Origin of the sequence: Haloarcula hispanica ATCC 33960 (genome assembly GCF_000223905.1) — an archaeon.
Lineage (GTDB): Archaea > Halobacteriota > Halobacteria > Halobacteriales > Haloarculaceae > Haloarcula > Haloarcula hispanica.
In genome coordinates this window covers 439,305-495,999 of sequence record NC_015948.1, presented here as the reverse complement: position 1 = coordinate 495,999, position 56,695 = coordinate 439,305, and the positions used below count along the sequence as shown (strand labels likewise).

Genomic DNA, 56,695 nt, shown 5'->3' with positions numbered 1-56,695 from the left:
ACGACGAACCGTATCACGTCGCTCGTCCGGAAAGCCGCGCTCGGGCGGCTAACACTTCCCTGTGAGATTGAAGGTGCAGAGCGTGCCTTGCTTGTGATGGCAGGGCCGCCAGAGCACCTGAATCGAAAGGGAATAGAGCGCGGCCGGAAGTGGCTCGAGGAGCAGACCGGTTCGATGGAGGTCCGCGGTGGCGACTATCCGACCAACGCCCCGAAAGTGGCCGCGTCCATCCTGCTGGCCGGCGTCCACAACGTTCCCCGCATCAAGGAACTCCAGCAGGTCGCCATCGAGGCCCAAGACAATATCGACGATATCCGTAACCAAAGCGAAGATAACTTAGAGGACTTAGTCGAAGACGACGAAGATGAACTTGATCCGCTGTTCTAACAAGACCGCCGCACTCCTCTGTGTTGTCGCGCTGCTCGCGACCGCCGGCACAGCGAGTGCGTTCTCTGTCTCTGCCGAGGGAGTCCCGAGCGAGACAGCCGTCGAGGAAGAGGTGTCGGTGATGTACACGATTGACGACCCGTTCACCGACGCACCGAACGAGTGGACGCTCGCCGGCTCGACCGAACTCCAGGACGTTAGCTGGACGGTCACTGTGTTGCGTGCGGGTAGCCAGGTGAGCCAGGAAACCTACGGCGACCAGTCCTTCGAGCAGGACCTGGAGATCGACAATAACGGGGACCAGGTTCGCGTCGAGCTCGTCGGCACGACGCCGGCCATCTCGAACTACACGTACGACCCGGCACAGAACTATCAGGTCGCCTCTCTCAGTCGTATCAGCGGGAGCAACGAGGACGAGTTCCGCAACGACACCGCCCGTCACTACACTGAAGAGAGCCAGTCAGCGAGACAGGCAATCGACGACGCGCAGGCCGCAATCGACGAAGCCGGTGGGAACGAAGACGCCGAGGACCTAGTCAGTAGCGCTATCTCCTCCTACGAGAACGGGAACTTCCAGAACGCCCAGGACCTCGCCGAGGAGGCCGAAAGTCAGGCACAGCAGGCCCAGCAGAGCGCTCAGACCCAGCGAACGCTCCTGCTGGTCGGCGGCGGACTCATCGTCCTCCTGTTGCTGGTCGGTGGCGGCTACTACGCGTACACCCAGATGAGTGAGGACGAGTACTCCAAGCTGTAATGCGTCTCGTCGTCCCCGTCTCGGGGTCTGACCCCAAAACGCGACTTGCGTCCGTTCTTTCTCCCGACGAGCGCCGTGATTTTACCGAAGCGATGCTTGCAGATGTCGTCGACGCAGTGACAGCGGCGGGCCACGAACCCGACGTTATCTCGACGGCACCGCTCGACTGTGCCGCACCGCTCACTGTCGACGACCGCGGGCTCGACCCGCTCGTCAACGACCTGCTCGCGTCGATAGTGACTGACGGCGATGGCGCACTTGCCGTCGTGATGGCGGATTTGCCGCTCGTAACGCCGAAAAGTATCGAGCGACTGCTCGCCCCCGACGCCGACGTCGTGCTGGCCCCGGGTCTGGGCGGCGGGACGAACGCCTTCGTCTGTCGCCACCCCGAGTTCAGGGTCGACTACCACGGCGCGTCGATACGTGACCACCGGCAGATTGCCCGGGACGTGGGAGCCAGCGTTACCGAAGTTGACTCTCGGCGGCTCGCGACCGACATCGACGAACCGGGCGACCTCGCTGAAGTGCTGCTACACAGCGACGGCGCGGCCGCGGACTGGCTCATTGACGCCGGTTTCAGTCTGTCGCTCACAGACGGCCGTGTCACCGTGAGCCGCGAGTGAAGGTTTTTGTTCGTGGGGTGCACACCCCGGGACGTGATACCCGGCACGGACGCGCACGATATCGACATCGAGATCCCGGACGCCGACATCGAGCGACTGCTGTCGGTGATGCCCGGGGACGTCGAGGCCGCGTCGGCGCTGTCCTACTGCCGGAACGTGTTCCTGCCGCTGACGACCGCCTGCCGATACACCTGCACCTACTGCACGTACTACGACCCGCCGGGGCAGGCGGAGCTGATGGACCGCGAGGAGATCCGCGAGACCTGTCGCCGCGGGGCCGACGCCGGCTGTACCGAGGCCCTGTTCACCTTCGGCGACGACCCGGACGACCGCTACACCGCCGTCCACGACCAGCTCGCCGAGTGGGGCCACGACTCCATCCACGAGTACCTCCGGGAGGCCTGCGAAATCGCCCTGGAAGAGGGGTTGCTCCCGCACGCGAATCCGGGCGACCAGACGCGCGAACAGATGGCCCACGTCGCCGACCTGAACGCCTCGATGGGCGTCATGCTGGAGACGACCACTGAGGTGCAGGCTCACGGCGGTCCGCGGGCGAAAAACCCCGGCCAGCGGCTGAACACCCTCCGCGTGGCCGGCGAACTCGGTGTGCCGTTCACGACGGGCATCCTCGTCGGCATCGGCGAGGACTGGCACCACCGCGCCGAGAGCCTGCTCGCCATCCGTGAACTGCACGAGCGCTACGACCACATCCAGGAGGTCATCGTCCAGCCCGTCGTCGAGAACGAGCGCTGGCAGGGCGGCTCTCCCGACCTGGCGACGATGCGCCGGGTAACGGCGATGGCTCGCGCAGCGCTTCCCGAGGAGGTGTCGGTACAGGTTCCGCCGAACCTCGCGCCCGCCCGGGACCTGACCGACTGCGGTATCGACGACCTGGGCGGCGTCTCCCCAGTGACTGTGGACCACATCAACCCCGAGTACGAGTGGCCCGCGCTGCAGGAACTGACGGCCGTCGCCGACGCCGCCGAGGTGCCCCTGACAGAGCGGCTGCCCGTCTACGACCGGTTCGTCGATGACGGCTGGCTCTCGGAGCCCATCGAGGCGGCTATCGAGGCTGAGGACGACGACGGCGAACGGTTCCGGTCGATACTGGACCGCGGCGTGAATCCGGCGAGCGTGTGATCCCGCCCACTGGCCTCTGCGCATGAACAGCCGTCACGGTCAGAACGGATCCTGGACACTACTCACCTAGTCGACTAGGCCGTAGCTACACATGTACTGGCACACCAATACATATCATGCCTGGACGTGCCTCTGACAGCAGTGCCAGGCAGAATACTCTACCACGTCGACCACGGCCAGTGCCCAGCCGTGGTCCACTACTTCAGTCGAGCAACGGCGTTCCGTCAGCCTGTGGCCCGAGTTGCGGGCCGAGCACGTCGGCGTCGGGGTCGATGACGCGGCGCTGTTCGTAGTCCGTCGACCGCTCGACCGGTGTCCGGCCGATGGCGGTGATCATGTCGGCGTACTCCTGGAACGACCGGAACTCGCCGTAGTCGCCGCCGGCGCGCTTGGTGATCTCCTCGGAGAGGATGGTTCCCATGAAATCGTCCGCGCCGCAGGTGAGCATCTTCAGCCCTTGTGTGTCGCCGTATTTGACCCACGAGGACTGGATGTGGTCGACGTTGTCGAGGAAGAGCCGTGAGACGGCGATCAGCAGTTCGTCCTCGTCGATGGACGCGCCGCCGTCGACCATCCCGCGCTCGTACAGCGGCGTCTCCTCGTGGACAAAGGACAGCGGGACGAACTCCGTGATCGCGCCGGTCCGGTCCTGTAGGTCGCGGATGCGCTGCAGGTGCAGCGCGCGGTGGCGCTCGTTCTCGACGTGGCCGTACATCATCGTCGAGGTCATGTCGAGGCCGACCGACGCGGCCGCCTCCATCGCTTCGAGCCACTCGTCGGTCCCGATCTTGCCCGGACAGATGACGTCCCGGACCTCGTCAACGAGAATCTCGGCGGCGGTACCGGGCACGCTGTCGAGGCCAGCGTCTTGGAGGCGACCGTACACCTCCTCGTAGGACCAGTCGGTGCCGCGGCGGGCGTGATAGGCTTCCTCCGGCGTCATCGAGTGGAGGTGGACGTCGCCGACGTTCATCGCCCGAATCTGTTCACAGTAGGTGGCCGGGTCTTTCTCGTACTCGTCGGGCGATCGGTAGTTCAGGTCGCCGCGGTCGCTCGTCTCCAGTATCTCCCGGTGCTCGTCGTCCAGCGCGAGCGCGGGATGGAGCCCCGATACCGAACAGACCTCGTAGATGCCGCGGTCGAGGGCGTCCCGTACGATTTCGCGGGATTCACTCGGCGTCTTCGTGAAGCCGCCGTGGTCCTCCTGGTAGTCGCTGCGGAACTGCTCGGAGCGGTCCTTGAAGTTACAGAACAGACAGCCGGTGTTACAGGCCGTCGTGACGTTGTTGTTGAGGTTCGCGACGAAGGTGACCTCGTCGCCGACGACCTCCGCCCGGCGTCGGTCAGCCGCTTCGAGTACCTGCTCTTTCCGGTAGTGGTCGATGCCGTCCCGGTCGGTGCCCGTCGTGAGGAGTTCGACTGCGTCGTCGACTGTCAGTCGCGTCCCGTTTCTCGCCTTGGCGAGCGCGTTCTCGAACGACTGGGCAGTCGTCGGACGGTGCTCGAACTCGACGGAGCCGTCCGGCGTACCGACGGTCTCTGGGACGTCCGGCATTGCTGGACAGGAGGGAAAGAACGGTCAAAAACGTATGGGTACGCACATGGTCCACAAGGTCGACAGGTCCCCGTGTTTCGGGACGTAAGCGGCTGCAGTTCCGGGAGCGATAGGTCAGGTCGGTAATACGCCGTCGACCCAGCCCGCGGTCTCGACGACGATCCAGGCGACGAAGGCCGCGTAGGCAACGAGTAGCGCATACGATTCGGGTTCGCTCAACACGAGGTCGGTCCGGAGGGCGGTGAACAGGAGAATCGTCGCCCCGGTCAGGACACCGAACATCGGCACGGCCATCGCGAAGTCGACGGTCCACGCGCCGGCGATGAAGACGCCGAGCGGGATGGCGACGAGCAGGTCGAACGTGTTCGAGCCGAGGACGTTCGCGAGCGACGTGACCCCGCGGTCGTCGCGGGCCGCCCTGACGCTGACGAGCGTGTCGGGGAGACTCGTCGCCGCCGCCAGAATCGTCACGCCGAGCAGAAACTCCTGCACGCCGGCGGCCCGGCCGATGACTTTGACGGAGTGGACCAAGCTCTCCACCGCCACGAGAATGACCGCGAGGCCGAGCAAGAGAAAGAGCCACTGCCGCCCGACAGAGATACCGGCGGTCCAGTCTTCCCCCGGGTCGTGGTCGGCCGTGTCCTGGTACTGGATGAAGACGTACAGTCCGTAGAGCGCGAGCGGAATCGCCGCCAGCGGCCGCGTGATGACGCCCGTGAGCGTCGCCTCGCCGGGATAGTAGATGACCGCGAGCGCCATCGTGATGAGCAGGACTGAGACGGCGAGCATGTAGAACTGCGCCTCCTTGTAGACGAGCGTCCGACTCGATTCGAGTTCGTCGTCCGTGGCGATGCCCGCGACTGCGGGGATGATGAGAATATTGAAAATCGCCGAGCCGACGATTGCGCCCACACCGAGAGACATCGACCCGTCCAGCGCCGAGAGCACGACCGCCGCGACCTCCGGGAAGCTCGATCCGACGGCGACGATGATTGCGCCCTGAACGACTTCCGGGAGGCCGTAGTACGTCGCGAGCCGTTCGCTCGCGGATTCGAGCCAGTCGCTCCCTTTCCAGATCGCTGCCGTCGCGGCGACGATGATCGCAGCCTCGACCAACAGACTGGTAGCCATCAGGAGGTCAGTCGACAGCCCGACGGAAAACGTTGCCTTCCGAGCGCGAGTGATACTGTCTGTGACGAATTTCGCCACCGCGAACATCTCACAATAGTTACAGCCGACAGTATGAGAAACGTCTTTGTCCCCGGCCCGAAAGGCGGGCACAATGACGAGCGTCAAGGAATTCCGCGTGGACGAACCGGCGACGGCCGAAGACCTCGGCCGCGGCGCGTTCGTGTTCACGGACGACTACTCCGTGTTCGACTGGGGCAAGATGCCGGACCGGATCCCCGACAAGGGCGCGTCGCTGTGTACGATGGGCGCGTACAACTTCCAACTGCTGGAGGAGAACCACGTCCCGACACACTACGAGGGCGTCAGGCTCCCCGACAGCGACGAGGTGCTGGACCTCGGCGAGGCGCTGTCGGCCGACGCCGCCCCCGAGGAGATGGTCATCGAACTCACGCAGGTCCCGGACCTCCCCTTCGAGGACGGGCGCTACGACTACGACGCATACCACGGGGCTGCCGACGAGAACTACCTCATTCCCCTGGAGATCGTCTTCCGGAACCGCGTCGGCGTCGGGTCGTCGCTACGGTCCCGGACCGAGCCCGCCGACCACGGGCTCGACTACGACACCTGGCCCGAAGAGGTCGTCGACCTCGACGAGCCCATCGTGGAGTTCTCGACGAAATACGAAGAGCAGGACCGGTATCTCGACCGGGAGGCAGCCGACCGGATCGCCGGCACGGCCAGCATCGACCGCCTCGAAGAACTGGCTCGGGCGGTCAACCACATCGTCACCCAGCAGGCCGCCGAGGCCGATCTGGTCCACGAGGACGGGAAAATCGAGTGCCTGTACTACGACGGGGAGATACGCGTGGCCGACGTGGTCGGCACGTTCGACGAGAACCGCTTCTCCTACGGGGGCCAGCAGGTCTCGAAGGAGGTCATCCGACAGTACCACAAGCGCACCCAGCCCGAGTGGGTCGAAGCCGTGAGCGAGGCCAAAGAGCAGGCCGACGCGGAGAGCGTCGCCGACTGGAAATCGCTCTGTGCGGAGTCGCCAGAACCGCTCGATGAGGACGTAATCCAGGTCGCTCGCGACCTCTACTGTGCCGGCACGAACGCCTACATTGGTGGCGACGTGTTCGACGCGCCGTCGCTCGACGAAGCCGTTAGCGCCGCTGGCGAACTCTAAGCTGTTTGAAAGTACAGCGCGTTTTCAGTCGTCAGCCTCGATCTCACCGTCGTCCTCGGCGACGAACTCGCCGAGGCCGTCGATGGGACGGTCGGGGTTCAGCTGGTCGAGTTTCTCCGGTGCGCCGAGTTGGGCCGAGGTCTCCTCGGGGTCCCGAAGCTTCGTCCGGCCACGGTGGACGTTCACCTCGTCGTTGAGGTGGAGTTTGATGGCCTCGATGAGCGCTTCGGCTTCCAGCGGCTGGCCGATCTGCTGGAGTTCCTCTTCGGTGGCGTCGTCGGGGACGTTGAACGCGCGCTGGGTGATGATCGGCCCTTGGTCCAGGTCCGTCGTCACGTAATGGGCGGTGACGCCGGCGATGCGGACGCCCTCCTCGATGGCCTGCATGTACGCCGACGCGCCGGGGAAGGCGGGCAGCAGGCTCGGGTGGACGTTGATGATGCGGCTCTCGTAGCGGAAGACGACGTCCGGCGAGAGGATGCGCATATACCGGGCCAGCGCGATGAGGTCGGCGTCGTACTGCGCGAGCAGGTCGAGCAGTTGGTCCTCGTCCGGCGTCCCCTTCTCGTCGCCGATGTCGTGGAACGGGACGTCGTACTTGGCCGCCAGCGGTTCGAGGTCGTCGTGGTTCCCGATGACCACCTCGATGTCGGCCCCGAGGTCGCCGTTGGCCCAGGCCTCGAATAGCGCCTCTAGACAGTGGGACTCCTTCGTCACGAGGACGGCGATGGTCTGGGTCTCGCGGTCGGACGGGAACCGGACCTGCACGTCGACGCCGAGTTCGTCGCCGAGTTCGGTGAGGTCCTCGCGGAGCTTCTCCTCCGTCGTCACCATCTCGGACGTGTCGACGCGCATGGTCATCCGGAAGACGCCCTCCCGAACGGCCTGGTCGAGGTCCTCGATGTTGATGCTGCGCTCGAACAGGAGCGAGGTCACTTCGGCGATGAGGCCCGTATCGTCCTCGCCGACGACCGTAATCTCGGTCAGACCGCGCGTCACGATTCCCACCTCCGGACAGCGTCGTGATTCATTTGACCCAGAGTCGGCAGTCCCTCGGCAAAAGCCTTCGTTTTCCACCTAGCGTGGACACCAACGCTTTGTGTGTCGCTCCGTGTATATATGGCCGTGATGAGTGATTCGCCGACCGTACTCTGTGCCCAGCCGGATTCCGACGAGCGTGTGGAGACGGTCGACGCGCTCCCGCGAGGACTCCATCTGCACCCACACGATTCTCTCGGGCGAGGCGATGGTCGCCGAGGCCACCCACGAGGACCCTCGCTTCGCCGAAGTTGACGCACTGAAACGGCTCGACAGCAGGTCTTACGCCGGCGTGCGAATCACGGACAAGGAGGGGCGGGCTATCGGCGCAGTGTACTGTACCGACGGCGAGCCGCGGCGCTACACTCGGACCGATCTCGACGTACGCCAGCGGCTACACGCGAGTCCCCACCGGTATCTGCACGCTGACGCGGGCGACCTCGACATCCGGGTCAAAGGGCTGACCGACCAGCCGTCCGACTGGACGCCGGTCAGCGCCGGGACGTGACCTGCCGGGAGAACACAAGCGTTTTCTCCGCTGCCCGCTCGCTTGCCAGTAATGACTGCCTTTACCGCGACCGTCACCGTCCGGCTCAAGCGGGGCGTCCTCGACCCCGAAGCCGAGACGACACAGCGCTCCCTAGAACGCCTTGGTTTCGACCTGAACGACCTCCGCTCGGCGGACGTGTTCGAGCTGGACCTCGACGCCGACAGCGCCGAGGACGCGGCCGAGCGCGCCGAGGAGATGGCCGAGCGGCTCCTGGCGAACCCCACCATCCACGACTACGACATCGAGGTGGCACAGGCAGAATGACCATCGCCTCGAAACTGACGGCAATGGTCAGTGCTGTCTCACGGAGGGGGCCCGCGTGACCATCGCCGTCATCCAGTTTGGCGGCTCGAACTGCGACCGCGACTCCGTCCAGGCTCTGGAGTCGCTCGGCTTCGACGCTGAACTCGTCTGGCACGAGGACGGCCTCCCCGAGGATGTCGACGGCGTCGTCCTCCCCGGCGGTTTTTCCTACGGCGATTACCTCCGTGCCGGTGCGATGGCCGCCCGCTCGCCCATCATGGCCGAAGTTCGTGAGGCAGCGAGCGAAGGCACGCCAGTGCTTGGCATCTGTAACGGCGCACAGATCGGCTGTGAGTCGTCGCTGACCCCCGGCGCGTTCACGACCAACGAGAGCGCCCGGTTCCAGTGTGAACACGTCCACCTGCGCGTCGAGAACGCCGACACGCCCTGGACCAGCCAGTACGAGGACGGCGAGGTCGTCGAACTCCCCATCGCCCACGGCGAGGGTCGCTATGAAATCTCCGACGACCGCTTGGACGAACTCGAAGCCGAAGACCGTATCCTGTTCAAGTACTGCGACGAGGACGGCAATGTGTCCCCCGAGGCGAACCCGAACGGCTCGAAACACAGTGTGGCCGGCGTCACCGGTGAGGACGACCACGTCGCCGTCATGATGCCCCATCCCGAGCGGGCGACGCTTTCGGACTTGGGCCGGACCGACGGCCAGGGCGTGCTCGAGGGCTTCGCCGAGTAACACCGGCAGCTTCGGCTTTCATTGCGGTGGTTTCACAGAAGATCTGAACCGGACGCGTAGTCGCACCGCTACGGAGTTCGTTTCAAAGGGGAAGGGACCAGCGGAGCGTGTGACATAGTCCGGCGGTCCCTAGTCCAGCTTTGTGGGTCAAGCCGTATAAGCGCACGCTTACCGGAGTGTAAGTGAAATCTCCAGTTATGGGTCCGCTGTCGGCGGCTGCGGTACACGCGACCCTTCCCGGTCACCGACGAGCAGTTCGCCGTCGAGGAACCGTGCCGTCCGGGCGTCGGTGGGGTCCTCGAACAACTGCTCGGGCGGGCCGGTCTCGACCAGTTCGCCGTCGTGAAGGAAGGCCATGTGGTCCGAGATGCGTTTCGCCTGGTGCATGTCGTGGGTGGCGACGACGACGCCGACGCCGCGGTCCCGCGCCCGCTCGATGGCGTTTTCCAGCAGCGCCGTGTTGTACGGGTCAAGGTTCGATGTGGGTTCGTCCAGCAGCATGACCGCCGGGTCAACGGCGAGTGCCCGCGCGAACGCGACACGCTGGGCCTCACCGCCGGACAGCGAGAGCGCGTTCTGGTCGACCGATTCCGCAAGTCCGACCGTTTCGAGCGCGGCCATAACGGTATCGGCGGGCCGTGACGAGCCGACGAGTTCGCCGAGACTCCGGCGAACTCGGGCTCGCCAGGGTTCTCTGACGCGCAGGCCGTAGGAGACGTTCCGATGGACGGGCGCGTTGAAGAGGCTCGGCTCCTGAAACACCATACTCACCTGCCGGCGGATACTCAATCGTTCGTCGTCGGCCATCGCCCAGATATCGTCGCCGTCCCATGCGACCGTTCCATCGTCGGGTCGGCGAAAGGTCGCAAGCAGGCGCAGCAGCGTCGTCTTGCCGGTGCCGGAGGGACCGACGACGGTGACGACTTCCCCCGGTTCGACCGCCAGCGAGACGTTCTGGAAGACGGTCGAGCCGCCGAACCCAGCATTTACCTCGGTCACGGAGAGCGTCATACCGAGCGCTCACCCCGGCCCTGATTCCTGAGCCACGATCCCAGTCCGTTGACGGCCAGCACGAGCGCGAGGAGTATTACGCCGAGAACCAGACCGACCTCGTAGCGCCCCTGCCGTGCCTCGACTGTTATCGCCGTCGTCAGTGTCCGAGTGTAGGACTGTCCGTCGCTGTAGACGATGTTGCCGCCGACGATGAGTATCGATCCGACCTCGCTGATGGCCCGGCCGAACCCGGCAAGAATGGCGGTAACGATGCCGAAACGGGCCTCCTTGATGACCGCCAGCCCAACGTCGACTCTGGTTCCGCCCATCGCGTAGGCCGCGTCGCGGACCGACTGGTCGACGCCCTCGACCGCCGAGAGGCTGACGCTCAGCAGGACCGGCGTCGCGAGGATGAACTGGGAGAGTATCATCGCCCGCGGGGTGAACGCGAGGTCGAGGCTCCCCAGCGGGCCGCTGTTTGACAGAAGAATGAGGACGACTAGCCCGACGACGACGCTCGGGAACCCCATGCCGGTGTTGACGACGGCTGTGACCAACCGCTTCCCGCGGAAATCGGTGAAGCCGATACCCAGCGCGACGGGCAGGCTGAACAGCGTACTAAGACCGACGGCGGTGAGGCTGACGTACAGCGAGACGGTGACGATGCTCACGACGTACGTCCAGCCGCCGTCCGGGAGCTGTGCTTGCAGTGGAATCATCGGGGTCAGTAGTCCGCCGGCACCTGCTCGTCGACCCAGTAGAGATACTCCTTGTCGCGCGGTGAGAGGCTGCTGGCCTGCTGTGCCGTGTACCCCTGCGGGACGTACTGGCCGAAGTTCGGCTCCTCGGCGATGGCGTTGGGGAAGAACAACTGCGAGCCGTTGGCGGTGTAGTCGGCGATCATCGACTGGCCGGTCGGGCTCGTCAGGAAGCCGATGTAGGCCATCGCCGCCTCGTAGTTCACGTCGTCGTATTTCGCGGGATTGACCGCCATCACGCCGTAGGGGTTCTTGAGGATGACCGGGCCGTCCTTCAATGGTCCCTGAACGTGAATCACGAGGTCGATTTCTGTTTGCATCGAGAGGTAGGTCCCGCGGTCGGCGAGCGTGTACGCACCGGTCTGGCTCGCCTGCACAAGTGTATCGCCCATCCCCTTGCCGACAGCGCGATACCACTCGCCGCTTGGGTCCGTGCCGGCCTCATCCCAGATGATGAGTTCCTTCTTGTTCGTCCCGGAATCGTCGCCCCGCGAGACGAACGTCGACTCGCTCTCGGCGATGGTGGTGAACGCCTCGGTGGCGCTACCCATCCCGTTGATGCCCGCCGGATCGTCCTCCGGGCCGACGATGACGAAGTCGTTGAACATCACGTCCCGGCGGTTGACGCCGAAGCCGTCCTGCATGAACTTGTCCTCGGCGTTGCGGGCGTGGACGAGGATCACGTCGGCGTCGCCATCCCGCGCTGTCCGGAGACTCGCGCCGGTCCCCTTCGGGATGGTCTTCATCGTCACGCCGTAGTTCTCCTCAAACACGGGATGGAGTGCGTCGAGAAGCCCCGTGTCGTAGGTACTCGTCGTTGTGGCAAGGACCAGTTCGCCGTCACCGATCTGGCCCGAGCCAGTCTGCGACCCACCGGACTGTCCGTTCCCTCCACCGTCTGTCTGTGCCGCCGTTGATTCGCTGGTGTTGCTCTCGCCGGCGCAACCAGCGAGTCCGACGACGGAGGCGGCACCAAGTGATGCGAGGAAGCGTCGGCGTTGCATCGACATGGACACAACGACGGCGGCAGGGTTCTTAATTGTTGATGGTGATGTCTGTCACACTGGCCTCAGCGGGCTCATAGGTTCCGCGCGGCAACGCCTTTGTGACGGCACGGTCATGTGGCGGTATGGACGCGACCGCGGACGTCGAAGTGCAACTGGGGCAGGGCGACGTGGCGCTGACTGCCCGCGACCGGACGCTCTTGCAGGCGGTCGCCGCCCACGGGTCGCTGAACAGCGCCGCCGACGCGCTCGGCCGGTCCTACGCCCACGCCCAGCGCCGAATCGTCGAACTGGAGGACGCCTTCGGCCCGCTAGTCGACCGCAGTCGCGGCGGCAGCGGTGGCGGCGGCAGCGAACTCACGGACACCGCCGAGCAACTGCTGGCCCGCTTTCAGCGCCTGCAAGCCGAGTTCGACGGCGTGGCGACGACAGCGGAGACGGTCCTCCGAGGGACCGTCGTGGACCGCGACGGCGAACTGGCGACCGTCGAGACGCCGCCGGGAACGGTCCGGGCCATCGTCGACACCGACGCCGAAGCCGGCGACACCGTAGAAGTCGGCATCCGCGCCGACACGGTGACGCTGAACGCACCGCCCGCTGCGCCCGAACCGGCGGGAACGAGCGCGCGGAACCAGTTTGCGGGCACCGTCGAGCGTATCGACGAAGGTGCCTCTATCGCGCTGATCGCATTGGCAGTCGACCCGGACACGACGCTGTCGGCGGTGGTGACCGATACGAGCCTCGACAAACTCGACATCACCACGGGCGCGGAACTCGTCGCCTCGTTCAAGGCAACCGCGACCGTCGGCGTCATTCCCGCTATCGAACAGTCGGGGCCGGATGAGTCGTCGTAAGCGAGTGAAACACGGTGACTTCGAAGGGACGCCTCAGAGACCCCAGTTAGACGGCAGCAGCTCGGACTGGCAGGCACTACAGGCAACCATCCCATCGTCGTCGATACACTGTCGCCGTTCGCCACACAGGTCACATTCCGCGACCGTCCCGCGTGTATTGAAACTGCGCCTGTCCTGGTCACCGTTCGGGGTCATATCGAACAGTCTTAGGCGCGAAAGACGGATAAACGTTGGTCGGCAGGCCGTCACACGGGTTCTCCGGGTCGAAGGGCCTATCGAGCGAGCGGAAGCGAGTAACTCTTCTCACGTTCGATGACGGCGTCCCACGTCGCCTCGCACTCGCAACTCACCTGCTCGAACACCGACGGGTCCTGCCGGAGGTCGAAGTCTTTGATAGCGCGCTGGACCTTGTCGTCACACTCGCCGCAGTTGTGCGGGCCACGGTCACTGCCGTGGCCGACGGGGTCTGAGACGACGATGACATCCTCGTCAGCGGTCGCCTCCAGCACGTCGGCGACCGACCAGAGCCACGGCGGTCGGTAGCCGCCGTCGTGGTACAGTTCCTCGACCATCGTGTAGCGCTGGACGTTACAGGGGTTCATCGACACAGTGTGACAGCCCTCGACGGCCGCACAGCGCCGTACGGACCGCTTCATGTCCTCGACGGCCTCGGCTTCCGAGAGGAAAGGCGGTTTCATCAGCAGATACGCCTTGACGCCAGCGCCGGCCGCCTGCGCCGCCTCGGAGGCTTCCTCGAAGTCGGCGAAGTCGAAGTACTTGTTGACGCAGTCGTGGCGCACGCGGTCGGTTGCGGTCTCGAGGCCGACGGCTACGTCCGTCTCCAGGCCCACATCGACGAAGTCGCCGACTGTCTCCTCGTCGACGAAGTCCGGCAGCGACTCGACGACGATACGCTCGCGGTCCGCGAAGGTTTCGGCGATGGCCCGGCGCGTCTCCGCCGGCACCTCGCGCTCGTCGAGGAAGCTCCCGGAGGTGTAGATCTTGATGAGGCCGCTTTTGTCGTCGCTGTTCTCGCTCTCGTGGTCCAGACAGTGCTGGATCTGGGCCATGAGGTCCTCGTGGGCGACGCTGCCGCCCTCGACGCTTTCGGCGACGTAGCCACACATCGTACAGCCGCCGGCACGCGCCCACCGGCAGCCGCCGGTGTTCAGGATGATGGTCAGGCTCTGGTAGACGCCGTCCGGCGTGTTGTCCTCGTCGAGCCACACGCGGGTCGGCTCACGAGGGTCGTAGGTCGAGTCGTTGCGCGACCTGATGTCACGCATCACGGAGTTGTGGGCGTCCATGCCCTTGCCCTCCTCGTAGACTTCGGGACTGGGCTTGCTCATTGCGGCGAGGTAGCCGATGAGCGCGTAAAGCCGCTTCGTTACTGCCGGGATCGTGGGTCGGTTCGGTCCGAAAGTGCGCCGGAGCGGTGGGCCACGAGCCACGCCAGTCCGGCCAAAACGGCCCCGACAGCGTTGGCCACGAAGTCAGTACCGCTCACACCGCGTGACGGGACGAGCCCCTGTAGCAGTTCGACTCCCGCCCCGTAGCAGACGGAGACGGTCACGAGTGCCACAACTGTGGTCACATCGCGGGCCTGTCGACCCCACGCGAGCAGTGCCGCCAGTAGCCCGTAACTCGCCGCGTGAACCCACTTGTCCAGCCTAAAACCGAGGAGTGCTGGGACCTGCTCGCCCGCCCCTTCAGGAACCGGGAGAAGCGAGGTGACGAGTAATAACAGCGAAAACCCGACAGCGGGCAGGTAGCGGCGGGATCCCGACCAGTCCATACTGGCGGTTCTCCCGTTCGGCAGATAAGTCGGACGGTCAGATGCAGCGTCGGTCAGTGGTGCTACTGCTCTTCGGTATGGCGCATCTGGACGGCGATGCCCCGCGTCGAGGACTGCATTTCCGGGCCGCTCATCTGGGCGCGGCCAACACCGAAGGCCGCGTCGCCCTGAATCACCACGTCGTCACCGACGCGGATATCGTCGCTTGCGTCCGTGATTCCCGGTGCAAGCACCGAACCGTGGGGGACGAACGGCTCGATTTCGACCGTTTTGGTGTGAACGTCACTCTCGACCCAGCGGCGCGCCCCGGCGGTGGTCAGCGAGAGGACCCCGTACTGCTGGGCCAGCGCCGCCAGCTGTTCGCCGTCGGCGTCGTCGGCGCGCAGTTGCGGATACCGGCCCTGCGTCGACAGATCGTCGAACAGTTCGTCGCCCGCGCCCTCGCCGAACTGGTAGTCCGCGACGGCGCGGATGGTGTTGTGTTCGCGCTCCCGCTTCGGATAGCGGTCCCAGCCTTCCAGTTCGGCAGCGAGGTTCCCCAGCGAATCCGCCGTGGTCGGGTGGTCGGTGACTGTGTAGGTGAACTCCCGGCCCAGCGAGTCGGCCACGCGCTCGCAGATGTCGCGGTAGCCTTCGCCGGGTACGTGGGCAATAATTTTCGGGTAGTCGGTGCCTTCTAAATACCGTTCAAGCACGCGGCTGACGAACTCGATTTCGGTGGCGGTCCAGTTGCCCGTCACCACGGAGTCGTAGTGCTGGGCGGGGTAGGTGAGTTCGAGTTCCTGGGGCACGACGCCGATGGGCGAGGTCATCGAGACGACGTGGGCGCGCCACTTGATCGCGTCGTGGTACTGCTTGTGGCTCTGGGAGTCGCTGTAGGGTTTGCGCGCGGAGCAGGGGACCAGCACAAGCGGGCGGTCGTCGAAGCGCGGCACGTAGCGGTCGGTGACGCGCTCGGCGAAGCGCTGGATTTCGACGCGGCGCAGCGAGTCGTCACTGGCTGCCGAGAGGTCGGCCCGCCGGATGAGCGGCGTGCGCTCCTCCAGGTAGCTGTACCGCTGGTCCAGTTGCCGGAACGTCGCGGTGAGCCAGTTGTCCTGTCTGGCCTGTCCCTCGACGTAGTCCCGAAGCCTACCGTCACGGATGCGGCGGCGGACGCGGCGGAGTTCCGCAGCGAGGGCGTTGACGTTGTGTTCGACGCAGTCCTCGCGGTCGAACTGCTCACGCGGTTTCTGGCAGGCTGGACAGGCACACGGGAGTTCGTCGAGGTCTTCGAGGAAATACGCCTCGTCGGTCGTGAGATACCGACCCTCAGTCCCGCGGACGACGGCGCGGTCGGGGTCCACGAGGTCCACGCCGGCGTAGACGAGCGTCGCGACGTTTCGCGGCGTGGCGACGCCAGGCAGGTAGAGCGCGGTGTCGGCGGGGATAGCCTCCCGGACGGTCGTGACGGCGTCGACGAACGCCGACGCGTGCCCGACGTAGCCGGGCGCGCCGGCGAGTACGTAGGCGTCACTGCCGTGGTCGGTCGCGGTATCGGGCGAGACGACGGCCGCGCTCGGGAACGACACGTCGGGATAGTCGACGGCGAAGGCCTCGGCGACTTCGTCCGGCGTGCCAGCGGGGAGTCCGCGGTGGGGCAGGACAGTGAGCAGCGAGTCGTCGCCATCGGGGGCGTCTTGCTCGGTGGGCCAGCGGCTTCCGGCGTCGTCGAGGACGTGCCGGCAGTCGCCCGGCGTTTCTGTGTCCACGTCGTCGACCAGCGCCGGCGTCGTCACGGAGTCGGCGAGGCGTAACTCACCCACTCGCGCGGCGCTGTCGCGCTCGTGGATCTCGAAGTAGTCGGTCATGCAATGGCGTCAGCCACGCGCGACCAACTATCTTGCCTTTGTACCAGCACCGGCCTCGGTGGCGACCGAAGGTACGTTCAAACGCTCCATACTTCGTCCCAGTCGACAGTTATGTGGCCATGATTATCGCGGACAGGTCGCTATCCGCTGATTAGCTGGGCCCTAACTAAATCTATAGGGGACGACTGACCGTTCGTGCAGCGACAGACACGACGAGACGTGTTGCTCGCCCTCTCGGGGACAGCCGTAGCGCTGGCGGGCTGTTCGACCGGCCTCTCCTCAGGGGACTCGGACGCGAGGGCCGCGTCACACGAGACGGAGCCGACACCGACGGAACAGGTCGCCGAGTCAACAGTGGAAAGCGGGCCCGCAATGTTCGTCCATCTCGATACACTGGATGCAATACAGTCCCGTGTCGAGAACGGAGACAGCCCGTGGACAGGGGCCCACGAAGCCTTCATGGACGATGTCCGCGACGCGATGGCAGCGGATCCCGAGAGCGTCACGGACAACGGCGACGGCCACGAGTTCAAAACGAAAGGCCCCGAGGACCCCGGAGCGCGCAAGGACTACGTTGCCGCCATCAGGACAGGGGACAGAATACGGGATCTTGGCCTCGCCTACCAGTACACCGGTGCGGATCAATACGCCGAGAAAGCCGTCGAACTGCTGGACCACTGGTTCCTGAGCTCGGAGACCTATATGGCCCCTGTGAAAACGAACAGCATCGAGCAGTTCATTACGCTCCCGAAAATGTGGTGGGGCGCGGAACTCGTTCGCGGCCACGAGGCGTGGACCGACGACGGCGTCGGCACGGAGGCCGACCTGCAGGAGTGGGTCCGAACGTTCCTAGACGATGTCGGTCATAACATTCCGACCGAGATGGGGCAACAGAACATCTTCAACTGGCAGGAGATGACCCACGCCGCCGGGTCAGTGTATCTCCGGGATTGGGATCGCTTCCGTGATGCCATCCAACGGAACCGCGAGACCGGCTTCAACCAACTCCGCGAGGACGGCCTGCTGGAAAACGAGATTATTCGTGCGTCGAGTCTGGCGTACTCGCTGTACGCGGCGAAGGCACTGGTCACCGCCGCGGAACTCAGCCGACTCTACGCCGACAAACTCAGCGGCCCCACACTGTACGAGTACCAGAAGTTCGACGGTGACAGGGGTGCCATCGAACGTATTCTTGACGCCCACGCACCGTACGTGGCTGACCCGGAGGCCTGGGAAGCGATGGGCGAGGGAGCCCCTGATCGGTTCGTCAACAACGACGGCTTCCCCGCCAGAAAGCAGGAGGCTGCGTCCTCGCTGTACGAGGTGGCCTACTCGTACTACGAGAAAGACACCTATCTGGAAACGCTCAAACAGAGCGGCCAGCCGGTGAAGAACGTCCCGACGTACGTCTCGGCCCAGCAGGCGGCAATCGATAACCCCGACCGACCGCATCGCGACGAGCGCATCCTCGGCTGGACGACGTTCACGCACGGTGAGCGGTTCCGGCTTGACCTGTAGCGAGTCAATCGGACACCAGTCACGGAAACGCAACCACACCACCACGCTTTGGATGCCAGCAGCCACAGTGCAGGTATGGATGTTGTCGTAACCGGCGGCCGTGGGAGTTCCGGGCGCTGGATCGTCGACCGCCTCGCCGGACCGCATGACGTGACAGTGCTCGACCGCCGCCTCCCCGACGATGGGGGGCATCCGGCCGTCGGGTACCGAGCGCTTGACCTGACGGACGCCGGGGGCGTGTTCGACGCGCTCACCGCCATCGACCCGGATGCAGTGGTCCACTGGGCGGCGATTCCGGTCGCCGGGAACCACCCGGGGGTAGACCTGTTCCGGAACAACACGCTGGCGGCACACAACGTGCTCTCGGCGGCCGGCCGCGTCGGCGCTGACGTGGTGCAGGGCTCCTCGGATGGCGCGTACGGCTTCTTTTTCGCCGAAGAGACACCGGTTCCTGACGAACTCCCGATTACGGAACAGCACGCGCTTAGGCCGGAGGACGACTACGGGCTCTCGAAGGTCGTCACCGAGGAAATCGGGAAGACAATCGCCCGCCGGGACGGCATCGCTGTGGCGTCGATTCGCCCCTCCTGGATACAGATTCCCGGAGAGTACCCCTGTCGGGACGAGGGGTACGTCAACGACCTCGCGGCCGGCGCAGGCAACTACTGGTCCTACGTGGACGTGCGAGACGTGGTCGACCTCGTTGAGGCCGCGCTCGCGGGCGAGGTTTCGGGCCACGAGGCGTTCAACTGCGTCGGCCCCGACAACGCGCTGGGCCGGCCGCTGGTCGAACTCATGCGCGAGCAGTACGGTACTGTCCCGGACGATTGCACGGTCGAAGGAGACGCTGCGGCGTATTCGACGGCCAAGGCCACGGAACTGCTGGGCTGGGAGCCGACCCGTTCCTGGCGCGAGGCGGCCGACGAGAACGTGGCCGTGCCGACAGTCTGACCGGCAGCGGCCGAGACAACTGCGCCGTCAGTCGCGGGCGTGCAAGTCGCGCAGGCGGACGCCGTCGGGAACACGGTCGAGCGCCGTCGCCGGCCAGTCGTCGTGGACCAGCGTGAAGGACACGTCGGGATGGAGTTCGACCAGCCGCCGAACACCGTCTGCTGCGGCCTCGTAGGCCGCCCGGTCGGTCCGGTCAGGGACCTCCGCGGTCAGGGGGTATGTGTCGGCGAGTTCGCGCGGATACGGGCCAAACGGGGGACGGACGCCCCAGGTCTCGTCGTACTGTGCGCTGGAACTGCCTTCGGTCAGCAGCACCTCGTCGCCCTCGACTGGGAGGCGCTCCAGTCGGTTCTGATGGCGGCGGACCTCGGGCCGGCGAGCGCTTTCGTTCGAGGTGTAGAAGAAAGCGTCCTTCGAAACGGGGTCAGTCCGTTCGAGTTGCTCAGCGTGGTCCAGCAGCGCGCGGTAGCCGTCGAGCATGGCCGGGTGGCCGCGGGCGCGACTGTCGACCAGTTCCATGAGATTGCCCGAGCGGATCGCCTGCTTGACCGTCCGGATTTCGCCGTAGGTGACATGCAGGTTGTGTCTGGCGAGCAGCTCCTCGCGCTGGTCGGCGTCCATCGCGTCGAGTTCTGCCGGCGTGTGGTCGGTACAGACTGGGCAGTGACACGGGAAGTATGTCAGTTCGGACAGCAGTTCTGTCCCCTGAACCGTGAGATAGCGGTCGTCGCGAGCGTACAGCGCATACGCCGCCGAGTCGAACAGGTCACAGCCCAGCGCCGCTGCCATCGCAAACATCATCGGGTGGCCCGCACCGAACAGGTGGACCGGGCCGACCTCCCCCAGCCCGCGCTTGCAGGCCGCGACGACGTCGGCGAGATCGGCATAGCGGTATTCGTTCATCAACGGGACGACGGCCCCCAGCGGAAACACGTCCAGTCCGGTAGAGACAGCGTCTGCGGCGGCCCGCTCTCGTAGGTCCGGGTACGTCGCACCCTGAACCGGTGCGCTGACGAGCATCTCGCCGGTGTCGACGGTGGCAGCGTGTTCGAGCCGCTTCTGGGTCGTGTTGAGTTCCTCGGTCGCCCGCTCGCGGTCCACGTCCGGCGGCGTCGGGATATCTACCGGCGTCCCGATGTCAGAGCCAATTTCGTGCTGGAACTCCAGAATCTCCTCGGTAGTCACGTCGATGTCGCCGTATTCGGCGAGCTGGAAGGACCCCGAGTCAGTCATGATAGCCCCATCGAACCCAAGCAAGTCGTGGAGGCCCTGCTCCAGCACCGGCTCACGGAGATCGTCAGAGCCATGCAGGATGTAGCTGTTCGTGATGAGGATCTCCGCGCCGAACTCCGATGCCAGCGTCGCCGGCGCGACCGTCTGGACGTGTGGGTTGACCACTGGAAGGATAGTCGGCGTCTCGACGGTGACGCCGGCCCGTGGCACCGTTAGCTCGCCCAGCCGGCCCGCGGCGTCGTACTGGCGGACCTCGAAATTCGTCATTACACGTCGTCGTCGGTCAGCGCGCCTAAGGGTTGTGTTCCCCCGTGAGCGCAACCGTTCGAAATCGGGGGCAGCAGTGGACAGAGCGACGCGCCGGCCGGCACAGCGCCGCTATTCGTCGGGTCGGTCCGCCCCGCCGGGAACCAGTTTCCGTTCGGGTCGGTGGACGGTCCCGGAGTCCTCGTCGGCGACGTACGCCTGTGACGTCCGGAACATATCGACCACCTCGTCACGGGACCCGTAGGCGTCCTCGACAAGCCGTTCGAGCAACTCCGCCCGCGAAATCGGGTGGCCGGTCTGACGGCGGACAGCCGCGCGCAGTTTGTCCAGCCGGCGTTCCGTCTGTTTGTCGAGTTCGATCGATGCCATATGTTAGATGGTACCACCCCTCAGGTTTTCAAACTGTCGTCAGTTCAGCGCTCGAACAGGGCATAGTACATGATACCGACGGCAGACCGACTGTCACGGAGCGTCCCGTCGCGCACCGACTGGACTAGCGAGTCGAAATCAGCAGTGTCGACCCGGATCGATTCGTTGTGGTCGAGGTCCTGGTCGGCCGTGGCCGCACACCCGCGTGCGACGTAGTAGTGGAATACGTAATCGGTGTTGCCGTTGGCCGGTTCGCCCGTGTAGAGATGGTCGAGCGTGTCGGCCTCGTAGCCCGTCTCCTCGCGGAGTTCGCGGGCGGCGGCGACGGTCGGGTCGTCGTCTCCGTCCTCCATCGTCCCGGCCGGCAGGCCGCGGTTGACCCGTCGAACCGGCTGTCGCCACTCCTCAATGACGACCACGTCGCCGTCGGCGGTAAACGGGAGCACGATGACGCTATCGCCGTGTTGCACGTAGTCGAACTCCTCCTCGGTTCCGTCGGGCAGGCGCACGTCCTCGCGGACGACATCGAATCCCGGACAGGCGTAGGCGGTTTCGGCACCGAGCGTTTCCCAGGTGAGTTCCTCGTCCATATCGGCAGTGTGGCCCCCACTGGCAAAACCGGCACGGGTCCACGAATATACAGGCACCAGACGGATACGACGTGGTGTGCTATGTGTAGTTGGAATGAGAATATCGACGTTCGGCCTCCTGGTCGGTGTCGTGTTGTTCGTCCTCCCGGCCCCCGGAACGTTCATCGCCGGGGGACTGGTGCTCGTCGCCGGCGCGCTAGCCCGCTGGGGCGGGCTCTGAGCGCAGGGGAAGAACTTACAGTTTGTCGGCGGCCTGCGCCTGCTCGGTCCGCCGCTCGGCCTGGTCGAGCCGCCGCCGGGCTGCATTCGACAGCGGGTCCGAAAGGTCGTCGTTGGCGTCCTCGATTCTGGTCGCGACGCGCTGGAGTCGGTCGGCGACGGCCTGGAGTTGTTTGTCAGCGTTCCCGCGGTCACCGGCCTCGGCGCGTTCCGTCGCCCGCTTGGCGGCCTCGACGACAGCGGCGAGTGACCGTTCGAGGCCCTGGATAGCGTTCTCGGAGCCACCGCTGCCGCTGTTTCCGTTCTCTGTCCCGTCATCATCGTCGTCGCTGTCGCCGTCCATCTGGTCTGCGACCGACTCCCGGGTTTCCTCGGCGATATCGACGAGGAACGACGCCAGCGACGCTTTGCCGGTGCGGGGCTGTTCGATTTGTGCCGCAGTGTCGGCCTCGGGGTTCGGGTTCACGCGGAACGCACCGATCTCGTCGTCGCTATCCCGGACTTCCGTCGTGTACGCGCCGCCGCCGTGGACGTAGACGGCATCGGGCTCCGAGAGCGGGGCGTCGTACAGCCGGCCCGCGAAGTCGTCCTCAACGGCGAGGTCGGTGAGGTCGCTGTCGGCTCCCGACGGATCGACTTCGAGGCGGGTCGCGTTCTCCCGGGCGACCAGGGGGAGTTCTCCATCGACTCCGGCTCGCGTCGGCCCGTCAGCCGACTCCGAGTCGTGGACCGACACCGTCTCGCTGTGTGGCGCGACGCCGGCCCCGTTGACGGTGAACCGGTGGTCGCCTTCGGGCACGTCCTGGACCACGGCCAGTCCAGAAAAGGTCGGGACGGCCTCGGGGTCGCTCTCTAGCAGGGCGACGGACTCGACGGCAGTGTCCTCGGTCGTCAGTCCCTCGTCTTCCGGTGCGTCGTCGTTCGAGACGGCTTCCGAGAGGCTGGCAACGACGGTCCGTATCTCCGCCGGTGCCCCGATGGCGTCGTATCGTTCAGCCAGCGCCGCCCGGTGGTTGGGCTCGGAGATGTCCGCGGCGGGGTTCTCGTATCGCGGCTGGTTCCAGGGTGCGCCCGTCGTCGTGATGTGGCCCGAGACGACGTCCTCGGCGAACTGGGGGACGGCGAACTCGAAGCTCAACTGCGGGCCGGTGAAATCGGCGATGTGCTCCAGTTCGCTGCTCGGCACGAGATCGTACTCGATGTCCGGGTCGGCCTCGCCGCGGTCAGTGTGCTGGAAGACGAGCCCCGTCTCCCGCGTCGGCAGGTCCGTCGGTGGTTGGGTGAGACTGTCGAACGAACGGATCGTGAGCGACTCCGAAATGAGGTCCTCGCGGCTGACCGACGGGAGCCGCTCGTGTTCGTACAGCGGCGCGCCCTCGTACTCCGGAACGAGGTAGGGGAGCCGGGACCCCTCGTCGCGCGGGAGCCCGTAAGCGACGGGGATCTCCGCGAGGTCTTCGATGGTTTCGACGGCGCTGTTCGTGATGTCCGCGAACCGGTCGCCCTCCGGCAGCCGGGTGAACCGGTCGCGAGCGTCGTTGACCGACAGCGCGCTAGAGTGTGACCCCAGTTCCGAGAGGATGCGTGGGACCATCTCCGGGTCGGGGTCGAGGAACTCGTTGTTGGGTACCTTCCGGGAGTGCGAGCTGGCGACGTACAGTTGCGGGTCGCCCGTCCCCGTGTCGACGAACACATGCAGGACCTCCCAGTCGTGCCAGTGGAAGTTCGTCGTGAACTGGTCGAACGCCGAGTAGAACCAGAACTGGACGACGGCGAGCGACGAGTTCTCGTACTCGACAACGTTGTAGAACGCCGTCGGGTCCGGCGGCTCCCCTTCGGTCATCCGCTCGTGATACCCGTCGAAGGCGTCGAACCCGTCGACGACGGTTTCCCCGTCCTGTTCGCTGGTGTACGGACGCGGGTCCGTCGGGAACCACGGCTCCGCCTGATCGAAGTACAGCGTCGGCGCGAACCGGCGCGCGAGTTCTTCGGCCCGTTCGCCCTCGACTGTCGAGGCCGCGTCGTCGCTCCCGCCTTCGAACGCCGAACAGCCGGCGACGGACGCGAGGCCGGCTCCGGCGACCGTCTGCAGAACCGCACGGCGGGACAGCGCGCCCCGGTCAGTCATCGATACCTCGTCGCGTCGATGCGTCGTCCGACAGCGCAACCGGCCGCTGTCTCCGAGCCCAATAATCCATACACTATTCAGCGAATCGCGGAGGAAAACCCTTCTGGCAGTCACCCAGTGTGCCCCGTCAGTACTGCTCGAACCCGTCCGTATCGAGGTAGTTGTGCGCGACCGTGATCGAGTGGTCAGCGTGGAGGGCCTTCGGCCCGAGCGAGACGCGCTCGTCCGCGCGGTCGGCCAGCAGCGTCGCTTCCTCGTCCCGGAAGTCGTGATGGTCCGAGAGGACGAACACCGGGTCCGACGGCGGTGCAACGTCGACGATGGGGTCGCCGTCCTCGTGCAACTGGACGACGGTTCCGCGGCTCGCCGCGTCGTCGAGCGTCCCCTCGAACCCCCGTCGCGTGAGCGACACGCCCGGCGAGGTCTCGACTGGGATGTGGCCGATAGCTTCCTCACGCTCTTCCAGCGCCTTGCGGATCAGCGCCGCCGTGGACCGTTCGTCCGGGTTCAGTCGGCGGAGGTCGCTCCCCTCGAACGTGACGGTGTACTCGTCCGCCAGGATCAGATGGACCCGAACGTCCTCGCGGATGGCGTGGCTCAGGAAGAACGCGCTGGTGACACACCGACAGAGCACGTCGAGCCGGCCGGCCGCGCCGGCCAGGTCGTCGAGAGAGAACTCCGGCGTCGTCGGGGCGTCGTGGCCGATGATGACGAACTGGCGCATACTGAGCCGTCACTCCACGGCGATTTACGTCCGTCGACTGCTGTCAGTACCGATACGAAAGACGCTACAAACGCCGTCTGAGCGTCCAGAAAGGGTTTACCGGGTGCGACGAATCGCGGACTATGCGCAGACGTGCCCTCCTCGCGTCGGTCCCGGGTGTGCTGGCCGGACTCGCCGGCTGTTCGTTCGGCACCCTCGGCTCAGACGAGACCGCAGACGTAACGCCCGCACCACGCCCGACACAGTCACCAACCGACGCGAACGACAGCGGGACAGAGACGCCGACAGATAGCGGAGACCCGCCCCGACCCGAGAATCCGACGACCGTCATCGAACTGGAAACCGGGCCGCGAACCTATGCCCTCAGTTCGCCAGGGCTCCACACCGCCGACAGGGCGCGAGTCGGGCTCTGGTTCGACCAGACGGCGACCGACGACCATCCGGCCACGCTTCGGGGCTGGCTCCAGAACAGCAACGAGTTCGAGAACACGTTCAGGGTCAAGTGGATTCCAGGAGTCGGACAGACACACAGCCGCCAACCCAGCGGCTACGACCACGAAGCGCGCCTCCATCTCGCACCCACGGACAACAACGACCTCGCCGACGAAGTGCCCTCACTCGGCCGAACAGACGAGGGATACTGGCGCGTCGACGACGTCGGCCCGTGGATGCCAGAGACGTACCGGCTAAATCCCGGTGAACGGGTCAAGCTGGAGTACGCCCTCGTCGGCGAACCGGGCCAGTCCGGGCGGCCGACCGGCACCTACGAGTTCCGCGGTCAGGCCGGGTCCCTCTCGGTCTCCGTCTGGGACACGCGAAGTCCCGGTCCGGAAACCGATTCCCGGTTCGCCGGCCGCTCGCTTCCGGCGCTTCCCGGCGACGGCGACGTCCAGTGGTTCCACGACGCCGACAGGACGACCCCAGCCTTTGTTCGGCCCAGTACCGAACGCGCGGAACTAGATACGCAAGTCGGCTTCGAGATGGTCAACAACAGCCACGAGCGACTGCAATGCGGCCACTGGGACCTCTACAAGCTCGTCGACGGCGAGTGGTTTCACGTCGCACCAGCAGCCCACACCGCCGACTGTCGGCTCCTAAAACCGGGCAGTCAGGAGCAGTGGGGCCTCCGGGCGTTTAACGGACCAGCTGTCGGTTGTGGTACCGGCGACTGCCATTGTGATGGTCTCACACAGGGCTATCTCGGCGGCGGCGAGTACGCCATCGTTGCTGGCTACGGCCACGCGACGAACGAGAGTGCTGCTCTGGTTGCGCTAGTCGGTGACCGTGCTGCAGTGACCCCGACTGACGGCGTGCCGACGGCGCGCGACGGCGATACCGTTAGGGTGACGACCGACCGCCACGGCGACGGCGAACGGCCGGCCGACGCGACGTTCACGCTGACTCGCACTGACAACGCGAGCGAGCGGGTCATTGCCGAACAGGTGATGGCACACGGTCGGTTCGCTATGTCCGACGGCGGGCTTCGCAACGCCATCCCGTTCCTGACCGACGATGTGAGCCGCGTCGTCGTCGAAACCGACGAGCATGCTGTGGACGGCGTACTCGGGTACGATACAAGTCGTCGGCGGTTCCGGTTCCGCGGGCAGGCGTACGAAGTCACCCGGGGCCAGAGCGGTGGGTGACAGTCGATGCGGAGAGACGGTTCTGTTGCTCCTCAGTAGGAAGTCGAAAAATGGGGCCGGCGCGAATGTCGAACACGGGAAGACGGTCGCTCATTTCGTTCGCGCTGCGACTTCCCTGCTCGAATTCTCGGAGCCATTTCCTCACAACGGACACTCGTCGCTGTCGCTCCTCGTGATTGCGTTGCGATAGAAATGGGCCGGCGCGAATTCGAATCGCGGTTACGGCCACCCGAAGGCCGAAGGATACCAGGCTACCCCACCGGCCCGTGCGATAGCAATCGGATAGAAGACAGGGTCGTTTTTAACGGTTGCGAAACAGCGAGAAGCGGAGCGGTTTCACCGGCGGCCCGCAAGCGGGAGGTATGGACCGCCACGACGAACGCATTCCGACGGAGACGTTCGCCACCTGTCTCGACAACATGCCCCAGCCCTGTGTCGACCTCGTCGTCGAGTACGAGGACGGAATCGTACTCACACGACGTCAGAACGAGCCAGCCAAAGGCGAGTGGTTCTGGCCGGGGAGTCGCCTCTGCAAGGGGGAGCGACTGGACGACGCGGCGGCGCGCATCGCCCGAGAGGAGCTTGGCCTCACATCGGTTGCGACGGAACAGCTCGGTGTCAGCGAACACTTCTGGGACGTTTCTTCAGTTGATGGCGTCGACTCCCGGCACACGGTACCAATTGTGTATCGAGCCGTCCCCGACAACGGGGCCGAAATAGCACTCGACGACCAGCACGACTCGTATCGCATCGTCACAGAGGTTCCGGCAGACGCGAACCAGTACGTCACGGAATACTTCGAGCAGTTCGATATCACCCAGTAGCGGGTGAACAGTGCTGTTTTGAGGACGAATACGTGTTTCATGAGTAGTCAGGCTGTACGAGACTAGCAGGCAACTGAACAGAAGATTGATTACGCGTCGCAGTTACTCACTAACTGAGTAACTATGACCATCCTCATCACTGGCGGCGACGGCTACGTCGGGTGGCCGGCCGCACTGCGAATCGCGGACCGAACGGACGACCGAGTGCTGCTTGTCGACAACTTCGCCCGAAGAGAGTGGGTCGAGGACGTCGGCGCGACGAGCGCGACACCGGTCGCCAGTATCGACGAACGCCTCGACGCGGCTCGCGAGGTCCACGGGCTGACGAACCTCTCCTTCGTCGAGGGCGACCTCGCCGAGAAGTCCTTCGTCGACGAACTGCTGACGGTCCACGAACCCGAGGTCGTCGTCCACACCGCCGCCCAGCCCTCCGCGCCGTACTCCCAGATCAACGGCGAGCGGGCGAACTACACCCAGCACAACAACCTCCAGGCGACGCGGAACCTCCTGTGGGGGCTCGAGGAACACGACCTCACGGACACCCACTTCGTCGAGACAACGACGACAGGCGTCTACGGCGCGCCGGAGTTCCCGATTCCGGAAGGCGGCGCGACGATGGAGAACCAGGGCGAGCGCGACGACGTGCCGTTCCCCAACATGGGCGGGAGCTGGTACCACGCGACGAAGGGCTTCGACGCACAGAACATGCGCCTGGCCCACACGCAGTTCGACATCCCGATTTCGGACGTTCGCACGGCCATCGTCTACGGGACAGAGACCGAGGAGACCCGCGAGGACGACCGGCTCAAGACCCGCTTCGACTTCGATTACTACTTCGGCACGGTCACGCACCGCTTCTGTGCGCAGGCCGTCGCGGGCTACCCCGTCACCGTCTACGGCAAGGGCGAACAGCGCAAGCCGTTCATCTCGCTAGAGGACGCCGTCGAAGGGCTGGCCGAAGTGGCCCTGACTGACCCCGACGAGCGCCCCGAGGGTCTGACGGTGTACAACCAGGTCACGCGCGCCATCAGCATCGTCGAAATCGCCGAGACGATTGCCGACGTGGGCGGCGAGTACGACCTCGACGTCGACGTCGAGCACTTCGAGAACCCCCGCGACGAGGACGAGACCCACAAGATGGAGATCGAGAACGACCGCTACGACGACCTCATCGGCGGCCAGTCCCAGTCCTTCGAGGACGGCGTCGGCGACATCTTCGAGACGCTGACGCGGTACGCCGACACCATCGAAGCCCACGAGGACCGGTTCCTGCCGGGCGTCCTGAGCGAGGACTGACGATGGACGTGCTGGTCACCGGGGCCTGTGGCTACATCGGCAGCGCGCTGATTCCACTGCTCCGAGAGGACGACCGCGTCGACGACATCGTCGTCTTCGACGACCTGTCCTCGGGGTCGCCGCGGGCGCTGCTGGGGACGCTCGGCGACGGCCTCGCGTTCCGCCGTGGCGATGTCCGCGAGTACGGCGACGTGGAGAGCGCCATGCGCGGCGTCGACCGCGTCATCCACCTCGCGGCTATCACGGGTGCATCGAGCACCCACGAACGCCGCGACGAGACGTTCGCCATCAACTACGACGGCACCGAGAACGTCCTGACCGCGGCCGGCAAACTCGGCGTCGACCACGTCGTCTTCGCCTCTTCGTGTAACGTCTACGGCCGCGCGACCAGCACCGACATCGACGAGACGGTCGACCCGGATCCCATCAACCCTTACGCAGAGACGAAACTGCAGTCCGAGACGCTACTGCAGGAGTACTGCGAGGAGTTCGATATGACTGGCACCGCCCTGCGAATGGCTACCAACTTCGGCCACTCGCCGGGCATCCGGTTCAACCTCGTCGTGAACTACTTCGTGTTCCGCGCGCTCACCGACCGCCCGCTCACCGTCTACGGCGACGGCTCGAACTGGCGGCCGTTCATCCACGTTCAGGACGCTGCCCGCGCCTACGCGGAGGCGGTGTGCGATCCCAAGTCCTGGGACGAACCGGTGTACAACGTCGGGTCGATGGAATCGAATTACCAGATTTCGGAGATTGCAGACATCGTCGCGGACGAGGTCGCTCCAGTCGACGTGACCTACCTCGAAGACGAGCATCCCGGTCCGTCGTATCACGTCAACTTCGACCGACTGAGCGGGACCGGCTTCGAACCATCGTGGACGCTCCGCGAGGGCGTCCGCGACCTCGCGGAGAAATTCACCACCAATGCCTGAGACAGAACCCACAGACAACACACCTCACATCGCCGTCACCGGCGGTGCGGGCTACATCGGCAGCCGCGTCATCTACGAGCTACAGCAGGCCCACCCCGACTGGGAGATAACTGCCATCGACAACTTCTATCGCGGTACCGTGCGGTCAGTCGGCGATGTCGACATCGAACACGTCGACATCCGGAACCGAGACCGTCTGGAGGCGGCGCTAGACGGGGCCGACGTTGTGATGCACCTCGCCGCGGTGTCGGGAGTTGACGACTGTGAGGAGAAACAGGACCTTGCCTACGAGGTCAACGTCCAGGGAACCGACAACGTCGCCTGGTTCTGTCGGAAGACTGGCGCAGCGCTGATTTTCCCGTTCTCGATGGCCGTCATCGGCGACCCACAGGAGTTCCCGATTACAGTCGACCACCCCCGAGACCCGCTGAACTGGTACGGGCGGACGAAACTGCTCAACGAGCGTGACATCGAGACGTACGCCGACGGCACGTTCCCGGCCCACCAGTTCATGATCTCGAACCTCTACGGCAGTCACGAGATAGACGGTCAAACCGTCTCAAAGGGGACTGTCATCAACTTCTTCGTGAACCGCGCGCTCGCCGGCGAGACGCTGACCGTCTACGAGCCAGGGACGCAGTCCCGGAACTTCATTCACGTCAAGGACGTGGCCCGGGCGTACGTCGACAGTTGCGAACGGCTACTGGAGCAACTGGACCGCGGCGAGACCGGCGTCGAGAAATACGAGATCGCCAGCGACGAAGACCCGGGCGTTCACACCGTCGCCAAACTCGTCGAGGATATCGCCGCCTCGGCCGCCGACATTGATGCCGACGTGGAACTGGTCGAGAACCCGCGTGGCGACGACGAGACGCTCGTCGATTCGTTCCCGGTCGACACCGGCCGAACGACGGACGTACTGGGCTGGACGCCGGAACACGACGTAGAATCGGCGATTCGAGCGGCGCTAGAGTCGGCAAACACGTAGACGGCGAGTCCCGATGGATTTATTCGCCAGACCGGAAAGAGAAGATACATGAGCGATACGCCCGGGGCGGGAGCGGTACTCGATGACCGGCCCGAGCTACGAGACGCGACAGCGGCGGTTCTGGCCGTCGACGACGAACAGGACGGCTGGACGTTTGACGACATTCCCATCGATTCGGGCCAGTTCGGTGAACTCGTCTCCGCGGGCATCGTCGAGAAAGACGGTGACGAGTACCGCGTCGCTGATCCCGACGCCGTGCGGGCCGCACTCGACGGCAAATCCGGGGTCGGCAGCGACAGCGAGAGCGGGACGGCTCTCGGTGACGCGCTGCGGTTTGATTTCGACGCGCGAGCAACTGGCCTGCTCGTCGCTGCTCTAGCGGTCGTGTTTGTCGCCCGAACGTACGTCATCGGGTCGATCTACCGCGGCGACGACATCGTCTTGTCGAGTAACGATCCGTATTACTACAGGTATCACGTCGAGCAGGTCGCGGCCAACGCCGGCGGCGCGGCCGATTTCGGAGCGCTCTCCGTGATTCCGGATGTAGTAACCAACGGGGAGCCACTCACGATCGCGACGCTCTGGTGGGTCGCCAGCCTCTTCGGCGGGAGCAAAGCAGTTATTGGCCACGTTCTCGCCTGGTATCCGGTCGTGTCGGCACTCGTCACGGGCGTCCTGCTCTATCTACTCGCGGTGCGGGTGTCCAGCGATCGGCGTGTCGGTCTCGCATCGGTCCTCTTCCTGGCATTTATTCCCGGCCACGCCTTTCGGACGAGCCTGGGTTTCGCAGATCACCACGCCTTCGACTATCCCTGGCTGGGACTCACCGCGCTTGCACTCGTGGTCGCGCTAACGACGGCCACGAGCCGAACGTCGCTTCGTCGACCACAGCCGTGGATCGCCGCGGTCGGTATCGGTGTCGGGATTGCCGGACAGGTACTTGCGTGGGAAGCCGGGCCATTGCTTGTCCTGCCGGTCTGTCTGGTGGTGCTTGGACAGACACTGCTGGATGGCTCAAACGACCGGTCGGCACTGGTCAGGAACGCGCCGGTCCTTGCCGGCGTTAGCCTCGGCGCGATACTCGCCTGGAGTGTTCATACTGTCACCGGCTGGCAGACTGCGCTCGTCGCTAGCACGCCAGCACTGCTGACGCTGGGCACTGTCGTCGTCATCGCGACAGCAGAAGCGGCCAGGCGATTCGGTGGCACTGCCAGACAACTGGCTGTGGTCGATCTCGGGCTTGGCATCGTCACCATCCTCGTCTTTCGTTTCGGCTTCACAGAACAGTGGGCCACGTTCGACAGGCGGCTCGATACGCTGTTTCGGTCCGACGCGATCGCCGAGACGTACGGACTGTTCAGCGCAGACGCCTTCGGCTTCCTGTTCCTGCTCGGCCTGACACTGTTCCTGGCACTCCCGGCGATGGTGTGGGGCATCGACCTCGCTCGGAACGACCGGAGCGGCTGGCTCGTCGCCAGTAGCTATGCCTGGGTACTGCTAGCTCTTTCCGTGATTCAGGCCCGCTTCGTCGGGGAACTGGCCCCGTTTCTCGCGCTGTTCGCCGGCCTCGCGTTCGTCTGGGCCGCCTCGTGGGTCGATCTCGCCCGACCGGTGCTGACGACTGGCGACAGCGACCTTCGAGACGTACTCGTTCCCGACAGCCGGGCAGTTGCATCGCTGGTCGTACTGTTCCTGTTGTTCGGGGCCCTCGGGATGGTGCAGGTGCCGGTGAAGACGAGTCAGGTGCTCGTCGAGGACGGGACATACGACGCGGCGACTGCAATCGAGGCAGACGCCGCCGATCGCGGGCTCGAATACCCCGAAAACTACGTCCTCAGCCGCTGGGGACAGAACCGCGTGTACAACTACTTCGTCAACGGTGAGTCACGGAGCTACGGCTACGCCCGCCAGAATTACGGTCCGTTTGTCGCAGCAACGGACCCTGATGAGGCCCACAATCGGATTTCCGGTCGAGTCGGATACGTCGTAACGACAGAGATGGAACTGGAGGAACCGAGCACAATGTACGCTCGACTACACCAGCACTTCGGAAGCCAGAACGGCGATGTGGACGGACTGGCCCGCTACCGACTGCTCTTCACGAGCGGAGACGGGAGCCACAAGGCGTTCGCGGTCGTTCCCGGTGGAGAGATTCGGGGGACTGCAGCCCCGAATTCGACCGTCTCGGTCGTAACGACAGTCGGTGTCTCGGACAGAGAGGTCGACTACGAGCGCCAGACGACAGCCGACCGCAACGGTGAGTTCACTGTTACCGTCGCAAACCCCGGGACGTACACCGTGACGACCGATAGCGGAAGTGAAACGACTGTCGAAGTCACAGAACGGACAGTGTACGACGGCGGCAACGTCACTATCGAGTGATTTTCGGAGACAGACACGCTGTGGTTCTGAAGCGAAAGGACCATTGTACCCACCGAAAGAACAGGGAGTGTGCGCGTCCGGGTTCGTGCCGTCATCGTACTTGTGCTGTGTCTGATACTCGGTGGACTGTTCGTCCACGCGGCAGTTACAGAAGAGCAGCGGTCCCCGTATCCAGATGCTGCGGACCTCTCGTCCGGGTACGAGTCGTACGTCGGACAGCACCTCATGGTGTTTGGAACGGTGACAGAGACCGGCGATGGCGGAATGGTAATCAGGGCCGAAAGCGACGGGACGGCAATAACGCTTAGAGTCACCGAGACGGAAGCGACCGTCAAACCCGGTGGCGTCGTCCAGGTGTACGGAACGCTTGAATCGAATCAGACGATAGCGGCCGAGCGCGTCGAAGTCGTCAACAGCAGTCGGTGGGCGGAGTTCTACAAGTACGGTGCCTCGGCTGTCGGCGCGCTCGGATTCCTGCTCCTGTTCTTCCGGTATTGGCGAATTGACCGAGAGACGTGGACGATGGAGGCACGCAATGGCTGACCTGCTGACTCACCTGCTCGTACCATACATCCTTTTGACGGTCGCGAGTTGGCGCATCGACTGGCTCAATCAGCATTGGGTCGTCGTTGGGATGGGCGGTGCGGCGATTCCCGATCTGGTGAAAGTCGGGATCGTGGTGGACGGGAGCACTGTCGAAGCGTTTCTGGGCATGCCGTTCACTTATGCGCCCCTCTCCACACTCGGCGGAGTCCTGCTACTGGCCGGTATCATCACCGTCGCATTCGAGAGACGCCACTGGCGGCGCGTGTTCGGACTCGTGACGTTCGGCGGCCTCACGTCGCTGCTGCTCGATGGGATGCGAGTGTACGCCGACGGGCGAGCGAGTGCCTGGCTGTATCCGTTCACGAACTGGCGGCCGCCGACGCCGAGCCTGTACGTGTCTTCGGACCCGACCGTGCTCGTTGTGGCGCTACTCGCTGCCGGCACGGTAGCCGTCATCGACAGGCAAATACAGGCAGGTAACTGACTGCGCTACCAGGTCAATCCTTCGTAGGTGATGCCGTCGCGCCGCTCGATGATGCGTCGACCGTCAACGACGACGGAGTCTGCCATCTCGTCGAACGCAGCGTCGAGAGCTGCGAACTCGTCCCAGTCAGTGACGACAACAGCGCCTGATGCCCCCGCGAGAGCGGTTGCGGCCGAGTCGGCGTACTCGATGTCGGGATAGCGTTCGCGCATATTCTCGGTGGCAACGGGGTCGTAGGCGACGATTTCCGCGCCACGTTCTTTGAGTCCCTCGATGACCGGAACCGCGCGCGTGTTCCGGATATCGTCCGTTCCGGGTTTGAACGCCAGGCCGAGAACGGCGATGCGTTTGCCGGACACGTCGACGTGGTCGTCAAGTAGGGAGAGGAGGCGCTTGGGCTGGTCGTCGTTCAGTTCTACGGCCGCAGAAAGAACAGCAGGGTCGTAGCCCTGTTCCCGTGCCGCGGCGATGATGGCATCCGTGTCCTTCGGGAAGCAACTGCCGCCCCATCCCACCCCGCTCCGGAGGAACTGTTCGCCGATGCGGTCGTCGAGTCCGATGGCATCGGCCACCTCGTAGGCGTCGACGCCGAACTCCTTGCAGATGTTCCCGATGTCGTTGATGAGGCTGACTTTCGTCGCCAGAAACGTGTTGTTGGCGTACTTTATCATCTCGGCCTCGGCGATACCGGTTTCGACGACCGGCACATCATCGTCAGCGGCCTCGCGAAGCGGTTCGTACAGTTCGTTGAGAAGCGCCGTCGCACGGTCGTCGTCCGTCCCGAAGACGAGTTTGTCGGGGTTCAGGAAATCCGCCACGGCCGTCCCCTCGCGCTGGAACTCGGGATTGGACGCGACGAGGAAGTCCGTCCCGCGTTCGAGACCGGCGTCGGCGATACGGGGGGCGAGCCGGTCCTCGGTCGTGTTTGGGACGACAGTCGACTTCGTGACGACGAGGTGTGGATCCGTTGCCGCGTTCTCGGCACCGGCCAGCGCCTCGCCGACGGATGCCGCACCGGCTTCCATGAACTGGAGGTCGATGCTCCCGTCGTCGTTCGAGGGCGTCGGGAGCGCCAGCATCGTCAGTTCAGTATCGAGGATCTCGTCGTAGTCGGTACTTGCCCGAAGTCGACCGCCGCCGTGTTCGGCGACGAGTTCGTCGAGGCCAGGTTCGTGTATCGGCGACCGGCCGTCGTTGACCGTGTCGACGATGTCCTCGTCGATGTCTATCGTTACCACTTCGTGTCCGAGATCCGCAAGACACGCCGCGACCGTCGTCCCGACGTATCCGCTCCCGACAATACTGACGTTCATCGGGCGGCAGTAGTCGAGGGGCGGATATTATAATTCGGATCTTATAATTCGACAAGAGTTTTATCGGACGGCCAACGAATTGAGATATATGAAAGCTGTCGTACTCGCCGCTGGTGAGGGGACCCGTCTCCGCCCGCTGACCGAAGACAAGCCGAAGGGAATGGTAGAGGTCGCGGGGAAACCGATTCTGACCCACTGCTTCGAGCAGTTGATCGAACTAGGCGCTGACGAACTGCTGGTAGTTGTCGGCTACAAGAAGCAGGCCATCATTAATCACTACGAGGACGAGTTCGAAGGCGTCCCGATCACCTACACCCACCAGCGCGAACAGAACGGCCTCGCACACGCGCTTCTGACCGTCGAGGAGCACGTCGACGACGACTTCATGCTGATGCTCGGCGACAACATCTTCGAAGCGAACCTCCGAGATGTCGTCAACCGGCAGGCGGAGGAACGTGCCGACGCCGCTTTCCTCGTTGAGGAAGTCCCATGGGATGAGGCCGGGCGGTACGGTGTCTGTGACACCAACAAGTACGGCGAGATCACCGAAGTCGTCGAGAAACCGGAGGACCCGCCGTCGAACCTAGTGATGACCGGGTTCTATACGTTCACGCCGGCCATCTTCCACGCCTGCCATCTGGTACAGCCCTCCAACCGCGGCGAGTACGAGATCAGTGACGCGATTGACCTCCTGTTGCACTCCGGGCGGACGATCGACGCGATCCGCATGGACGGCTGGCGGAACGATATCGGCTATCCAGCGGACCGCGACCAGGCCGAGAAACGGCTGCAGGGCGAGATTGACCCGGAAATGGCTGCCGAGAACATCGCTGCAAGCGAGTGAGGGCCACACAGGATAGCCTGGTCAGTAACCAGTGAGGACCACACAGTCACGTAGTTGGATCGACGCTGTGATAGCCGATACGACTGCGCTGGTACGTTCGTCGTGGGTGCGTCAGTACGCAAACAGCTCTCGTGCAATACTGTCTCTCAGTAGCACACCGTCTATTCAGGGCGGTTTGACTACAGTAGCTTCAGTATTTGAGTCCCGGGACGCAGGACTTATCCCGGAACTCGGCAATCACACTGATAATGGATAGTGGCTGGCGGTACCGGGTCGCAAGTGTAGCCGGCGTCGTCGTGCTGACAGCGGCCGCCGTCGCACTTGTTAACAACGCTACCATCCAGTCGATAGCGACAACCATCCCGGTGTTCAATCGGCTACCGACTGACCCCCCAACTGGGTCGGAGTTCACGTTTGAACTGTTGGTCACAATCGCAGTCGTCGTTAGTGTGTTCCTCCCACTGTACAAACCCCGCCCGCGAAGAATTCTCGACGCTATAGCACTGGCCCAGAAGCGGGTGCTCGTAGCAGTTCTTGTTCTGGCGACAATCGGCTACTTCGACTACACGTACCGATTGCCGCGCTTGACGGTCGTGTTAGTAACTCCCTTATTACTGGTCGCACTGCCCGCATGGTTCGTGTGGATTCGCAAGCGGCCGTCGTCAAACGGCGAACGAACCATCGTCGTTGGGGACGACCTCAAGGTGATAGAAGAAGTGGCAAGTGAAGTCGACGGGACGCTTCTGGGCTATCTCTGTCCAACGAGTGTCATTACGACAGTCGAACGGACCGAAGCCATCGCTGACGGCGGAACTAACACCAGTGGGTTGGAACGGCTAGGTGGCCTCTCGCGAATCGAGGACGTACTCGTCGAGTATGATATCGACACTGTTGTGCTAGCGTTTGAACATGCCGACCGGGCAGAGTTCTTCGGCGCTCTCGACGCCTGTTACGAGTACGGTGTCAACGCGAAAGTCCATCGCGACCATACAGACTCTGTGTTGACCGCCAGCGGTGGCGTCGGAACCCTGATCGACGTGGAGATCGAGCCATGGGACATACAGGACTATATTCTCAAGCGCGCGTTCGATATCGCGTTTGCATCGGCTGGGCTGGTCGCGCTATCGCCCGTGATTATTGGCATTATACTTGCGATAAAAGCAGAAGACGGTGGCTCAATACTGTACCAGCAAGACCGAACAGCAGTTTTCGGAGAAACCTTCTCCATCTACAAGTTCCGGTCGATGATCGAGAACGCCGAAGACGAGACCGGCGTGAAAATCAGTGACGAGGATGCGGGTGGGATCGATCCACGCGTGACATCGGTTGGCCGAGTGCTGCGACAGACGCACTTGGATGAGATCCCACAGCTCTGGTCGATACTACGGGGAGATATGAGCGTCGTCGGCCCACGGCCAGAACGGCCGGAACTGGACTCGGATATCCAGAGCGGTGTCGTTGACTGGCAGAAACGATGGTTCGTCAAGCCAGGCCTGACCGGGCCTGCCCAGGTTAATCATGTGACTGGAAAAGAGCCGAGCGAAAAGCTACGATACGACCTCGAATACGTGCGTGACCAGTCGTTTAGCTATGATATGAAGCTTGTTTCAAGGCAGGTCTGGAGCGTTCTTATTGACCTCGTGATGGCATACAGAAATCGGTGAGAACTGGCAGGCCATTGTACGACCCACTTGCTCCAGTATCGGCCGGAGTACACCGTTCGTAGTGAACTCACGTATCTCCGAAAAACGCTCCAGCAGAGGGTATCGCGGCACAAACCCTGGGAAGCATACGAGTTATACACTCTATGCACGGTGCTGTCACATCTTAAGTTGCGCGACCCTAGAGAAATTCTGCCCCCACCTCTGTAGCCTGCTCTGGAAAAGCGAGCCGCTCCGGTTCAACAACAGCTAAATTAGTGGCAACCCCGATCCGGTAGAGCTCTCAGAGAGCCGCAAATAGCCAGCTACGCGCTGCTCACTCGACTGTCACGCTTTTCGCCAGATTCCGCGGCTTGTCAATGTTCCGCCCCAGCAACGCAGCCGTGTGATACGACACCAGTTGCAGATGCGTGTTCGCCAGCACTGCAGCGGCTCGCGGATGGGTCTCCGGAATCTGGAGCACATGGTCGGCGTACCGTTCAACGTCGCTCTGTCCGTCCGTAATCGCGACCACCGGCGCGTCCCTTGCTTCGACCTCTTTGACGTTCCCGATCGTCTTGCGGGTGCGCTCGTCGTCACCAGTCACGATAGCGAACACGGGCGTGTTCTCGGTCACCAGCGCCAACGGGCCGTGTTTCAGCTCACCCGCAGCGAAGCCCTCGGCGTGCTTGTACGTAATCTCCTTCATTTTCAGCGCGCCTTCGAGCGCCACGGGATTCTGATACCCGCGGCCGATGAAGAAGTAGGCGTTGGCGTCTTGATACAACTCAGCGACCTCCTGAGCGGCAGATTCGTCGAGAACCTCCTGAACGTGGCCGGGGAGGTCGCGGAGCGCGCTGATGACCTGCCGGGCGTCGCCGGTTGTGGACGTTCCGAGCGCGAGCAGGTTCAGCGCGGCCAATTGTGAGGCGAAAGTCTTGGTCGCGGCGACGCCGATCTCCGGCCCAGCACGGATGTACAGCGCGTGATCGCACTCGCGGGCCGCGGTAGAGCCGACGACGTTGGTCACGGCCAGCGTGCGCGCGCCACGGCGGCGGGCCGCCCGAAGTGCCGATAGCGTGTCCGCGGTCTCGCCGCTCTGTGTGACGCCGACGACGAGCGCGTCACCGATGGGTGGCGTGGCAGTGGCGTACTCGCTTGCGAGGAACGCCTGGGCGGGGATACCGGCTTCGCGGAACAGTTGCGCGCCGTGCAGGGCGGCGTGGTAGGAGGTCCCGCAGGCGACGAACTGGACGCCGGTCGGGGAGAGATCTCCGAGGTCGCCGATGTCGACCGTCCCGGCGAGTTCGTCGACGCGGCCGCGGAGACACTGCCGGAGCGCGCGCGGCTGTTCGTGAATCTCCTTGAGCATGAAGTGGTCGTAGCCGCTCTTGCCGGTCTCCTCGGGGTCCCACTGGATAGTGTCGATGTCTTTCTCGACGACATTGCCGTCGATGTCAGTCACAGTCCACCCATCACCGTTGAGTCGGGCGAACTCGCCGTCAGCGAGATAGACGACCTTGTCGGTGAAGTCCCGGAAGGCGGGTACGTCACTGGCCAGATACGTCGCATCGTCGTCAATGCCTAACACGAGCGGCGAGTCGTTCCGCGCGGCGAACACCGAGTCACAGCCGGCGATGACGACGGCGACGGCGTAGCTGCCTTCAAGTCGGCTGACCGTCTCTCTGACAGCGTCTTCGGGGTCGGCTCCGGCGTCCAGCGCGTCCTCGATGAGATGGGGGACGACCTCCGTATCGGTGTCAGATGTGAAGGTGTGGCCGGCGCTCACGAGTTCGTCTCTCAGGGACTGGTAGTTCTCGATGATACCGTTGTGGACGACTGCGACCTCACCGGTGCAATCCTGATGGGGGTGGGCGTTCTCGTCGGTCGGCGGGCCGTGCGTGCTCCAGCGAGTGTGGCCAATGCCGACCGAGCCCGAGAGCGTCCGTTCCGACAGCGCGTCGCGCAAGTCGGCGATTTTGCCGGAGTGTTTGCACAGGTCGATGTGGCTGTTCGCCAGTGCGACGCCAGCGGAGTCGTACCCGCGGTACTCCAGTTTCGAAAGGCCGTGGACGAGCGTATCGAGCGTCTCGTCGCCGCGGCCGACACAGCCGATGATACCACACATCAGCGGACCACCTCCGCGCCCTCGCGGACGGTTCCATCGACTGTCACGCCAGTGGCGAGCCGAGCGTTGGGGCCCACGAGCGATCCGGAGACGAAGCTCACGTCCCCGAGCGCAACAGCACGGTCGGCAATAACGGCACCGAGCCGCTGGTCTTCGAACACTTCCGTGCCGACCTGGACATCGGCCGGGCCGCCGGGGACGACCGTATTGACGCCCAGGTTCACGTCCTGACCGGTGACAGTATCGATGAGGGTCGAACTCGGGTCGACACGCGTATCGGCGTCGAGGACGGTGTGCTGGATGACACTGTTGGCCCCGATAGTGGTGTTACGGCCAAGCGCGACGTTCGGACCGATGACAGCGTCCGGTCCGACCTCGCAGTCCGGGCCAATGACGACCGGCGACTGGAGGGTCGCCTCGTCGTGAACGCGTGCGGAGTTGTCGACCCATACCTGCTCGTCGCGGGCCGATTCGACGACCCGACCCCGCGCCAGTACCTCGCGCGCGACGGTCAACAGGTCCCACGGGTATGTCGCGTCGACCCACATGCCGTCGACCTCGACTGCCTGAATACGGTCAGATTCGAGCAGGAGTTCGATAGTGTCGGTCAGTGCCAGCTCGCCGGCGTGCCGCGTCGTTTCGTCGATAGCCTCGAAGATGTCGCCGTCGAAGGCGTACACGCCGCCGTTGATGAGCCTGAACTCGTCGTGTTGGGGCTTTTCGACGATGTCGACAATATCGCCGTCCTGTACCTCGACGGCACCGTACCGACTGGTGTCCTGTCGTTCGATGACAGCGATGCTTGTGTGCCCAGTCTCCGCATAGGAGGTATCTACCGACTCGATAGTGGCCGCGTCGACGAGACGATCACCGTTCATCACCAGAACCGGGCCGTCGACGACGCTCCGCGCCTGGAGGAGCGCGTGCCCGCTACCGAGCTGTTTCGTCTGGCTCACGTAGGAAATAGGAATGCCACGGTACGTCGGCCCGAAGTGGTCCTGAACGCGGTCGCGCTTGTAGCCGACGACGGCGACCAGCTTCTCGATGCCTGCCTCGACTAGTGCGTCGAAGACGTGTTCGAGGATCGGACGGTTCGCGGCCGGAAGCATTGGTTTTGGCCGGTTTCGCGTCAACGGCCGGAGGCGAGTCCCTTCACCCGCAGCGAGGACCACAGCCGTATCGATGTGCATACCTGTTGCAGACGGAGGAGGGGCTTCAATATGGCGGCCTTACCGAGATTGGTCGGCGTCTACTCGCCACGCATGTCCAGTTTGTGGCGTCGAAACCGAACGGGAGGGAGCGTCCGAGACAGTCGGTCCTCGCGATGCTTCACTGGTTCCGGGTACGGACTACTGCTCGCCCATCCGCTCGCCGGCGACCCGACGGCCCTTCGTCGTCAGATTCACTTCCGTCCGCTCCCGGAGCACGCTTATCACGTCGAGTTCGATCAGTCGGTCGAAGATTTCCTCGGTTTTCTCAACGTCAATGCCGACGAAGTTGGGAATGTCGAACGGCGACACGCCGGAGTGCAGCGCCATGATTACCCGCTTCTCAGTCGAGCTCAGGTCCAGATCGGCCTGGTTCTGTTCGGCGCTCTCTTCGAGCATCGTCCGGAGGACGGTTGCGTGGAACTCCTCGCCCGCGAGATGTGTTTCGACGCTGATGTCGTCCTCGCTGTGCTCGACCTGAATGACCGTCCGTTCCTCGCCGCTGACCTGCTTCTCTTCGACAGCGAGGTCACCGATGTCGGCGCGGTCGATGACAACGGCTTGCCCGTCAGCCATCGCGAGTTTCAGCGCCTCGTCGGTCACTTTGAGGCGACCCTTCGTCCACTCGGCGGACTGGACGACGCCGCCTTTCAGTGCAGGGTGTTGAACCAGCACGATTGCGCCGTCGAGACTCGCCCGGTAGAAGTCGGTCTCGAACGTCCCGTGGTCCGATGCCGACACGAGGATAACGTCCTCGCCGACGTAGAGCGCGACGTAGTCGGAGACGCCGGCGCTCTGCTGGTTCACGTCGAACCGGTCGGCGATACGGTCGATGTCGGTCAGTGAAATCTGTCGCTTGTCGTCACCCAGCAGGGCGACCCGCTCGGTGGTAAGGATAATGCGACAGTTTCGCCACTCGGCGTCGGTGAGGCGCTGGCCCTGTGAGACCGCCTGAAGGAACTGCCCCTTCGTATCGGCGATCTTCTTTTCGGTGTCGCTCATACCCCGTACCGGCCTCTCGTACACTCGTTGACCGCAGGACTCAATATAAGTTCCGTCGCCAGTGTCGAAAGTGAGAACGGCCGACTGCACTGGTGAGCCACTCACAGCGGAATCGTGCACAATTAGATAGGATATTTTTTTGAGTACGGCGGTGTACTGTCAACTGATGACACGGGGTGACGAACCGGATCGGGGCCAGTCCCAGACGGGGCGAGAGACAGTCGAACCACCGGACTGGTTCGTCGAACAGGCGAACGTGACGGACCCGGCCGTCTACAACCGCTTCGAACGGGAGTGGCCCGATTGCTGGCGCGAGGCCGCCGCGTTGCTTGACTGGGAGGTTCCGTTCGAGACGGTGCTCCGTGGAACAGACGGGCCACCGTTCGAATGGTTCCCCGGTGGCCGATTAAACGCCGCATACAACTGTCTCGACCGACACCTCCCCGAGCGGAAGAACCAGCTCGCACTGGTCTGGGAGGGGCACCTCGGCGAGTCCAGCACCTACACCTACCTCGAACTGTACCGGGAAGTCAACGCCTTCGCCGCGGCGTTGCGCGAGCGCGGCGTCGGCCCGGACGACGTGGTGACGCTGTACCTGCCGATGGTGCCCGAACTCCCGATCGCAATGCTGGCCTGTGCGCGCCTGGGTGTGGCACACAACGTCGTCTTCGCCGGGTTCTCCGCGGACGCACTGGCGACGCGAATGGAGCGGGCCGACTCGGAGTATCTCATCACCTGCGATGGCTACTACCGCCGCGGTAGCGCCGTCGCACAAAAGAACAAGGCGGATAACGCGCGCATCGCCGTCGACCACGACGTGTCGGTCGTGGTGCTCGACCGGCTGGGCCGTGATGTGCACTTAGGCGACGACTACGACGACTATCACGACCTGCTGGCGGCCCACGAGGGCGAGGAAGTCGAGCCGGTTTCGCGGGCGGCGGACGACCCGCTCTTTCGCATCTACACATCGGGGACGACCGGCCAGCCGAAGGCCGTCACCCACACGACCGGCGGGTATCTCGCACACGTCGCCTGGACCGCCCGGTCGGTCCTGGATATCAAGCCCGAGGACACCTACTGGTGTTCGGCCGACATCGGCTGGATTACCGGCCACTCCTACATCGTCTACGGCCCGCTCGCGCTCGGCACGACAACAGTACTGTACAACGGTACGGCGGACCACCCCAAAAAGGATCAGCTGTGGGAACTCATCGAGAAGTACGCCGTCGACGTGTTCTACACCGCGCCGACAGCCGTTCGGGCGTTCATGAAGTGGGGCGAGGAGTACCCCGACCGACACGACCTCTCCAGTCTACGCCTGCTGGGTACGGTCGGCGAACCAATGGATGCTCGCGCATGGGAGTGGTATCGCGAGCACATCGGCGGCGGCGAGTGCCCCATTGTCGACACATGGTGGCAGACCGAAACCGGAGCGGTGCTCGTATCGACGTTGCCCGGCGTCGACGAGATGAAACCCGGGGCCGCGGGAACGCCGCTGCCAGGAATCGAGGCGTCCGTCGTCGACCGCGAAGGTGCGGCGGTCGAGTCGGACACGGCCGGCGAACTCGTCGTGACGCGCCCCTGGCCGGGGATGCCCCGCGCGTTACTTGACGGGACGGGCTGGGGCAGCGCCCCGGACAGCGCCGGGGAATGGCGGTACTACCCCGAAGACAGCGTCTCGGTCGACGCTGACGGTTACATCACCTTTCTCGGTCGGATTGACGACGCGATTAACGTCGCCGGCCGGCGGTTCAGCACCAAGGAACTTGAGTCGACGGTCGCCGGCGTCACCGGCGTCGCCGAAGCCGCCGTCGTCGGTGCCGACGACGAGACGACCGGAACGGCGGTGTACGCGTTCGCCTCCCCGGAGGACGGCTACGCCGAGAGCGAACTCCGAGCAGCCATCGAAGAGGGCGTCGTCAACGCTATCGGTGGTATCGCCCGCCCCAAGGAAATCGTGTTCACGCCCGACCTTCCGAAGACGCGCTCGGGCAAGGTTATGCGCCGCCTGCTGACGGCAGTGGCCAACGACGAGGACCTGGGCGACACCAGCGCGCTACGGAACCCCGAAATCCTCGGCGAAATCCAGTCGACGACGAGAAAGGAGTGAGAAGTTTCGTATTTTTTTATATTGCCGAAACATTGGGGCGGCAATAGTGTCTTTAGTGACTGTTTTATCGGTCTTTTCTCAGACAAACGCACGATATGACCGCAATACTTATTTCGGTATTCTCTTATTTTCCGAAACGTATGGACGGAGCAGCGGACCGCATCGGTGAACGAGGGTACGAACAGCTCCGGCGTGCGGCCGAGACACACCGGTCCGACCTCGTGCTCCGGCTCGGCGCGGAGGTCGGACTCCGTCCGGCGGAGATGACGGCTGTTCGGCTGGCCGATATCACCGAGTTCGAGGGCCATCACCTGCTTGCTGTTCGGAACGGCAACGAGATTGTACGCGAAACGTACCTCCCGGACTCGGTCGAACACGACATGCGGAAGTGCGCAAACGCGTCCGGGAAAGCCGATGACGAGCCGCTGGTTTCCGTTTCCCCGCGGCGGCTCCAGATGCTCGTCAGCGAGGTGGCCGACCGGGCCGCCGAGACGGCGCCGCACCTGCGAGGGGTTTCCTCGCGCGACCTCCGATGGCGGTTCGCGGCGAGCCTGCTGAACGACGGCGTCCCGCCGGACGTGGTCTGCACGCTCGGCGGCTGGGACCGACTCGACCGCCTCGATCCCCTGCTTGACGAACCGGACCGGGAAACCATCGTCGCGGCCGTGGATGAGTCCGGCGAGCGGGCGGCCCCGAGCGAGTCTCGGCGAGCCCTCGACTGGATCACGACGGTCAGCGAGGCGCTTGCGGCCGCCGCGACCGGCGAAGCAATTGCGACGGCAGTCTGTGACCACCTGACCGAGACGGCGGGCTTCGAGTTCGCCTGGCTCGCCGAGCGTACCGGCGACGGGCTGACACTGCGCACGACGACAGAGATCTCGGAGTCGGCCGTCGAGCGCCAGATTCACGAGCATATCGAGTCGGTCACCGCGCCGCTAGACGTGGGCGAGGTTCGTGTCGTCGACGACAGCGCCGGACCGGTCGCTCTGGTCCCGCTCGTCAGAGAAAACGCCGTCTCCGGTGTCATCGGGGTCGGTTCCAGGGAGGAGCTTACCGACGCGGAACGCGCCGTACTGTCCGCACTCGGGGTTCAGGTCGGCCACGCACAGGTCGCCGCCGAACGCAAGCGACTCCTGCTTGCCGACACGGTGACCGAGTTGGAGTTCCACTGTGCGGACGGGCGAACCTTCACCGCCGGGGTGTCCGGGGCGTTGCAGTGTACGGTCGAACTGTCCGGCGTCGTTCCCGTTGCGGGCCAGTCGCTGCTGTACTACCTGATGGTCGAAGGTGCCTCGGCCGACGCGATACTGTCGTACGCGGACACCGACGACGGCGTGACCGACGCCAGACTCCTCGAAGAGCACAGCGACGGCGTGCTACTGGAGGTCGTAGTCACCGACACGCCAGCGCTCCAGTTGGTCGAGAGCGGTGGCCGCGTTCGCTCTGTGACGGCCACCGACGGCGTGGCGACTATCGCCGTCGAGCTCCCCAGCGAGGCCGACATCAGACCGACAGTCAACGCCGTCACCGACGCCTACCCGGAGACGTCGTTAGCGGCGAAGCGAGAGACGGAACGGCCGGCCGAAACAGAGACAGGGTTCCGCGACCGACTGACCGACACGCTCTCCGACCGGCAGGAGACCGTCCTCCAGGCGGCCTACCACAGCGGCTACTTCGAGTGGCCCCGCGGGTCGACCGCCGAGGAGCTAGCGGAATCGCTAGACGTCTCGTCGCCGACGTTACACAATCACCTCAGGAAAGCCCAGCAGAAGGTCCTGACCGCGTTTTTCGACGACCGGCCGACCGAACCGCGACAGCCGACCGACAACTGAAACCCTGTTTCATGTTATCGTAGTTAGACCCCCCGTTTATATGGCCACTGTGAAATATCGATGATAGACCATGTCAGATGAAGATGTCCAACTCGAAGCACGGCTCGAAGAACAGGAGGTTTTCGAGCCCCCGGAGTCGTTCGTCGAGCAGGCGAACGTCACGGACGAGGGTATCTACGAGGAGTTTACCGAAAACTGGCCGGAGTGCTGGGAGGGGGCCGCCGACCTGCTCGACTGGGAGGAGGGTTACGATCAGGTACTCGACGACTCGAACCCGCCGTTCTACGAGTGGTTCACGGACGGGAAACTAAACGCCTCGGCGAACTGTCTGGACCGCCATTTGGAGGAGCGCGGCGACGAAGCCGCTATCGAGTGGGTGGGTGAGCCGGTCGAGGAAGACAACATCACCTACACCTACGAGGAACTTCACCAGAAGGTCAACGAGTTCGCGGCCGGCCTGCGGGAGATGGGCGTCGGCGAGGACGACGTCGTGACGATGTACATGCCGATGATCCCGCAGCTGCCGATAGCCATGCTGGCCTGTGCCCGCATCGGCGCGCCACACTCCGTCGTGTTCGCCGGCTTCTCCGCGGACGCGCTCGCGACGCGGATGGACTCCGCCGACTCGGAGTATCTGGTCACCTGCGACGGCTACTACCGACGAGGGGACCCGCTCGACCACCTCGACAAAGCCAACGAGGGGCTGAGCGGCGTCGACCACGAGGTCGAACGCGCCATCGTCGCCGAGCGCCTGATGGACGGCGACGGCTTCGACCACGACTACGCGGGCAATCAGGTCGCCTTCGACGATGTCATCGCCGACAACGAGGGCGAGACGGTCGAACCGGTCGACCGCGACGCCGAGGATATGCTGTTTCTCATGTACACCTCCGGGACCACCGGGAAGCCGAAAGGCGTCAAACACTCCACGGGTGGCTACCTCGCGTGGGCAGCCTGGACCTCTCAGGCAGTGCTCGATATCAAACCCGAGGACACGTACTTCTGCTCGGCCGACATCGGCTGGATTACCGGCCACTCCTACATCGTCTACGGCCCGCTCGCGCTCGGGACGACGACGATGATGTACGAGGGGACGCCGGACTACCCCGACAAGGACCGCCTCTGGGACATCGTCGAGGAATACGAGGCCGACCAGCTGTACACCGCGCCGACGGCCATCCGCGCGTTCATGAAGTGGGGCAAGCAGTACCCCGAACAGCACGACCTCTCCAGCCTGCGCCTGCTGGGGACGGTCGGTGAGCCGATCAACCCTCGCGCCTGGAAATGGTACTACAAACATATCGGGGGCGAGGAGTGCCCCGTCGTCGACACCTGGTGGCAGACCGAGACCGGCGGCATGATGATAACGACGCTGCCCGGCGTCAAGGACATGAAACCCGGGTCGGCCGGGCCGCCGCTACCGGGCAACGACGTCCGCATCGTCGACACCGAGGGTAAGGAAGTCGAACCCGGCCGCGCCGGCTACCTGACCGTCGACAAGCCGTGGCCCGGCATGCTCCGGACGCTGTACAAGAACGACGAACGGTTCATCGACGAATACTGGGCCGAGTACTCGGACACCGATAGCGACGACTCCGACGACTGGGTGTACTTCCCCGAGGACGGAGCGAAGATCGACGACGACGGCTACATCACCGTGCTGGGGCGGGTCGACGACGTGATCAACGTCTCCGGCCACCGCCTCGGGACGATGGAGATCGAGAGCGCTATCGTCGGCGTGGAAGGCGTCGCCGAAGCCGCTGTCGTCGGTGGCGACCACGATATCAAGGGCGAAGCGGTGTACGCGTACGTCATCACCGAGGACGGCTACGAGGAAGACGAAGACCTCCGTAGTGCGATTATCGACGGCGTCGAGGACGCTATCGGGCCAATCGCGCGGCCGGAAGCCGTCATCTTCACGCCCGAACTGCCGAAGACCCGCTCCGGGAAGATCATGCGCCGCCTGCTGGAAGACATCGCCAACGGCGAGGAACTGGGCGATACGAGCACGCTGCGAAACCCTGACGTCGTCAGTGATATCGAGACCAAAGTCCAGGGTGACTGAGCCGTAGCGGCGAACAGCACCACGAATTTTCAACCTATCAACCCATGTCAAGAGACACGCCTGCGGATCGAGAAGAGTCAACTATCCACTCAGATGGCGGCACGGAGGCCGCCCACGAAGACATCGACTACCTCGACAGGGAGGTGAACCTGTTACGGCCGAGCACGCCGTTCATGCGCGACCACCTGAAGATCATCTGGAGCAGTTTCGTGCTCTGGGCGCTGGTCGTGTTCGGGCCGGTGACGCTGACCGCGCTTGCGCCGGAGATGATGACCGTGCAGACGCCCATATTCGGCTTCCCGCTGCACTACTTCCTCGTCTCGCTCGGCGCGCCAACGGGTGCGCTCATCCTGGCAGTCGTCTACACCCGCTACAGGGACCGACTCGACCAGAAGTACGGTATCGACCCCGATTCCGTCGAGAGCACGGCTCCCGAGACCGGCGAGGCGACGGCCGCTGACGGGGGTGTCGAGCAGTGACGGTCCCGTTACAGGCGGAAGCGCTGGACATCTCGTTCAAACTCGTTCCGGCGATCATCGTCTTCTTGATGATGGCCTCGTTCCTCGTCATCGGCTACGTCTTCAAGGTGGCCGACACCGAGGGGATGTGGGTGGCCGGCCGCGGCATCGGGAACATCGAGAACGGGATGGCCATCGGCGCGAACTGGATGTCCGCCGCCTCGTACCTCGGACTGGCCGGGCTGGTCGCGCTCTCGGGCTTCTACGGCCTGGCGTTCATCGTCGGCTGGACGACCGGCTACTTCATCCTGCTCATCTTCCTGGCCGCGCAGATGCGCCGGTTCGGGAAGTACACCGCGCCGGACTTCGTCGGCGACCGGTTCAATTCGCCGACCGCCCGCGCGCTGGCCGCGTTCACCACGCTACTCATCGCGTACGTCTACTCCGTCGGCCAGGCCCGCGGCATGGGGCTGGTCGGTCAGTACGTCTTCGGCCTCGACATCATCCCGATGATCGTCGTGATGATGACCATCACCGTCGGCTATCTCGCGCTCTCGGGGATGCTGGGGGCGACGAAAAATATGGCCGTCCAGTACACCATCCTCATCGTCGCGTTCCTCGCGGGCGTGTACGTGGTCGGCTTCTCGCAGGGCTACTCGACCATACTTCCACAGATCGAGTACGGCGCGCTGATCGCCGACCTCGGTCGCGAGTTCTCCGCACCGTTCGTGAACCAGCCGTTCTACCTCTGGATTGCGACGGCATTCTCGCTCATCGTCGGGACCTGCGGCCTCCCGCACGTCCTCGTCCGGTTCTACACGGTCAGAAGCGAGCGCGTCGCCCGCTGGTCCTGCGTGTGGGGGCTGTTCTTCATCCTCCTGCTGTACTGGGCTTCGCCCGCGATGGCGGCCTTCGGCGTCGACCTCTTCCAGGCGACGACCGGTGCGAGCGCCTACGCCGCCGAAGGCGGCATGTCCGGCGCTGAGGGTGACGTGATCGTCGTGCTTGCCGCGCAGTTCGCGAACCTCCCGACGTGGTTCGTCGGCCTCGTCGCGGCCGGTGCGATGGCCGCGGCTATCGCGACGACTGCCGGGCTGTTCATCACGGCCTCCTCCGCGGTCGCACACGACATCTACACCGAACTGATCAACCCCGACGCGACCCAGCGACAGCAGGTGCTCATCGGTCGCGGGACCATCATCGGCATGGGCGCGCTGGTGACGGTGACCGCGTTCAACCCACCGGCGCTCATCGGCGAGCTGGTCGCCTACGCGTTCTCGCTGGCCGGCGTCGTCCTGTTCCCGATGTTCTTCCTCGGCCTCTGGTGGGAGAACACGAACCGTCAGGGCGCGCTGGCCGGGATGGTGCTCGGCCTGCTCATCTGGATCACCTCGATTATCAACAGCGTCCTGCCGAACTACATCGGTGCGCTCGGCGCAGCCGCTGGCGATGGAGGTGCACTCGTTCCGATATACGCCCAGTACGTCCCGCCCATCGGCGCTGCGCTGATCGGGACGCCGGTCGTGTTCATCGTCACCATCGCCGTCTCGCTGGCGACGCCCGAGCCGCCCCTGGAGACGAAGAAGATGGTTCGACAGTGTCACAGCCCCGAGCCGATGGGGCAACAGGAAACCGCCGCAGACGTCGTCGGTGACAGCACCAGCGGCGGCACCCCCGCAGACGACTAAACACATGTACGACAACATTCTCGTTCCGACCGACGGCAGCGAAACCGCCGAAAACGCGGTCGACCAGGCAGTCGACATCGCCTCGAAGTACGGCGCAACGGTCCACGCGCTGTACGTCGTGGATGTCGACGCCACCAGCTACTCGCTGGGGACAGAGCAGGTCGACCGCATCCGCCAGGGGAACTTAGAGGAGATGACCGATATAAAGCAAGACGCCGACGACGCCACCGGCTACGTCCGCGACCGCGCCGCCGAACACGGCCTCGAAGTCGAAGAGCACATCACCGCCGGCGAACCGGCCCGCGCCATCCGGAAGTTCGTCGAGGACAACGACATCGACCTCGTCGTGATGGGGTCCCACGGCCGCTCGGGACTGAAGCGCGTCATCCTCGGCAGCGTCACGGAGAAAGTGCTCCGCCGGACGCGACTGCCGGTGCTCGTCGTCGACGTCCACGGCGAGACGGACGTTGAAGACTGACAGTACCATGGCACTGAATCGACACCAATCGCTGCGGACCTCGCGAGGCCGCCGATGAGCGTCGTCGACACCCTCCGCGACCACGTCCGCGACCACAAGCGAGGGATGTTCGTCGACCTCGTGTTCGCTATCGCCTGGGTAACCGCCGTGAGCGTCATCTTCGACCTGCTGTCGGCTCCGCAGTGGGTCTACTACCTGACGCTCGCCGGCGGCGTCGTCGCGTACTACGGTTTCTTCTGGTCGCTTGAGCTGGCGATGGAACAGCAGTAGGTCGGGCTCCGTTTGTCACGGTGGCGACGGATTCACAGCCAGTTCACGAGGGGTTTGTGAAACATACACGGATAGTGGCTGAATCACCGCCGTACCCGGGCCATCCAAGCACCCCTCTATTCTCAAGGCCGTAGAATTTCGGTCTCGCCGGTACTAATAAGACCATGTAGGTGCATTGACTCTTTCGACGGCAGCAGACGCTGTGGAGTTCAGCAATGATATACGAAAGTTCGACGGGAGAGTACTACAGTGGTCTCGACATCTGGATGCGCTTCGAGTCGGGGTTCTGGGAACCACACGATTGGAGTCAAGCGACAGGACAGGAGTGGGTACAGACCGAGGCGGGTGAAGTCCTCACCCTGACGCCGGTCCCGGAGTCGGACCTCCCGGACGGGGTGTCGGTGACGGAAGCTGAGGACGTCGAGTACCTGCGTGAGTGAAAACGGCGAGACGGAAGCAGGGCACGAGTCCGGCTGTACTGACTGGGCTACATCGGAACCCGACCACCGCTAGAGGCAAGCCACGCGTCGCAGTGGCGGTACCGCTCCACTGCCCCGGATCAGAATCGGTCCTCGCCCGACTTTTGTTGGCTCGGCGTCAGGGAAAATCGTTCAGAGGCGCGTAGCGCCACGCCGCTCACGAGTCACTGCGTTCCTCGTTCGCTATCCGAGGACCTTCCCTCCGGTCGGCCCCTCGCTATTTCTCACTCATCGCCTCACTCGCCATATTCCGCCCCTGCGCGTTCAACGCGACCTCGGTCCGAACCCGGACCTCGTCAACCGCCCCAATATCAAGCAGTTTCTGATAGATTTCCTCGACCTCGTCGGGCGTCGTTCCGACGAAATCAGACATCTCGAAGGGAGAGACACCGGAGTACAGCGCCATCAACACCTGGCTCTCCATCTCCGAGAGTTCGTAATCGTCCTCACGGTCCTCGATAACGCGGGTGAACAGCGTCTTCAGCGCCCGCGTGTGGTGGTCCATCCCCGAGATGTGGGTCTCGACGCTGCGGTCCTGGTCGTCAGTGTGTTCGACCTCGATGACCTCCCGCTCCTGGCCCATCACGGTACTGGTCCCGGTTTCGATAGTTCCGACGTCCTCTATTTCGAAGGACATACTCTTGCCACCGGGGAACTGGAGGCGGATGATGTCATCGTCCAGTTGAAACCGTGCCTTGCTCCACTCGGCGTCCTCCTGAACGACGCCGCCGACGACCGCCTGCTGTCGCGCGAGGATGACCTCGCCCTGTAGCGTGGCGCGGACGTACTCCGTCTCGAAGTCGTCCAGGTTCGGCGTGTCGACGAGCAGAACGTTGTTGCCGACCTCCAGCGCGGTTGCACCGCCGGTCCCGCCGTCGGGGACCAGATCGTCGGGGTTCGACGGGAGGGTGATGTTGGAGTGTGGAATAGGCTGTTTCGAGCCGTTCGTCGCCAGAATGAGTCGCTTGTTGGTGACGATGAGTCGACAGGAACGCCACTTCGGGTCGGTCACCGTGTCGCCATCGCGGACGACGTACTGGAAGTCCCCCGATGTGTCGACTAGTTTGCGTTCGTCACCACTCATGGCCGCTGGTACTACAGATTTGATGCCAAGGGATAAATAACTTCCATCGTCGCCAGCACGGCACTGGTCGATACCACCCGGTCTGTGTCACCCAGAAACCGTTCACTGCCGGCAAATCGGGCGAAACTCGGCTGAAATCGGCCTGACTATCTGCCGGCTCCTTTACCCTGGGACGGCTGTAGAACAGTGTATGCACGATCCACAGCAGTCAGGAACGACGTCTCGACGCGACTATCTGAAAGCCGCCGGCGGCCTCGCGGCAGCGAGCACGGTCGGCCTCGCCGGCTGTTCCGGGAGCGGTACCGAAACAGGCACGCTCGCGACACAGGTGACCGACCAGCCGGGCGACATCGCTGATTTCGAATCGTGTGTCATCACGATGGCCGGTATCTGGGTAAAGCCAGTCTCAGAGGAGGACACAGCGACCGAAGAATCGACGACAGCGGACACGAGCGACGCCCGCGAGTACCACGAGTTCGACGAGGCCCAGGAAGCCGACCTGGTCCAGTTGCAGGACGGCAACACCTCGCTCGTCGACGAGACCGAACTCGAGGTTGACACCTACGAGTTCCTCCAGCTCGACGTGACAGGCGTCGACGGGACGCTCGCAGAGGGCGGTGACGCGACGGTCGATACGCCCGGCGACGCGCCGCTACAGTTCACGCAGGAGTACGAAATCCGCGCGGATACCCGCACCGTGTTCACGGCCGACTTCACCCCGGTCAAGCGTGGCCAGACAGGCGAGTACATCCTTCAGCCGGTCGCCAGCGGCACCGAAGTCGAGTACGAGGAGTAGGCCGCCCTCTGGTCGCTACAGCGCGACGAGCAGCCCGCCGACGACGCCCAGCCCGCCGAACACAGTACAGACCGCCCAGAACGGGACCTGCCGCACGAGGCGGACCAGCGCGTCGACGGTGAGGTAGCCGACGACGGCGCTCACGACGAGCGCGACGACGGCCGGCAGCGGGTCGATTGCGGGCACGCCGTCGTCGACGAGGACCAGCGCGTTCGCGGCGAGCGCGGCCGGAATCGACAGCAGAAACGAGAGCCGAAGCGACGACTCGCCTTCGTGGCCTCGGAGCAGCAGGGCACTCACCGTCGTCCCGGACCGGGAGACACCGGGAAGGATAGCCAGGCCCTGCAGGACGCCCACCAGCACGGCGTCGACCCCGTCCGGAATCTCGCGCTCACCAAGCGATAGCGCCGCGGCGAAGCGCTGGAGCAGACCGGTGACGACGAGCAGGCCGCCGACCAGCGCCAGAAAGAGCCCGCCCTCAAGATTTGAGACAGCCGCGTCGAGCACCAGATACGCGGGAAGACCGGTGACGGCGGTCGCCGCCGTCGCGATGACGATAAACGAGAGGTCCGCCGTCTCGTCGGCGAACGGGCGACGGGAGAGTTCTCGGATCGAACGCAGGATGGTTCGAACTTCGGTGCGGTAGTAGGCCGTCGCCGCGACCGCTGTCCCGGCGTGGAGAAAGAGCGCGAGACGGGTCGCGGCGGCCGGGGAGACGCCAGTGGCCACCGTCGACGCGAGGGCGACGCCGCCCTCGCTGGAGACCGGAATCCACTCCAGTATCCCTTGCAGCAGGCCCAGCAGAATAGCGACGAGAATCGGGTTCATACCCACGGAGCGGACGCCGCGGGACAAAGGCCGTTCGGTTCGGGCCGTCGACGTGGCAGTATATATAGCGCTGGTGTCCAAACGGGGGTATGCAACTGGGAAGCGGGGTGGTAGACCTGCTGTCGAGACTACCGGCCTGGCAGGGGTTTCTCGTGCTCGTCGGCAGCGGAGTCGCGCTCGCGCTGGTCATCCGCGTCCTCGGCGACCGACTGCTCAGACGGGTCACACCCCATATCGAGGGCGACGTCGACGACATCGTCTTCCGTGGAATCCACACCGCCGTGTACGTCACAGTCGGCCTCGGCGGCGCGTACGCTGGCGCACAGATTTATGACATCCGGCCGGCGGTCGCCGTCTCGCTGGAAGCCGGGACGCTCTCGCTGGTCGTCATCGTCTGGATGGTGATTCTGCTGCGTATCGGCCGCCAGGCATCAACCATCGCGACGGATTCGGCGTACATCGACCGCCAGATGGTCCCTATCCTCCAGAACGTCTGGAGCGCGCTCATCTCCGGCGGCGGCGTCCTCCTCCTACTGGTCCTCTGGGACATCGACGTGACGCCACTGCTTGCCTCGGCGGGGATTATGGGCATCATTGTCGGGCTGGCGGCCCGAGACACGCTGGCGAACTTCTTCGGCTCGCTGTCGCTGTATCTCGACGGGACGTACGCGGTCGGCGATTTCGTCGTTCTGGAGACCGGCGAGCGCGGTCGCGTCGAGGACATCTCTGTCCGCTCGACAGTCATCCGTACTCGCGACGACATCCTCGTTACTGTGCCGAACTCGAAGCTCAACAATGCCGCCATCATCAACGAGTCGACGCCGAGACGCAAGCGCCGGATTCGCGTGCCTGTCGGCGTCGCCTACGGGACGGATATCGACCACGTCGAGGAGATTCTCCTGGAACTAGCCGAGGCCGAAGACCTCGTGCAGGAACGGCCGAATCCGCGGGTCCGATTCCGGGAGTTCGGCGACTCCGCGCTGAACTTCGAGCTCCTGTGCTGGGTCAGCAACCCGGCCCTGACAGCCCGTGCGACCCACGAGCTCAACAGCGCGATCTACAAGCGGTTCCAGGCTGAGGACATCGGAATTCCGTTCCCCCAGCGGTCCATCTCCATCTCGGCCGAGGAGGTTCCGGGCGAACTGTTCGACCAAGCACAGTCGGAAGGCAAAGCCACAGACGACGGCGGCATGGCTGGCAAGTGAGCGCAGGCAAGGTCGCAGGGCTGACCGACTCGGGTGACCGAGAGGTCGAAACGCAGTTACGGTGGCGACGCGTCGGCTCAGGCAATGAGCATACTTGAGGACGCCCGTGCGGCGCTTGCCACCGGGCCGCTGTGTGATTCCTGTCTCGGCCGACTCTTCGCCGACCGGAGTTTCGGGCTGGCCAACGCCGAACGGGGCCACGCCCTGCGGGTGACGGTTGCGCTCGCAGACGACGACCCCTTCGAGGCGGGCGAGGACTGCTGGGTCTGTGAAAACGAATGCGACCGCTTCGACTGGTGGGCCGAACAGGCCGCGAGCGCCGTCCGCGGCTACGAGTTCGACACCTACCAGGTCGGGACGAAGGTGCCGCCACTACTCGAAGAGAACGACGAACTGCTCCGGGAAGACATCGGGCTAGACCCCGACGCCGGCGAAGCGCTGAAGACCGAACTCAACCGCGAGGTCGGAAAACGGATCGGCGACCTGACCGGTGCGGAGGTCGAGTTCGGCCGTCCGGCGGTCCAGCTTACGCTCGACCTCGCGACAGATGAGGTGGAGACCCACGTCAACTCCGCGTTCGTCTACGGCCGCTACCGCAAGCTCGAACGCGATATTCCCCAGACGAAGTGGCCCTGCAACGACTGCAACGGGACCGGACTGTGGCAGGGCGAGCCCTGCGACGGCTGTGGCGGCAGCGGCTACCGCTACGACGAGAGCGTCGAGCAACTGTCCGCGCCCGTCGTCCGCGAGGCGATGGACGGCGAGGAGGCCGTGTTCCACGGCGCCGGCCGCGAGGACGTCGACGCCCGGATGCTCGATTCGGGCCGCCCGTTCGTCATCGAGGTGATGGAACCCCGCAAGCGCGACGTGGACGCCGACGAACTCGAAGCCGACATCAACGCCTTCGCCGATGGGAAGGTCGAGGTGACGGACCTCCACCCGGCGACCCACGAGATGGTCGAGCGCGTCAAGGAACTGGACGCATCGAAGACCTACCGCATGGACGTGGAGTTCGGGGAGCCGGTTGAGGCCGACGCCCTGCAGGACGCGCTGGCGGAACTGGACGGGACGACTATCCAGCAGGAGACGCCCCAGCGGGTCACCCACCGCCGGGCCGACATCACCCGGACGCGGACGGTGTACGACGCCGAGGGCGAACTGACCGACGACCGTCACGCCGAACTCCGCATCCACGGCGAGGGCGGCCTGTACGTGAAGGAACTCGTCTCCAGCGACGAGGGGCGCACGGAGCCGAGCCTGGCCGGCCTGCTTGAGACCAACGCCGTGGTGACGGCGCTCGACGTAATCGACGTGCAGGGCGAGGACGAACCGTTCGCGAAAGACGAGTTCCTCAGAGAGTAACGCGCTGGGCCGCCGTCCAATCGGAAGCTGTTTTTGCAGCGCCGTCCAGAAGATAGTCATGCGATTTGGCGTCGATGAGGCCGGGAAAGGGCCGGTTCTGGGGTCGATGTTCGCCGCCGCTGTCCGGGCCGACCCAGCGGCTCTACCCGATGGTGTCGGCGACTCGAAGGACATCAGGCCGGAGCGCCGCGAG

The 56,695-nt window shown here is 64.4% G+C and carries 54 protein-coding genes and 1 tRNA gene (2 of these 55 only partly in view); 34 read left to right on the top strand and 21 right to left on the bottom strand.

The window, feature by feature from the left end:
• The 4 genes in view from HAH_RS02530 to cofG are tightly spaced (at most 33 nt apart) and all read left to right on the top strand, a layout consistent with a single transcriptional unit that may run on beyond the window.
• A protein-coding gene (locus HAH_RS02530; RefSeq protein WP_005536054.1) for a tubulin/FtsZ family protein crosses the window boundary here: on the top strand, positions 1–387 show its 3' end. It extends 795 nt beyond the left edge of the window; only the last 387 of its 1,182 coding nucleotides appear in the window; its start codon lies beyond the left edge, outside the window; it ends in the stop codon at positions 385–387.
• The gene (locus HAH_RS02525; protein ID WP_023843122.1) at positions 365–1,141 is read left to right on the top strand and encodes a hypothetical protein; all 777 of its coding nucleotides are present in this window, start codon (positions 365–367) and stop codon (positions 1,139–1,141) included. The genes HAH_RS02530 and HAH_RS02525 overlap by 23 nt, the downstream gene beginning before the upstream one ends.
• Positions 1,141–1,764 carry a 2-phospho-L-lactate guanylyltransferase gene (cofC, locus tag HAH_RS02520; RefSeq protein WP_014039499.1) on the top strand — a complete coding sequence of 208 codons (624 nt, stop codon included), beginning with the start codon at positions 1,141–1,143 and terminating at the stop codon, positions 1,762–1,764. Before HAH_RS02525 ends, cofC begins: the two co-directional genes overlap by 1 nt.
• 33 nt (positions 1,765–1,797) lie before the next feature.
• Entirely contained in the window at positions 1,798–2,904 is a 1,107-nt protein-coding gene (cofG, locus tag HAH_RS02515) for a 7,8-didemethyl-8-hydroxy-5-deazariboflavin synthase subunit CofG (RefSeq protein ID WP_014039498.1), read from the top strand.
• Positions 2,905–3,106: 202 nt separating this feature from the next.
• On the opposite strand, the gene cofH is transcribed toward cofG, so the two are convergent.
• Both cofH and HAH_RS02505 read right to left on the bottom strand, forming a co-directional pair.
• Positions 3,107–4,459, bottom strand: coding sequence for a 7,8-didemethyl-8-hydroxy-5-deazariboflavin synthase subunit CofH (gene cofH, locus HAH_RS02510; protein WP_014039497.1), 1,353 nt, complete (start codon positions 4,457–4,459; stop codon positions 3,107–3,109).
• Between the two features lie 114 nt (positions 4,460–4,573).
• Positions 4,574–5,590 carry a sodium:calcium antiporter gene (locus HAH_RS02505; RefSeq protein ID WP_044952143.1) on the bottom strand — a complete coding sequence of 339 codons (1,017 nt, stop codon included), beginning with the start codon at positions 5,588–5,590 and terminating at the stop codon, positions 4,574–4,576.
• Positions 5,591–5,741: 151 nt separating this feature from the next.
• On the opposite strand from HAH_RS02505, the gene HAH_RS02500 reads away from it, so the two are divergent.
• Complete coding sequence (locus HAH_RS02500) at positions 5,742–6,776, top strand: phosphoribosylaminoimidazolesuccinocarboxamide synthase (RefSeq protein WP_014039495.1); 1,035 nt, start codon at positions 5,742–5,744, stop codon at positions 6,774–6,776.
• Positions 6,777–6,800: 24 nt separating this feature from the next.
• On the opposite strand, the gene HAH_RS02495 is transcribed toward HAH_RS02500, so the two are convergent.
• The gene (locus tag HAH_RS02495; RefSeq protein WP_014039494.1) at positions 6,801–7,784 is read right to left on the bottom strand and encodes a formyltetrahydrofolate deformylase; all 984 of its coding nucleotides are present in this window, start codon (positions 7,782–7,784) and stop codon (positions 6,801–6,803) included.
• 145 nt (positions 7,785–7,929) lie between these two features.
• Here HAH_RS02495 and HAH_RS02490 point away from each other — a divergent pair, with 145 nt between their 5' ends.
• From HAH_RS02490 to purQ, 3 genes are read left to right on the top strand one after another with little or no spacing between them, the layout of a single operon-like run.
• Positions 7,930–8,322 (top strand): GAF domain-containing protein, encoded by a 393-nt coding sequence (locus tag HAH_RS02490; RefSeq protein WP_023843121.1) that lies wholly within the window; start codon positions 7,930–7,932, stop codon positions 8,320–8,322.
• A gap of 51 nt (positions 8,323–8,373) precedes the next feature.
• Positions 8,374–8,628 carry a phosphoribosylformylglycinamidine synthase subunit PurS gene (gene purS, locus HAH_RS02485; protein WP_014039492.1) on the top strand — a complete coding sequence of 85 codons (255 nt, stop codon included), beginning with the start codon at positions 8,374–8,376 and terminating at the stop codon, positions 8,626–8,628.
• A 55-nt stretch (positions 8,629–8,683) separates the two neighbouring features.
• Complete coding sequence (gene purQ, locus HAH_RS02480; RefSeq protein WP_014039491.1) at positions 8,684–9,361, top strand: phosphoribosylformylglycinamidine synthase I; 678 nt, start codon at positions 8,684–8,686, stop codon at positions 9,359–9,361.
• A gap of 195 nt (positions 9,362–9,556) precedes the next feature.
• On the opposite strand, the gene HAH_RS02475 is transcribed toward purQ, so the two are convergent.
• The 3 genes from HAH_RS02475 to HAH_RS02465 are packed head-to-tail and all read right to left on the bottom strand — an operon-like array spanning position 9,557 to position 12,122.
• Entirely contained in the window at positions 9,557–10,372 is an 816-nt protein-coding gene (locus HAH_RS02475) for an ABC transporter ATP-binding protein (RefSeq protein ID WP_014039490.1), read from the bottom strand.
• Positions 10,369–11,073 carry an ABC transporter permease gene (locus HAH_RS02470; RefSeq protein WP_014039489.1) on the bottom strand — a complete coding sequence of 235 codons (705 nt, stop codon included), beginning with the start codon at positions 11,071–11,073 and terminating at the stop codon, positions 10,369–10,371. The genes HAH_RS02475 and HAH_RS02470 overlap by 4 nt, the downstream gene beginning before the upstream one ends.
• 5 nt (positions 11,074–11,078) lie before the next feature.
• A complete protein-coding gene (locus tag HAH_RS02465; protein WP_014039488.1) occupies positions 11,079–12,122 on the bottom strand; it encodes a substrate-binding domain-containing protein in 1,044 nt (347 codons plus the stop codon).
• Positions 12,123–12,241: 119 nt separating this feature from the next.
• Here HAH_RS02465 and HAH_RS02460 point away from each other — a divergent pair, with 119 nt between their 5' ends.
• Positions 12,242–12,970, top strand: coding sequence for a TOBE domain-containing protein (locus HAH_RS02460; RefSeq protein WP_014039487.1), 729 nt, complete (start codon positions 12,242–12,244; stop codon positions 12,968–12,970).
• 272 nt (positions 12,971–13,242) lie between these two features.
• Here HAH_RS02460 and HAH_RS02455 read toward each other — a convergent pair whose 3' ends face one another.
• The 3 genes from HAH_RS02455 to arcS form a co-directional block, all read right to left on the bottom strand.
• A complete protein-coding gene (locus HAH_RS02455; protein WP_014039486.1) occupies positions 13,243–14,319 on the bottom strand; it encodes an archaeosine biosynthesis radical SAM protein RaSEA in 1,077 nt (358 codons plus the stop codon).
• Between the two features lie 38 nt (positions 14,320–14,357).
• Positions 14,358–14,765 carry a VanZ family protein gene (locus tag HAH_RS02450; protein ID WP_014039485.1) on the bottom strand — a complete coding sequence of 136 codons (408 nt, stop codon included), beginning with the start codon at positions 14,763–14,765 and terminating at the stop codon, positions 14,358–14,360.
• Positions 14,766–14,827: 62 nt separating this feature from the next.
• Positions 14,828–16,615: an archaeosine synthase subunit alpha gene (gene arcS / locus HAH_RS02445; RefSeq protein ID WP_014039484.1), complete on the bottom strand. Its 1,788-nt coding sequence runs from the start codon at positions 16,613–16,615 to the stop codon at positions 14,828–14,830.
• 372 nt (positions 16,616–16,987) lie between these two features.
• Between arcS and HAH_RS02440 the strand changes: the two genes are divergently transcribed.
• Positions 16,988–18,133, top strand: a complete 1,146-nt coding sequence (locus HAH_RS02440) for an alginate lyase family protein (RefSeq protein ID WP_174878662.1) — start codon at positions 16,988–16,990, stop codon at positions 18,131–18,133.
• Positions 18,134–18,208: 75 nt separating this feature from the next.
• Complete coding sequence (locus HAH_RS02435; RefSeq protein ID WP_014039482.1) at positions 18,209–19,084, top strand: NAD-dependent epimerase/dehydratase family protein; 876 nt, start codon at positions 18,209–18,211, stop codon at positions 19,082–19,084.
• Positions 19,085–19,111: 27 nt separating this feature from the next.
• Here HAH_RS02435 and tgtA read toward each other — a convergent pair whose 3' ends face one another.
• The 3 genes from tgtA to HAH_RS02420 all read right to left on the bottom strand — a co-directional run bounded on the left by tgtA (position 19,112) and on the right by HAH_RS02420 (position 21,543).
• The gene (gene tgtA, locus HAH_RS02430) at positions 19,112–20,584 is read right to left on the bottom strand and encodes a tRNA guanosine(15) transglycosylase TgtA (protein WP_014039481.1); all 1,473 of its coding nucleotides are present in this window, start codon (positions 20,582–20,584) and stop codon (positions 19,112–19,114) included.
• A 111-nt stretch (positions 20,585–20,695) separates the two neighbouring features.
• Entirely contained in the window at positions 20,696–20,953 is a 258-nt protein-coding gene (locus HAH_RS02425; protein WP_014039480.1) for a hypothetical protein, read from the bottom strand.
• A 44-nt stretch (positions 20,954–20,997) separates the two neighbouring features.
• Positions 20,998–21,543 carry an NUDIX hydrolase gene (locus HAH_RS02420; RefSeq protein ID WP_014039479.1) on the bottom strand — a complete coding sequence of 182 codons (546 nt, stop codon included), beginning with the start codon at positions 21,541–21,543 and terminating at the stop codon, positions 20,998–21,000.
• 94 nt (positions 21,544–21,637) lie between these two features.
• On the opposite strand from HAH_RS02420, the gene HAH_RS20255 reads away from it, so the two are divergent.
• Positions 21,638–21,763, top strand: a complete 126-nt coding sequence (locus HAH_RS20255) for a hypothetical protein (RefSeq protein ID WP_023843119.1) — start codon at positions 21,638–21,640, stop codon at positions 21,761–21,763.
• Positions 21,764–21,778: 15 nt separating this feature from the next.
• Here HAH_RS20255 and HAH_RS02415 read toward each other — a convergent pair whose 3' ends face one another.
• Together HAH_RS02415 and trmY are read right to left on the bottom strand one after the other, a co-directional pair.
• Positions 21,779–23,890, bottom strand: a complete 2,112-nt coding sequence (locus HAH_RS02415) for a hypothetical protein (RefSeq protein WP_044951663.1) — start codon at positions 23,888–23,890, stop codon at positions 21,779–21,781.
• 127 nt (positions 23,891–24,017) lie between these two features.
• Positions 24,018–24,614 carry a tRNA (pseudouridine(54)-N(1))-methyltransferase TrmY gene (trmY, locus tag HAH_RS02410; protein ID WP_014039477.1) on the bottom strand — a complete coding sequence of 199 codons (597 nt, stop codon included), beginning with the start codon at positions 24,612–24,614 and terminating at the stop codon, positions 24,018–24,020.
• Positions 24,615–24,736: 122 nt separating this feature from the next.
• Here trmY and HAH_RS02405 point away from each other — a divergent pair, with 122 nt between their 5' ends.
• Positions 24,737–26,257 (top strand): hypothetical protein, encoded by a 1,521-nt coding sequence (locus HAH_RS02405; protein ID WP_014039476.1) that lies wholly within the window; start codon positions 24,737–24,739, stop codon positions 26,255–26,257.
• Between the two features lie 193 nt (positions 26,258–26,450).
• Here the strand turns inward: HAH_RS02405 and HAH_RS02400 are convergent.
• Positions 26,451–26,523: transfer RNA gene (locus HAH_RS02400), tRNA-Pro, on the bottom strand.
• A 96-nt stretch (positions 26,524–26,619) separates the two neighbouring features.
• Between HAH_RS02400 and HAH_RS02395 the strand changes: the two genes are divergently transcribed.
• From HAH_RS02395 to HAH_RS02365, 7 genes are all read left to right on the top strand, one after another.
• Positions 26,620–27,081, top strand: a complete 462-nt coding sequence (locus HAH_RS02395; RefSeq protein WP_014039475.1) for a GDP-mannose mannosyl hydrolase — start codon at positions 26,620–26,622, stop codon at positions 27,079–27,081.
• 123 nt (positions 27,082–27,204) lie between these two features.
• Positions 27,205–28,377, top strand: coding sequence for an NAD-dependent epimerase/dehydratase family protein (locus tag HAH_RS02390; protein WP_014039474.1), 1,173 nt, complete (start codon positions 27,205–27,207; stop codon positions 28,375–28,377).
• Positions 28,378–28,379: 2 nt separating this feature from the next.
• Positions 28,380–29,312 (top strand): NAD-dependent epimerase/dehydratase family protein, encoded by a 933-nt coding sequence (locus HAH_RS02385; RefSeq protein ID WP_014039473.1) that lies wholly within the window; start codon positions 28,380–28,382, stop codon positions 29,310–29,312.
• Entirely contained in the window at positions 29,305–30,300 is a 996-nt protein-coding gene (locus HAH_RS02380; RefSeq protein WP_014039472.1) for an NAD-dependent epimerase/dehydratase family protein, read from the top strand. Before HAH_RS02385 ends, HAH_RS02380 begins: the two co-directional genes overlap by 8 nt.
• Positions 30,301–30,348: 48 nt before the next feature.
• Positions 30,349–32,682, top strand: a complete 2,334-nt coding sequence (locus HAH_RS02375; RefSeq protein WP_014039471.1) for an STT3 domain-containing protein — start codon at positions 30,349–30,351, stop codon at positions 32,680–32,682.
• Positions 32,683–32,751: 69 nt separating this feature from the next.
• The gene (locus HAH_RS02370) at positions 32,752–33,225 is read left to right on the top strand and encodes a hypothetical protein (protein ID WP_014039470.1); all 474 of its coding nucleotides are present in this window, start codon (positions 32,752–32,754) and stop codon (positions 33,223–33,225) included.
• A complete protein-coding gene (locus HAH_RS02365; protein ID WP_014039469.1) occupies positions 33,218–33,712 on the top strand; it encodes a membrane protein in 495 nt (164 codons plus the stop codon). The genes HAH_RS02370 and HAH_RS02365 overlap by 8 nt, the downstream gene beginning before the upstream one ends.
• 5 nt (positions 33,713–33,717) lie before the next feature.
• Here HAH_RS02365 and aglM read toward each other — a convergent pair whose 3' ends face one another.
• On the bottom strand, positions 33,718–35,025 hold the full coding sequence (gene aglM, locus HAH_RS02360) for a UDP-glucose 6-dehydrogenase AglM (protein ID WP_014039468.1): 1,308 nt from the start codon (positions 35,023–35,025) through the stop codon (positions 33,718–33,720).
• Between the two features lie 88 nt (positions 35,026–35,113).
• On the opposite strand from aglM, the gene aglF reads away from it, so the two are divergent.
• Both aglF and HAH_RS02350 read left to right on the top strand, forming a co-directional pair.
• The gene (gene aglF / locus HAH_RS02355; protein ID WP_014039467.1) at positions 35,114–35,869 is read left to right on the top strand and encodes a UTP--glucose-1-phosphate uridylyltransferase AglF; all 756 of its coding nucleotides are present in this window, start codon (positions 35,114–35,116) and stop codon (positions 35,867–35,869) included.
• Positions 35,870–36,117: 248 nt separating this feature from the next.
• Positions 36,118–37,533, top strand: a complete 1,416-nt coding sequence (locus HAH_RS02350; protein WP_014039466.1) for a sugar transferase — start codon at positions 36,118–36,120, stop codon at positions 37,531–37,533.
• Between the two features lie 313 nt (positions 37,534–37,846).
• Here the strand turns inward: HAH_RS02350 and glmS are convergent, their stop codons facing one another.
• From glmS to HAH_RS02335, 3 genes are all read right to left on the bottom strand, one after another.
• Positions 37,847–39,637, bottom strand: coding sequence for a glutamine--fructose-6-phosphate transaminase (isomerizing) (glmS, locus tag HAH_RS02345; protein WP_014039465.1), 1,791 nt, complete (start codon positions 39,635–39,637; stop codon positions 37,847–37,849).
• Complete coding sequence (gene glmU / locus HAH_RS02340; protein WP_023843118.1) at positions 39,637–40,827, bottom strand: bifunctional sugar-1-phosphate nucleotidylyltransferase/acetyltransferase; 1,191 nt, start codon at positions 40,825–40,827, stop codon at positions 39,637–39,639. The genes glmS and glmU overlap by 1 nt, the downstream gene beginning before the upstream one ends.
• A gap of 159 nt (positions 40,828–40,986) precedes the next feature.
• Positions 40,987–41,847: a CheF family chemotaxis protein gene (locus HAH_RS02335; RefSeq protein WP_014039463.1), complete on the bottom strand. Its 861-nt coding sequence runs from the start codon at positions 41,845–41,847 to the stop codon at positions 40,987–40,989.
• A gap of 166 nt (positions 41,848–42,013) precedes the next feature.
• Between HAH_RS02335 and acs (HAH_RS02330) the strand changes: the two genes are divergently transcribed.
• The 8 genes from acs (HAH_RS02330) to HAH_RS02295 all read left to right on the top strand — a co-directional run bounded on the left by acs (HAH_RS02330) (position 42,014) and on the right by HAH_RS02295 (position 51,188).
• Entirely contained in the window at positions 42,014–43,957 is a 1,944-nt protein-coding gene (gene acs / locus HAH_RS02330) for an acetate--CoA ligase (RefSeq protein WP_014039462.1), read from the top strand.
• A gap of 140 nt (positions 43,958–44,097) precedes the next feature.
• Positions 44,098–45,789, top strand: a complete 1,692-nt coding sequence (locus HAH_RS02325) for a bacterio-opsin activator domain-containing protein (protein ID WP_044951661.1) — start codon at positions 44,098–44,100, stop codon at positions 45,787–45,789.
• A 70-nt stretch (positions 45,790–45,859) separates the two neighbouring features.
• On the top strand, positions 45,860–47,854 hold the full coding sequence (gene acs / locus HAH_RS02320; protein ID WP_014039460.1) for an acetate--CoA ligase: 1,995 nt from the start codon (positions 45,860–45,862) through the stop codon (positions 47,852–47,854).
• Positions 47,855–47,898: 44 nt separating this feature from the next.
• Entirely contained in the window at positions 47,899–48,333 is a 435-nt protein-coding gene (locus HAH_RS02315) for a DUF4212 domain-containing protein (RefSeq protein ID WP_014039459.1), read from the top strand.
• Positions 48,330–50,000: a sodium:solute symporter family transporter gene (locus HAH_RS02310; RefSeq protein WP_014039458.1), complete on the top strand. Its 1,671-nt coding sequence runs from the start codon at positions 48,330–48,332 to the stop codon at positions 49,998–50,000. The genes HAH_RS02315 and HAH_RS02310 overlap by 4 nt, the downstream gene beginning before the upstream one ends.
• Positions 50,001–50,004: 4 nt before the next feature.
• Complete coding sequence (locus tag HAH_RS02305) at positions 50,005–50,478, top strand: universal stress protein (RefSeq protein WP_014039457.1); 474 nt, start codon at positions 50,005–50,007, stop codon at positions 50,476–50,478.
• A gap of 54 nt (positions 50,479–50,532) precedes the next feature.
• Positions 50,533–50,748: a hypothetical protein gene (locus tag HAH_RS02300; RefSeq protein ID WP_014039456.1), complete on the top strand. Its 216-nt coding sequence runs from the start codon at positions 50,533–50,535 to the stop codon at positions 50,746–50,748.
• Between the two features lie 215 nt (positions 50,749–50,963).
• Positions 50,964–51,188, top strand: coding sequence for a hypothetical protein (locus HAH_RS02295; RefSeq protein WP_014039455.1), 225 nt, complete (start codon positions 50,964–50,966; stop codon positions 51,186–51,188).
• 256 nt (positions 51,189–51,444) lie between these two features.
• On the opposite strand, the gene HAH_RS02290 is transcribed toward HAH_RS02295, so the two are convergent.
• Positions 51,445–52,311 carry a CheF family chemotaxis protein gene (locus tag HAH_RS02290; protein WP_008311015.1) on the bottom strand — a complete coding sequence of 289 codons (867 nt, stop codon included), beginning with the start codon at positions 52,309–52,311 and terminating at the stop codon, positions 51,445–51,447.
• A 190-nt stretch (positions 52,312–52,501) separates the two neighbouring features.
• Here HAH_RS02290 and HAH_RS02285 point away from each other — a divergent pair, with 190 nt between their 5' ends.
• Positions 52,502–53,107 carry a DUF4382 domain-containing protein gene (locus HAH_RS02285; protein WP_014039454.1) on the top strand — a complete coding sequence of 202 codons (606 nt, stop codon included), beginning with the start codon at positions 52,502–52,504 and terminating at the stop codon, positions 53,105–53,107.
• Between the two features lie 15 nt (positions 53,108–53,122).
• Here the strand turns inward: HAH_RS02285 and HAH_RS02280 are convergent, their stop codons facing one another.
• Positions 53,123–53,935: an undecaprenyl-diphosphate phosphatase gene (locus HAH_RS02280; RefSeq protein ID WP_014039453.1), complete on the bottom strand. Its 813-nt coding sequence runs from the start codon at positions 53,933–53,935 to the stop codon at positions 53,123–53,125.
• A gap of 89 nt (positions 53,936–54,024) precedes the next feature.
• On the opposite strand from HAH_RS02280, the gene HAH_RS02275 reads away from it, so the two are divergent.
• The 3 genes from HAH_RS02275 to rnhB all read left to right on the top strand — a co-directional run.
• Positions 54,025–55,140 carry a mechanosensitive ion channel family protein gene (locus HAH_RS02275; protein ID WP_014039452.1) on the top strand — a complete coding sequence of 372 codons (1,116 nt, stop codon included), beginning with the start codon at positions 54,025–54,027 and terminating at the stop codon, positions 55,138–55,140.
• 84 nt (positions 55,141–55,224) lie between these two features.
• Positions 55,225–56,502: a tRNA pseudouridine(54/55) synthase Pus10 gene (locus HAH_RS02270; protein WP_014039451.1), complete on the top strand. Its 1,278-nt coding sequence runs from the start codon at positions 55,225–55,227 to the stop codon at positions 56,500–56,502.
• A gap of 58 nt (positions 56,503–56,560) precedes the next feature.
• A protein-coding gene (gene rnhB / locus HAH_RS02265; protein WP_014039450.1) for a ribonuclease HII crosses the window boundary here: on the top strand, positions 56,561–56,695 show its 5' portion. 501 nt of this gene lie beyond the right edge of the window; only the first 135 of its 636 coding nucleotides appear in the window; the start codon lies at positions 56,561–56,563; its stop codon lies off the right edge, out of view.

Coding starts and splice junctions, on each gene's coding strand:
- glmU (WP_023843118.1), bottom strand. CDS start 40,827: ATGCACATCGATACGGCTGTGGTCCTCGCTGCGGGTGAAGGGACTCGC.
- HAH_RS02415 (WP_044951663.1), bottom strand. CDS start 23,890: ATGACTGACCGGGGCGCGCTGTCCCGCCGTGCGGTTCTGCAGACGGTC.
- tgtA (WP_014039481.1), bottom strand. CDS start 20,584: ATGACGAATTTCGAGGTCCGCCAGTACGACGCCGCGGGCCGGCTGGGC.
- purS (WP_014039492.1), top strand. CDS start 8,374: ATGACTGCCTTTACCGCGACCGTCACCGTCCGGCTCAAGCGGGGCGTC.
- HAH_RS02470 (WP_014039489.1), bottom strand. CDS start 11,073: ATGATTCCACTGCAAGCACAGCTCCCGGACGGCGGCTGGACGTACGTC.
- HAH_RS02290 (WP_008311015.1), bottom strand. CDS start 52,311: ATGAGTGGTGACGAACGCAAACTAGTCGACACATCGGGGGACTTCCAG.
- HAH_RS02385 (WP_014039473.1), top strand. CDS start 28,380: ATGGACGTGCTGGTCACCGGGGCCTGTGGCTACATCGGCAGCGCGCTG.
- HAH_RS02335 (WP_014039463.1), bottom strand. CDS start 41,847: ATGAGCGACACCGAAAAGAAGATCGCCGATACGAAGGGGCAGTTCCTT.
- HAH_RS02475 (WP_014039490.1), bottom strand. CDS start 10,372: ATGACGCTCTCCGTGACCGAGGTAAATGCTGGGTTCGGCGGCTCGACC.
- HAH_RS02325 (WP_044951661.1), top strand. CDS start 44,098: ATGGACGGAGCAGCGGACCGCATCGGTGAACGAGGGTACGAACAGCTC.
- cofC (WP_014039499.1), top strand. CDS start 1,141: ATGCGTCTCGTCGTCCCCGTCTCGGGGTCTGACCCCAAAACGCGACTT.
- HAH_RS02420 (WP_014039479.1), bottom strand. CDS start 21,543: ATGGACGAGGAACTCACCTGGGAAACGCTCGGTGCCGAAACCGCCTAC.
- HAH_RS02440 (WP_174878662.1), top strand. CDS start 16,988: ATGTTCGTCCATCTCGATACACTGGATGCAATACAGTCCCGTGTCGAG.
- HAH_RS02305 (WP_014039457.1), top strand. CDS start 50,005: ATGTACGACAACATTCTCGTTCCGACCGACGGCAGCGAAACCGCCGAA.
- aglF (WP_014039467.1), top strand. CDS start 35,114: ATGAAAGCTGTCGTACTCGCCGCTGGTGAGGGGACCCGTCTCCGCCCG.
- HAH_RS02435 (WP_014039482.1), top strand. CDS start 18,209: ATGGATGTTGTCGTAACCGGCGGCCGTGGGAGTTCCGGGCGCTGGATC.
- HAH_RS02315 (WP_014039459.1), top strand. CDS start 47,899: ATGTCAAGAGACACGCCTGCGGATCGAGAAGAGTCAACTATCCACTCA.
- HAH_RS02280 (WP_014039453.1), bottom strand. CDS start 53,935: ATGAACCCGATTCTCGTCGCTATTCTGCTGGGCCTGCTGCAAGGGATA.
- acs (WP_014039462.1), top strand. CDS start 42,014: ATGACACGGGGTGACGAACCGGATCGGGGCCAGTCCCAGACGGGGCGA.
- aglM (WP_014039468.1), bottom strand. CDS start 35,025: ATGAACGTCAGTATTGTCGGGAGCGGATACGTCGGGACGACGGTCGCG.
- HAH_RS02350 (WP_014039466.1), top strand. CDS start 36,118: ATGGATAGTGGCTGGCGGTACCGGGTCGCAAGTGTAGCCGGCGTCGTC.
- glmS (WP_014039465.1), bottom strand. CDS start 39,637: ATGTGTGGTATCATCGGCTGTGTCGGCCGCGGCGACGAGACGCTCGAT.
- HAH_RS02295 (WP_014039455.1), top strand. CDS start 50,964: ATGATATACGAAAGTTCGACGGGAGAGTACTACAGTGGTCTCGACATC.
- HAH_RS20255 (WP_023843119.1), top strand. CDS start 21,638: ATGAGAATATCGACGTTCGGCCTCCTGGTCGGTGTCGTGTTGTTCGTC.
- HAH_RS02505 (WP_044952143.1), bottom strand. CDS start 5,590: ATGGCTACCAGTCTGTTGGTCGAGGCTGCGATCATCGTCGCCGCGACG.
- acs (WP_014039460.1), top strand. CDS start 45,860: ATGTCAGATGAAGATGTCCAACTCGAAGCACGGCTCGAAGAACAGGAG.
- HAH_RS02365 (WP_014039469.1), top strand. CDS start 33,218: ATGGCTGACCTGCTGACTCACCTGCTCGTACCATACATCCTTTTGACG.
- HAH_RS02500 (WP_014039495.1), top strand. CDS start 5,742: ATGACGAGCGTCAAGGAATTCCGCGTGGACGAACCGGCGACGGCCGAA.
- HAH_RS02525 (WP_023843122.1), top strand. CDS start 365: ATGAACTTGATCCGCTGTTCTAACAAGACCGCCGCACTCCTCTGTGTT.
- cofH (WP_014039497.1), bottom strand. CDS start 4,459: ATGCCGGACGTCCCAGAGACCGTCGGTACGCCGGACGGCTCCGTCGAG.
- HAH_RS02465 (WP_014039488.1), bottom strand. CDS start 12,122: ATGTCGATGCAACGCCGACGCTTCCTCGCATCACTTGGTGCCGCCTCC.
- HAH_RS02270 (WP_014039451.1), top strand. CDS start 55,225: ATGAGCATACTTGAGGACGCCCGTGCGGCGCTTGCCACCGGGCCGCTG.
- HAH_RS02425 (WP_014039480.1), bottom strand. CDS start 20,953: ATGGCATCGATCGAACTCGACAAACAGACGGAACGCCGGCTGGACAAA.
- HAH_RS02460 (WP_014039487.1), top strand. CDS start 12,242: ATGGACGCGACCGCGGACGTCGAAGTGCAACTGGGGCAGGGCGACGTG.
- HAH_RS02380 (WP_014039472.1), top strand. CDS start 29,305: ATGCCTGAGACAGAACCCACAGACAACACACCTCACATCGCCGTCACC.
- arcS (WP_014039484.1), bottom strand. CDS start 16,615: ATGACCGACTACTTCGAGATCCACGAGCGCGACAGCGCCGCGCGAGTG.
- HAH_RS02285 (WP_014039454.1), top strand. CDS start 52,502: ATGCACGATCCACAGCAGTCAGGAACGACGTCTCGACGCGACTATCTG.
- HAH_RS02300 (WP_014039456.1), top strand. CDS start 50,533: ATGAGCGTCGTCGACACCCTCCGCGACCACGTCCGCGACCACAAGCGA.
- HAH_RS02395 (WP_014039475.1), top strand. CDS start 26,620: ATGGACCGCCACGACGAACGCATTCCGACGGAGACGTTCGCCACCTGT.
- HAH_RS02275 (WP_014039452.1), top strand. CDS start 54,025: ATGCAACTGGGAAGCGGGGTGGTAGACCTGCTGTCGAGACTACCGGCC.
- HAH_RS02450 (WP_014039485.1), bottom strand. CDS start 14,765: ATGGACTGGTCGGGATCCCGCCGCTACCTGCCCGCTGTCGGGTTTTCG.
- HAH_RS02375 (WP_014039471.1), top strand. CDS start 30,349: ATGAGCGATACGCCCGGGGCGGGAGCGGTACTCGATGACCGGCCCGAG.
- HAH_RS02455 (WP_014039486.1), bottom strand. CDS start 14,319: ATGAGCAAGCCCAGTCCCGAAGTCTACGAGGAGGGCAAGGGCATGGAC.
- HAH_RS02405 (WP_014039476.1), top strand. CDS start 24,737: ATGCGCAGACGTGCCCTCCTCGCGTCGGTCCCGGGTGTGCTGGCCGGA.
- HAH_RS02390 (WP_014039474.1), top strand. CDS start 27,205: ATGACCATCCTCATCACTGGCGGCGACGGCTACGTCGGGTGGCCGGCC.
- trmY (WP_014039477.1), bottom strand. CDS start 24,614: ATGCGCCAGTTCGTCATCATCGGCCACGACGCCCCGACGACGCCGGAG.